This window comes from Thermocrispum sp., from assembly GCF_002919275.1.
GTDB classification, from domain to species: domain Bacteria; phylum Actinomycetota; class Actinomycetes; order Mycobacteriales; family Pseudonocardiaceae; genus Thermocrispum; species Thermocrispum agreste.
The window spans coordinates 113306-170976 of sequence record NZ_PKFA01000051.1; the positions used below are offsets into that span (position 1 = coordinate 113306).

Here is a 57671-nt window from a genome sequence, read left to right on the forward strand (position 1 = left end):
GGTCACCATCCGCTCGGCCAACCCGAAAGAGCCACCCGCGCTGCGGTTCAACTACCTGTCCACGCCGAACGACCGCAAGGAGTGGGTCGAGGCGATTCACGTGGCGCGCAAGATCCTCAGCCAGCCCGCTCTCCGACCGTACGACGCGGGCGAGATCTCGCCGGGGCCGTCGGTGCAGACCGACGAGGAGATCCTGGCTTGGGTGGCCAAGGACGCCGAGACGGCCTACCACCCGTGCGGCACCGCGCGGATGGGTATCGGCGAGAACGACGTGGTCGATCCGCTCAGCATGCGCGTGCACGGGGTGGAAGGGCTGCGCGCGGTCGACGCCTCGGTGATGCCGTACCTGACCAACGGCAACATCTACGCGCCGGTGATCATGCTCGCGGAGAAGGCAGCCGACCTGATCACGGGCAACACTCCCCTGCCGCCCGCGGATGTGCCGTTCTACCGGCACCGCAAGGAGGAACAGAAAGCCGGCGAGAAACAGAAAGCCGGCGCCGAAGAGCAGCCGGAGCAGTAGCCGTCCGCAGCAGACAGCCGGCCCTCGCGACAGCGGAGGGCCGGCTGTCGCACACCTCGGGTGATCAGGCGGTCGGCAGCGCCTCCAGCCGGGCGGTGATCCGCTCGATGTCGGCTTCCGCCGCGGCCTTGCGCGCCTTGACCTTCTCCACCACGTCGGCCGGTGCCTTCTCCAGGAACGACGGGTTGGACAGCTTCTTCTCGGCCTGCTCCAGCTCCTTGCGGGCGGCGGCCAGGTCCTTCTCGGCGCGCTTGCGCTCCGCGGCCACGTCCACGGCGCCGGACAGGTCGAGTTCCACCGCCACCACGCCGCCGGTCAGGTTCACCTCGACCGAGACCGTGGCATCGAATCCGTCGTCCGGCGTGTTCAGCCGGGCCAGCGAGCGCACCGCCGCTTCGTGCGCGGCCAGCTCCGCCAGTCCGGGGCCGGACAGCCGGGCCGCCACCCGCTGCCCCGGCTTGAGGCCCTGGTCGGAGCGGAACCGCCGGATCTCGGTCACCAGCCGCTGCACGTCCGCGATCCGTCGCGCCGCCGCCTGGTCGGGCTGCTGCCCGGCCGACTTCGGCCACTCGGCGATCACCAGCGATTCCCCGCCGGTCAGCGACGTCCACAGCACCTCGGTGACGAACGGGATCACCGGGTGCAGCAGCCGCAGCAGCGTGTCCAGCACCCGGCCGAGCACCACCCGCGTGGTCTCGGCGCGCTGGCCGCCCTCCGCCAGCTGCACCTTGGCCAGCTCCACGTACCAGTCGCAGAACTCGTCCCAGGTGAAGTGGTAGAGCGCGTCGCACAACTTGGCGAACTCGAACTGCTCGAACCGCTCGTCCACCTGCACCACGAGCTGGTCGAGCTGGTCCAGGATCCACCGGTCCGCGTCGGTGAGCTCGGCGCCCTCCGGCAGGTCCGCCACCCGCGCCCCGTTCATCAGGGCGAACCGGCTGGCGTTCCACAGCTTGGTGCAGAAGTTCCTGGACCCGGCGGCCCACTCCCGCGCGATCGCCATGTCGGCACCCGGGTTCGCCCCGCGGGCCAGAGTGAACCGGGTGGCGTCCGCGCCGAACTCGTTCAGCCAGTCCAGCGGGTCGATGACGTTGCCGCGCGACTTGGACATCTTCTTGCCCGTCGCGTCGCGGATCAGGCCGTGCAGGAACACGTGGTCGAACGGCTGCTTGCCGTCCATTGCGTAGGTGCCCAGCATCATCATCCTGGCCACCCAGAAGAACAGGATGTCGTAGCCGGTGACCAGGACGGTGGTCGGGTAGAACGTGCGCAGGTCGGCGGTGTCCTCCGGCCAGCCGAGCGTGGAGAACGGCCACAGCCCGGAGGAGAACCAGGTGTCCAGCACGTCGGGGTCCTGCTCCCACTCCCCCGGCGGCAGCTCGTCGTCCGGGCCGAGGCAGATCTCCTGGCCGTCCGGGCCGTAGTAGACCGGGATGCGGTGGCCCCACCACAACTGGCGCGAGATGCACCAGTCGTGCATGTCGTCGACCCAGTCGAAGTAGCGCTTGGCCAGCTCCGGCGGGTGGATGGTGGTCCGGCCGTCGCGCACCGCGTCGCCGGCGGCCTTCGCCAGCGGCGCCACACGCACCCACCACTGCATGGACAGCCGGGGCTCGACGATCGTGTCGCACCGCGAGCAGTGGCCGACCGCGTGCACGTACGGGCGCTTCTCCGCGACGATCCGGCCCTGCTCCCGCAGCGCCGCCACCACGGCGGGCCGTGCCTCGAACCGGTCCAGGCCCTGGAACGGGCCGGGCGCGGTGATCACGGCCTGCTCGTCCATGATCGTCAGCGCGGGCAGGTCGTGCCGCTTGCCGATCTCGAAGTCGTTCGGGTCGTGCGCCGGGGTGACCTTGACCGCACCGGTGCCGAACTCCGGGTCGACGTGCTCGTCGGCCACGATCGGGATCCGCCTGCCGGTCAGCGGCAGCTCCACCTCCGTGCCGACCAGGTGCTTGTACCGCTCGTCGTCCGGGTGCACGGCCACCGCCGTGTCGCCGAGCATCGTCTCGGCCCGGGTGGTGGCCACCACGATGGAGTTCTCCCCGTCGCCGTAGCGGATCGACACCAGCTCGCCGTCGACGTCGGCGTGCTCGACCTCGATGTCGGACAGCGCGGTGTGGCACCGCGGGCACCAGTTGATGATGCGCTCGGCGCGGTAGATCAGCCCGTCGTCGTAGAGCTTCTTGAAGATCGTCTGCACCGCGCGGGACAGCTGCTGGTCCATCGTGAAGCGCTCACGGGTCCAGTCCACGCCGTCGCCGAGGCGGCGCATCTGGGACAGGATCTTGCCGCCGTAGGTCTCCTTCCACTCCCACACGCGCTCGACGAACTTCTCGCGGCCGAGGTCGTGGCGGGACAGGCCCTCGTTGGCCAGCTCGCGCTCGACGACGTTCTGCGTCGCGATGCCCGCGTGGTCGGTGCCGGGCAGCCACAGCACGTTGTAGCCCTGCATGCGGCGGCGCCTGGTCAGCGCGTCCATCAGGGTGTGGTCCAGGGCGTGCCCCATGTGCATCGCACCGGTGACGTTCGGCGGCGGGAGCACGATGGTGTACGGCGGCTTCTCCGAGTCCGCCTCCGCCGTGAAGTAGCCCGCGTCTACCCAGCGCTGGTACAGCTCGGCCTCGTGCTCGGCCGGGTTCCATGCGGTGGGCAGATCAGTGCTGGGGCGAGAAGCGTTGTCGGTCACGTTCTGCAGTCTACGAATCCGCTGTTGGCCGCCTCACTCGGATTCCCCCTTCGCCGCCCGCCCGGCCGCACCGGGGCCGTCTCGCCGGACGAGTCGCGACCAGCGGCGATGGCGATACCGGAACAGCCACCGTGCGAACTTCGCGACCACCGGCGTGAGCATCCCGGCGTCGATCAGCACGGTGTCGGTGTATCGGCACCGTCCCGGCCCGGCCGGCTCGGCGTGCAGGGTGTGCTGCCAGCGACGCACGACGCCGCCGCGTTCCTCGCTGCGCAGCGTGCGGCTCGCCGGATCCACCTTCGCCACGGTGATGGTGTAGCGGCCGAGCGGGACGAGGCCGAGCAGGAACAGCCAGCCGGTCAGCGAATCGCCTTCTCGGGGCAGGTCGGTGTACGAGCGCAGCACCGGCAATCGGATCCACGGGCGTAGCACGTAGCTGACGGTCTCCGTCCGTTGCAGTCGCTCCCATACCGCGTCGGCGTCGGCGTTCAGCACCGACTCCACGCGCACCGTCCTGTCCATGACGGCGTCGATCCCTTTCGTCGATCCCTTTCGTCAATCGCTTTCGTCGAGCACCTTGGCCAGCACCGCGGCGTGTGAATGCCGGACGTCCCGCGTGGCCGTCAGCAACGTCACCGGTCCCCTTTCGGCCAGCTCGCGCAACCGGTCCAGCCCGCGTTGCGCGGCCTCGGACTCCAGCTCGGCGCGATAGCGGCGCGCGAACTCGGCGAAGCGCTCCGGATCGTGCCCGAACCAGCGGCGCAGTTCGGCCGACGGCGCCACGTCGGTGAGCCATTCCGCGTCCAGACTGTCCTTGCGGACGCCGCGTGGCCACACACGATCCACCAGCACACGGGTGCCGTCGCTGGGGGACGGCTCGTCGTAGACCCTGCGGACGCGCATATCGCCAGCGTAACGATCCCCAACGGCCCCTTTCGGCCCTCGGTTCCGGTTGCCAACGGGTGCATCATGGGGAACGTGGCACGCAAAGCACCCCGGACGGACATCGACGAATCGCAACTGGAAGTCAGCAAGCCGAAGGACTGGGCGGCCGGCCTTCCGGGCGTCGCCGTCTCGGTCAAACGGACGGTCGAGCAGGTCGGTCCGGTGCGCAGTGTGCGCGCACTCCGGCTGATCAACCAGCGGGACGGCTTCGACTGCCCGGGATGCGCCTGGCCGGAGCCACAGGAAGCGGCAGGCGAGAAACGCAAACCGATCGAGTTCTGCGAGAACGGCGCCAAGGCGGTCGCCGAGGAGGCCACCAAGCGGCGGGTGACACCGGAGTTCTTCGCCCAGCACCCGATCGCGGAACTGGCCGAGCGCACCGACTACTGGCTCGGCCAGCAGGGCCGGATCACCGAGCCGATGGTGTTGCGGCCGGGCGCCACGCACTACGAGCCGATCGAGTGGGACGACGCGTTCGCGCTGATCGCCGCGAAGCTGAAGGGGCTGAGCAGCCCGGACGAGGCGATCTTCTACACGTCGGGCCGCACGTCCAACGAAGCCGCGTTCGCCTATCAGCTGCTGGTCCGCAGCTTCGGGACGAACAACCTGCCGGACTGCTCCAACATGTGCCACGAGTCCTCCGGTGCGGCGCTGACCGAGACGATCGGCGTCGGCAAGGGCTCGGTCACCCTGGCCGACTTCGCCATGGCCGACCTGATCGTGGTGGTCGGCCAGAACCCGGGCACCAACCACCCGCGGATGCTGTCCGCGCTGGAACGGGCCAAGGACAACGGCGCCAAGATCATCGCGATCAACCCGTTGCCGGAAGCGGGCCTGATGCGCTTCCGCAACCCGCAGAAGGTGCGCGGGCTGATCGGCAAGGGCACCCCGCTGGCCGACGAGTTCGTCCCGGTGCGCATCGCGGGCGACCTGGCGTTGTTCACCGCCATCGGCAGGCTGCTGGTGGCCAAGGACGCGGTGGACACCGAGTTCGTCCAGCGGTACACCGCGGGCTTCGAGGACTACCGCAAGCACGTGACCGAGGTGTCGTGGGACGACATCCTCGAAGCCACCGGGCTGACCCGGGAGAAGATCGAGCGGGTCGCGGACATGTTCGCCGCCTCCGAGCGCACCATCGTGTGCTGGGCGATGGGCCTGACCCAGCACCGCAAGGCGGTGCCGACGATCCGCGAGATCGTCAACGTCCTGCTGCTGCGCGGCATGATCGGCAAACCGGGCGCGGGCGCGTGCCCGGTACGCGGCCATTCGAACGTGCAGGGCGACCGCACCATGGGCATCTACGAGAAGATGCCGGAGCCGTTCCTGGCCGCGCTCGAGCGCGAGTTCGACATCAAGGTGCCGCGCAAGCACGGCTACGACACCGTGGAAGCGATCAAGGCGATGGCCGACGGCCGTGCGAAGGTGTTCATGGCCATGGGCGGCAACTTCGTGTCCGCCACCCCGGACACCGCGTTCACCGAGCAGGCGCTGCGGTCGTGCGAGCTGACCGTGCACGTGTCGACCAAGCTGAACCGGTCGCACGTGGTGCCCGGCCGCACCGCGCTGATCCTGCCCGCGCTCGGCAGGACGGAGCGCGACCTGCAAGCCGGCGGGGAGCAGTTCGTCACGGTCGAGGACTCCATGTCCGTCGTGCACCGTTCGCGGGGGACGCTGGCGCCTGCCGGCCCGAAACTGCGCAGCGAGGTGTCCATCGTGTGCGGCCTCGCCCGAGCGCTGTTCGGCCCGGATCACCCGGTGCCGTGGTCGTCGTTCGAGAAGGACTACGACACCATCCGGGACTACATCGCCCGCGTGGTGCCCGGCTGCGACGACTACAACGCCAAGGTGCGGCAGCCGGACGGGTTCGTGCTGCCGCATCCGCCGCGGGACCGGCGTGAGTTCCCCACCGCCACCGGGCGGGCGAACTTCACCGTCAACGAGATCGAGGTGCTGCGGGTCCCGCCCGGGCGGCTGATCCTGCAGACGCTGCGCAGCCACGACCAGTACAACACCACCATCTACGGCCTGTCCGACCGTTACCGGGGCATCGAGAACGGCCGCCGGGTGGTGCTGGTCAACGCCGAGGACCTGGCCGAGCGCGGGCTGCGCGACGGTCAGTTGGTGGACGTGATCTCCGAGTTCGAGGGCACCGAACGCCGGGCGGAGCGGTTCCGGACCGTCGCCTACCCGACACCGCGTGGCTGTGCGGCGGCGTACTTCCCGGAGGCCAACGCCCTGGTTCCGGTGCAGGCGGTCGCGGAGATCTCCAACACGCCGGCGTCGAAGTCGATCATCGTGCGCCTGGAGCCCAGGGACGACGGCCAGGACGCGGCGCGGCCGGTCACGAACCGGCCGCGGTGATGACGGGGATGATGGCGGCGGTGGCCACCACCGCGGTCATCTCCTCGATCGCCTTCCGGGTGGCGTCCGAGGCCCAGTTGCCTTCCGCGATGGCTTTGGCGCGCTGCTTGGCCAGCTTGCGGTCGGCAGCGCCGACCACCCGCGGCACCGCGTCGACGGCGTGCAGCAGGGCGATCAGCGCGGCCAGCCGCGGCTCCGGCTGGACACCGTCGACCAGGGCGCGGCGCAGGTGAGCCCGCAGTTCGGCTTCGTGCGTGGAGTCGTGGGCCGGCCATCGGGTGGTCGGGAACAGCCCGAGGATCCTGTCCCGCTCCCTGCGCAGGATGCCGCGCTGGGCCAGGTGGTCCAGCAGCCGCTCGCGCAACCCGGTGGCCAGCTTCCCGACGACGTCCTTGGGCTTGCGGCCCGCCTGGTCGGCCACTTTGCCCTGCCATGCGTCGAGCACCGGATGACCGGTGGGCGACGTGCTGCGGACCACCAGGCGTGCCTTGCGGCCCGTGCCGTCCAGCCGCACGTGGTCGAGGTCGGCCAATTCGATCAGCACGGCACCGGCCAAGGCGTAGTCGATGTTGGAACCCCACGCCTGGCGACCCGTATGGTCGTCGTAAGCGAGCAACAGGAGTTCTTCGGCGAGCAGCATCTCGCCACAGTAGTGCGTTTCGTGGCTCGCGCACAAAGGCCGCGGCGGAAGAGGTGGCACCGATGGGCAGGATCACCACGCGCACCAAGGTCCTCGCCATCAACGACGACGACGCGCGCCGACGCGAGGACGTGCTGGCGGCGGAGGAGCCGCTGGAGCTGCGGGTCGACGGGAAACCGCTGGCGGTGACCATGCGGACGCCGGGGGACGACATCGAGCTGGCCCACGGATTCCTGCTCGGCGAGGGCGTCATCGCCTCCCGTGAGGACGTGGCGGCTGCCCGCTACTGCGACAGCGTCGACGAATCAGGACGCAACACCTACAACGTGCTGGACCTGACGCTCAGCCCCGGAGTGCCCTCCCCCACCGTCGGCGTCGAGCGCAACTTCTACACGACATCGTCGTGCGGGATCTGCGGCAAGGCTGCGCTGGACGCCGTGCGCACCAAAACGCGATTCGACCCGGCGTCCGATCCCGTTCCGGTCGACCCCGCCGTCCTGGCCGGGCTGCCCGATGCCTTGCGGCAACGCCAGCGGGTGTTCGCGGCGACCGGCGGGCTGCACGCCGCCGCGTTGTTCGACCACTATGGGAAGCTGCACGTGGTGCGGGAGGACGTCGGCAGGCACAACGCCGTCGACAAGGCGATCGGATGGGCGGTGCTGCAGGGCCGGGTGCCGCTGGCCGGCGCCGGGCTGCTGGTCTCCGGCCGCGCGTCGTTCGAGCTGGTGCAGAAGGCGGCCATGGCTGGCATCCCGGTCCTCGCCGCCGTCTCGGCGCCGTCCTCGCTCGCCGTGGAGCTGGCGGCGGAGCAAGGCATGACGCTCATCGGATTCCTGCGCGGCAAGAGCATGAACGTCTACACCGGGCACCATAGGCTCACCGGAACGCTCGCACAGCCGGCTCACCGATCGGCATCGCGCGGCCCAGCCCGCTAGCGGCAGCTCCCGGTACGCCTCCTCCGGCTCGTCCTCTGCGCGGTAGACACCATCAGAAGACGCAGGCGCCCCTGACACGGGGTCTGCGCTCGCATTGCGGCTGCGCGATCGGCCCGCAATCAACGCGCGTCCCGGGCGCCGCAGCGTAGGATCACCGAGCTGCCGCTGGTCGGCTCTGTGCACCGCGACACGCTTGTCCCCTCGGACCGCGTGACCCTCCCGGCGAGAGATCGTCCAACCGGCGCGCCGCGACACCGGACACGAAAACGGCCCACCGCCGGATGACGGTGGGCCGCGGGGAGTCCTGGTGCTGTCAGGCGGTCTTCTCGCCGCGCTCCTGCTGGGCGCGCCGCCGCGCCGGGTGCCGGGACACGATCGTCGGGTTGACGTTCTCCCGCACGGTCTGCTCGGTGATCACGACCTTGGCCACGTCCGGCCGGGACGGGATGTCGTACATCACCTGCTGCAGGACCTCCTCCATGATGGCCCGCAGCCCGCGCGCCCCGGTGCCCCGCAGCAGCGACTGGTCGGCGATCGCCTCCAGCGCGCCCTGGGTGAACTCCAGCTCCACGCCGTCCAGCTCGAACAGCTTCTTGTACTGCTTGACCAGCGCGTTGCGTGGCTCGGTGAGGATGCGCACCAGCGATTCCTTGTCCAACGCCGTCACGCTGGCCACCACCGGGAGCCGGCCGATGAACTCCGGGATGAGGCCGAACTTGATCAGATCCTCCGGCATCGTCTCGGCGAAGATGTTCTCCGACTCCAGCTCCGCCTTGGAGCGCACCTCCGCGCCGAAGCCGAGGCCGCGCTTGCCGATCCGCTCGTTGATGATCTTCTCCAGCCCGGCGAACGCGCCGGCCACGATGAACAGCACGTTCGTCGTGTCGATCTGGATGAACTCCTGGTGCGGATGCTTGCGCCCCCCCTGCGGCGGGACGGACGCCGTGGTGCCCTCCAGGATCTTCAGCAGCGCCTGCTGCACGCCCTCACCGGAGACGTCCCGCGTGATCGACGGGTTCTCGCTCTTGCGGGCGATCTTGTCGACCTCGTCGATGTAGATGATGCCGGTCTCGGCCCGCTTGACGTCGTAGTCCGCGGCCTGGATCAGCTTCAGCAGGATGTTCTCCACGTCCTCGCCCACGTAGCCGGCCTCGGTCAGCGCCGTGGCGTCGGCGATCGCGAACGGAACGTTGAGGAACTTCGCCAGCGTCTGCGCCAGGTACGTCTTGCCACAGCCGGTCGGCCCCAGCATGAGGATGTTCGACTTGGCGATCTCGACGTCGTCGTCCTTCGAGTCCTTGCCGCCCCGCGCCTCGTTCTGAATCCGCTTGTAGTGGTTGTACACCGCCACCGACAGCGAGCGCTTGGCTTCCTCTTGCCCGATCACGTACTGCTCGAGGAAGTCGTGGATCTCCTGCGGCTTGGGCAGCTCGTCGAACTTGACGTCGCGCGTCTCGGCGAGCTCTTCCTCGATGATCTCGTTGCAGAGGTCGATGCACTCGTCGCAGATGTACACGCCGGGACCGGCGATGAGCTTCTTGACCTGCTTCTGGCTCTTTCCGCAGAACGAGCACTTCAGCAGGTCGCCACCGTCGCCGATTCGCGCCATGACCTTAGACCTCTGTCCCCTCCGGTGCGACCAACCGATGCACCTGGTCCGTCCTTGTGGCCGTCGCGGGCAACGCAGCCAGTTGTCACTGTCGACGCTACCCCGTCACCAGCTCCCGCGGGAGCCATTTGCCGGCGTGCCGTAGACCGCCGTAGTGGCACCCTAGCTGCTTCACCTCGAGCGTGCCCGCCATCGACACGCCTCGCCAAGAACGGCCAGATCACGATTTCGTCGACACATGAACCCGGTCGGCTCGGCGAACCGTGCGCGGTGCCCGCAGCAAGAGCTGACAATCCAGCTTACGCGGAACCTTTCCGGTATTGCAGGACTTCGTCGACGATTCCGTACTCGAGCGCCTGCTCCGCGGTGAGGATCTTGTCGCGCTCGATGTCGGCGCGGATCTCCTCCGGGGACTTGTGGGTGTGCTTGGCCAGGGTGTGCTCGAGCAGCGACCGCACCCGCTGGATCTCGTTGGCCTGGATCTCCAGGTCCGACACCTGACCGTAGGTGCCCTGCGTCGACGGCTGGTGGATCAGCACTCGCGAGTTGGGCAGCGCGAACCGCTTGCCCTCGGTGCCCGCGGCCAGCAGCACCGCAGCGGCGGACGCGGCCTGGCCGAGGCAGTAGGTCTGGATGTCCGGCCGGACGAACTGCATCGTGTCGTAGATCGCCATCAGCGACGTGAACGAGCCGCCCGGCGAGTTGATGTACAGCACGATGTCGCGGTCCGGGTCCTCGTGCTCCAGGTGCAGCAGCTGGGCCATCACGTCGTTGGCCGAGGCGTCGTCCACCTGCACGCCGAGGAAGATCACCCGCTCCTCGTACAGCTTGTTGTACGGGTTGGACTCCTTGATGCCGTAGCTGGTGCGCTCGACGTAACTCGGCAGGACGTACCGCGACTGGGGTAGGTGCAGCTGGTGGTGGGGGTACGGGTACATCGTGTTTCCTCTCCGGGTCAGCGGGCCGAGCGGTGGTTGGCCAGCATTTCGGGCGTGAGCACCGCGTCGACGAAGCCGTACTCCTTCGCCTCCTCCGCGGTGAACCAGCGGTCCCGGTCACCGTCGGCGATGATCTGCTCGACGGTCTGGCCGGTCTGCTGCGCGGTGATCTCCGCCAGTTCTCGCTTCCACCTGCTGAAGACCTGGGCCTGGATGGCGATGTCGGACGCGGTACCGGTGACCCCGGCCGACGGCTGGTGCATCAGGATCCGCGCGTGCGGCAGGGCGTACCGCTTGCCCGGCGTGCCCGACGAGAGCAGGAACTGTCCCATCGACGCCGCCAGCCCCATCGCGTACGTCGCCACATCCGGCTCGATGAGCTGCATGGTGTCGTAGATCGCGAACCCGGCCGTCACCGAGCCACCCGGGGAGTTGATGTAGAAGCGGATGTCCTTCTCCGGGTCCTCGGCGGCCAACAGCAGCAACTGGGCAGTGATCCGGTTGGCGACCTCGTCGTTGACCTCGGAGCCGAGCACCACGATGCGCTCTTGGAGCAGCCGCTCGTACACCGAATCGGTCAGGGAAAGGCCTTGCGTGGCCGTCCGCATGCTAGGTGGTTGCTGCGTCACGTCTGCCTGCCTCACATCAGGTCCAGCGGACCGTCGTCGGTCTTGAAGGATTGCCGTCGGTGGGATGCCACCGCTGTCGTCATCGACACTAACGAACGCCGGCGGCCGGACATGCCGGATCCGGCCGCCGTTCGCTCACAGCGTCACGCGTCGGTGGCCTGCTCGCCCGCCTTGGCCTCGCCGGCGTCCTTGCCCCCGTCGTCACCGGCCTGCTGCTCCTCGCCGCCGAACAGGTCGGACAAGTCCACCTCGTTGCCGCTGGCGTCGGTCACCTTGACCTTGCGCACCACGCCCGCCAGCGCCTTGCCCCGGCGGATGTCGGCGTAGATCGCGCCCAGCTGACCGGACTGCTGCGCCCGCTGCACGTACTCGTCGGGCGAGATGCCGAAGCGCTGCGCCTGGTACACGATGCGCTCGGTCAGCTCGTTGTCGTCGACCGTCACGTTCTCCGCGTCGGCGATGCTGTCCAGCAGCAGCTGGGTGCGCACCGTCTTCTCCGCCTCGCTGCGCAGCTCCTCGTGCCACTGCTTCGGGTCCTGACCCGAAGCCTCCAGCGCCCGGTTGAGCAGCTCCTCGTCGTCGTGCGTGTCGGCCAGCTGGTGCATCGCCTCGTGCTTGCGGTTGGCCACCTCGGCCTGCACCACGCCCTCGGGCACCGGCACGTCGGCGGCCTCCAGCAGCGCCTCGAGCACCTTGTCCCGCGCCTGCACGCCCTGCTGCATGCGCTTCACCCGGCGCAGCCGCTCGCGCAGGTCGTCCCTGAGTTCGTCGATGGTGTCGAACTCGGAGGCCATCTGGGCGAACTCGTCGTCGGCCTCCGGCAGCTCGCGCTGCTTGATCGACCGCGCAGTGACCGTGACCTGCGCCTCCTGCCCGGCGTACTTGCCCGCCAGCAGCTTGGTGGTGAACGTCGCGCTCTCGTCCTTGGACAGGCCGATCAGTGCCTCGTCGATGCCCTCGACCAGCTGGCCCGAGCCGATCTCGTACGACAGGCCCTCGGTGGCGGCGTCCTCCACCGGCTCGCCGTCCACCTCGGCGGACAGGTCGATCGACACGAAGTCGCCCTGCTGGGCGGGACGGTCGACGCCGACCAGGGTGCCGAACCGCGCGCGCAGCTCGTTCAACTGCTCCTCGACCTCGTCGTCGGTCAGCTCGATGTCGTCGACGGCGATGGTCACGTCCGACAGGTCCGGGATCTCGATCTCCGGGCGCACGTCCACCTCGGCGGTGAACTCCAGGACCTCGCGGTCCTCCAGCTTGGTGACCTCGAAATCAGGCTGCCCGAGCGCCCGTACCTGCTCGGCCTGCACCGCCTCGATGTACTTGGCGGGGATCGCCTCGTTGACCACCTCTTCGAGCACTGGGCCGCGTCCGATGCGGCTCTCCAGCACGGGAGCGGGAACTTTGCCGGGACGGAAGCCGGGGATGCGGACCTGCTGCGCGATCTTGCGGTAGGCGCGGTCGAAGTTCGGCTTCAGCTCGTCGAACGGCACCTCGACATTGATCTTTACGCGCGTCGGGCTCAGCTGCTCGACGGTGCTCTTCAACGTGTGCTCCTTGAGGGCTTGACAGATGTGGACCCCGTGTTGTTCGCGGGCGATTGCCCGAGTCTAGATGCTGCGTTCGCGCGCCGTCGCAAGACCTCTGTTTTCGTGCAGGCCAGGGCACACTTCCGAGCGGCCAGTCACCGGATCGGGGCAAACCCGCGGCCGTGCGTACTCCGCCGTGTGCCGGCACGCGGATCACGCCACCACGGATTCCGATCCGGCGTTCGCCGGCACCCCGGACGGTCACCGTGCTGCATGCGCGGCGATGGCCCGCCGGCGAGCCGTCAGCGGACCTGCCGCACGGGATACCGGTCCCTGACGGTCTGGTTGAAACAGCGGCCGGGGTTGGACGAAGCCAGCAGCGCGACGTACACGCGACGCGGCACGACGAAGTAGCGATACACCTCGCGGTTGGTGAACTCGACCTCCAGCACGGCCTCGTCCTGGGCGTAGCCGACCGATCGCAACACCGTCGACTTCACGGGCACGCGCTCCATACGTCGAACGTGCCACATCGGCGGGATCGACGGGACCGATTCGCCGCCACATCGCCCGCGAACAGCAGCGAGCCCGGAGCCACCACGTGGATCCGGGCCGCGCTCGTGCGACGGCACGAAACGTCGGGGTGACAGGATTTGAACCTGCGACCCTCCGCTCCCAAAGCGGATGCGCTACCAAGCTGCGCCACACCCCGCCGGGCCGCCTGGGCCGTGCTCGGCCAGCATATCGGTACCCGTTAAACTGGCGACGCGCCCGGTCACCGGACCGGGACTGCGGGCGTAGCTCAATGGTAGAGCCCCAGCCTTCCAAGCTGGTGGTGCGGGTTCGATTCCCGTCGCCCGCTCAACGCGATCGGCCGCCGTCGATCAGCCGGAAGCGGACGATATCGATTTTGGTGGCCTCCTCGATCCCCGGGTAGTGCGTCTGCAAGGCGTGGTGCAGGCCGGCGGACGTGGCGAAGCCGTCCCGCCGGGCGTCTTCCTCGGTGGGCTCGCCGACCGCCCCTCGACCACTTTGATGACCTCCACGAGCAACGTCGTGACGATGCCGTCCGCGTCGTGGTCGAAGACCCAGCTGACACCGCCCTGGCGCCTCGGAATCGTCGAGGCGGATCGTGCCGTCTAGCGGTCGGCGCGGATGTCCTCCAGACGGTCTTCCCACACGTACTGCCGCTGCGACACATCCGGCTCGACGGCCCGCCAGTCGGACACGTACGACAGGAAGTCGCGCACCGGGACGGCTTCCGGGGGGCCGATCTTGGTGCGCACCACCGCGCGGATGTCCGGATCCAGGTCGAACAGCATCTGACGGCACGGGCCGCACGGGGAGACGATCGTGAACTGCTCCGGGCCAGTCGCGATGGCGCCCACGGCACCGGCCACACGGGGAGACGACCACGCGGTCGTGCACCGCTGCGATGCACACCAACGGAAGCCGGGCGTGCGGCGAGGCCACGACCTGGCCGATGGCCACCGGCTCGGCGCACGGGCCGCCGATGAAGTGGTGGACGTCGATCCCGGTGAAGATGTCGCCTGCGCGAGTCGAGCACGGCCGCGGCCACCGAGTGGTCCTCAGATCGATGTGCCTCGCGCAACGTTGTCGTCGCCACCTCGACCAGGCGTTGTTCCTGCTTGGTCAGCACGGCCGAAGCCCAACCGGCGAAGATCGGGTACCTCGGCCGAACTGCCCGACAGCGATACCGACGGCCGGCGGCGCGCCAGCGCCCGGTCGATCCAGGCGCAGACGCCGAACAGCAGCGCAGCCTGCACCGCGCCCGCCAGGACGCACAACAGGGCACCCATAGGGCCGGGCGTGGGTTCGATCAGCGGCACGACACCGGCCAGCGGCCGGGCCACCAGGCACAGCGGCTCGGCCCAGTACCAGCCGTCCGGCCGTGTCACGATATACCACACGAACACGTAGCTGGCGGCGCCGAGCACGAAGACGGCGTAGCTCAATGCGAGCCAGCGCACCCGCCACGGTGTCGGCGTCGGAGTACTACTTGCCCGCATGCCCGGCTATCGGGCTGCACGCCGCGATTGTTACCGCCGGGTCGCACCACCCGGTGGCCACCGCACGGGCACGGGCAGGGAACGATACGCGCAGCGGTTTCGTTGACCGGGCAACGTGGCAACGGCTGGAAGTGGGAGCGATGGGCGAGGCAGGTCTGCTGATCATCGTGCTGATCGTGGTCGTCATGGGCGGGATCTACCTGTCCCAGCAGCGAGCCACTCAGCGCCGCGACGAACTCGAGGACGCCAAGGCGGAAGCCCGCCGCTGGGTGGAGCGGCTCGGCGGCCAGGTGCTCAACCTGACCGGCACGAACGCGGCCTCGAAACAAGCGCTCGCCGACGCGGCCGAGCGGTACACCGCCGCCGGCTCGCAACTCGAGCAAGCGCAGACCGCCCACCAAGCCCGGCTGGTCATCGACACCGCGCTGGAGGGCTTGTACTACGTGCGCGCGGCCAGGACCGCCATGGGCCTGGACCCCGGCCCCGAGCTGCCGCAGGACCGGGAGCGCGAGCGCGCCGGCGCGGTCTCCGAGTTCCGCAGCGTGGACGTCGAGGGCAAGCACTACGAGGCGTCGCCGGAGCCCGGCGACCGCACCCCGTACTACTACCCGGGCGGCCGGGTGGCCGGGCGCCCGGTGCCGCGCGGATGGTACTCCGAGCCGTGGTGGAAGCCCGCCCTGGTCGCGGGGGCGTGGGGCTTCGGCTCGATGATGCTGTTCAGCGCGCTGTTCTCCGGCATGGCCGGGATCGCCAGCGCATCGGCATGGGAAGCGGGCGCCATGAACGACGCCGAGATGGCTGGCGGTGACGCGGGCGATGCCGGCGACATGGGCGACTCCGGCGGCGACTTCGGCGGTGACTTCGGCGGCGGCGACTTCGGGGGCGGCGACTTCGGTGGTGGTTTCGACTTCGGCGGCTTCTAGGCCCGCCGGGGCACGGCATCGCACCCACCTAGAACGAAACCGGCGGGGCCGGCCGTAGTGGCCGTCACCCCGCCGGTCGTGCGCAGCAGCACATGCCGCGCGTCGACGTCGCTCAGTGTGCCTTGGACAGCTTCGCCAGCCGTTCCGGTCGCGGCCACCGCACGTCGTAGACCCAGCCGAACTTCTCGAACAGCCAGATCAGGCGCGCGGTGATGTCGATCTGCCAGCGGCCGACGCCGTGCCGGGCCGACGTGGGGTCGGCGTGGTGCAGGTTGTGCCACGACTCCCCCATCGACAGGATCGCCAGCGGCCAGAAGTTCGCCGACTTGTCCCTGGCCTTGTACGGCCGGTCGCCGATGATGTGGCAGATCGAGTTGATCGACCAGGTCACGTGGTGCACCACCGCCACACGCACCAGGCTGCCCCAGAAGAACGCGGTCAACGCGCCCCACCAGGACCAGGTGACCAGTCCGCCGATCACCGCGGGAGCAAGCAACGTGGCGACGGTGAGCGGCACGAACAGCTTGTCCACCCGCCGCATGTCCTTGTCGGCCAGCAGGTCGGGCGCGAACCGCTCCTGGTTGGTCAGCGTCCGGTTGAACAGCCAGCCCATGTGCGCGTGCCAGAAGCCGCGCAGGATCGCGCCCGGGGAGGTACCGAACGCCCACGGCGAGTGGGGGTCTCCCTCACGGTCGGAGAACGCATGGTGCCTGCGGTGGTCGGCGACCCAGTGCAGGATCGGCCCCTGCACCGCCATGCTGCCCAGGACCGCGAGCGCGATGCGCATCGGACGTTTGGCCTTGAACGATCCGTGGGTGAAGTACCGGTGGAACCCGGCGGTGATGCCCAGCACCGACAGGGTGTAGAAGAACGCCAGCAGCCCGAGGTCGAGCATGGTGACGCCCCAGCCCCACAGCAGCGGGATGGACGCGATCAGCGCGATCGCGGGAATGATGGCGAACAAGTAGACCGTGATGTGCGCAGCCAGCGGGCGCGCACCGCTCTCGATGGGTTTCGGCCCGGATCTGGGGCCGCGTCGGGCCGGGCGCTCCGGCTCCGATCGGGTCTCCGGCCCGGCCTCGTGCCGGGGACCCTGGTCATGCTTTGTCGAAGGGGAAGCGTCGACGCTCACCGTGGTTGTACCTCTCCTGTCAGGTGCGCACCGGCCGGTGCACGCGAACTTGCGGAGCAGTCGTGCCACCCCTTGCGCCCAGACGGTACACGTCCGACCGCGTTGACAGGAGGGGTCTTACCGAACTGGTCGTCGCAGGGGCTCAGCTCTGGCACGTCGGGCACCAGTAGAGCTTTCGACCCTGCAGCGTTCGCATCGCCACCGTTGTGCCACATATCAGGCAGGGACTACCCGCGCGCCGGTACACGTAAACCTCGCCCCCGTGCCGATCCTGCCGCGGCTGCCTGCCCATGGCCTGCGGGGTGTGCTCGGGACGGACCGTGTCGATGCGGCCGCGCGCGACGCCGTCGGCCATCAACGCGACCAGGTCGTCCCACAGCTGCCCGGCCCGCTCCCGGCCGATCGACCGGCCGGGCAGCATCGGGTCGATCCCGTGCCGGAACAGCACCTCCGCGCGATACACATTGCCGACACCGGCCATGATCCGCTGATCCAGCAACAACGCGGCGATCGGCGACGCCGACGACGCGATGCGGTCCAGCGCGGGCCCGGGGTCGGCGTCCGGCCGCAGCGGATCCGGCCCCAGCCTGGCCGTGATCGCCGTGACCTCGGCCTCGGTGAGCAGCTCACAGCGATTCGGGCCGCGCAGGTCGGTGGCGTGCGTCGGACCGACCAGGCGCATCCGCACCTGACCGGCCGGGGCTGGTTCGGGCCGCTCGAACTCGGTGAACGTGCCGTAGAGGCCGAGGTGGATGTGCACGACACCCTGGCCGCCGTAGTGGTGGAACAGGTGCTTGCCGTATGCCTCCGCCGCGGTGAACACCTTGCCGTCGAGCAGCGCGGCCTCCGCCGCGAAACGCCCTTGCGGGCTGGTCACCGCGACCGGGTGGCCGGCGTAACGTGCCTGGTGCAGCCGGGCCAACCGGTGCAGCGTGTGTCCTTCGGGCATTCAGCTGGTCTGCCCGTGCCCGCCCGTCTGCGGCAACGCCGGCGGGGTGCCGGTGCGCTCGTAGTCCGTCAGCTGCCCGACCCGGCGAACGTGGCGTTCGTCGGTGTCCGGCTCGGCCGCGAGGAAGGCCTCCACGATCTCCGTGGCCTCCTCGACGCTGTGCATCCGTGCCCCGATGCCGACGACCTGGGCGTGGTTGTGCTCCCGCGTCAGGCGGGCGGTCTCCACGCTCCACGCCAGCCCGGCGCGGATACCCTTGACCTTGTTGGCGGCGATCTGCTCGCCGTTGCCGGAGCCGCCGATGACGATGCCCAGGCTGCCCTCGTCGGCGGCGACCCGCCGGGCGGCCTCGACGCAGAACGGCGGATAGTCGTCGGCCGGGTCGTACTCGTAGGGCCCGACGTCCACCACGTCGTGCCCGAGCCCGCTCAGATGCTGCACCAGATGGTTCTTCAGCTCGAAACCCGCATGGTCGGCGGCAAGGTAAACACGCACGACGTGGAGTCTGCCAGCCGGATCGGTGCACACCGTTTCCGGGCCTGACGCGGTGCGTCGTGCCCCACCCTCGGTGCGGCCGCGGCGCACGCGCGGTATAGGTGAAGCGATGTCGAACGAATCCGCGCCGGGACGGTGGCTGGTGCTCGCCGACGGTGTCTACGCCCGCCGGTATGCCGAGTTGGACCAGACCCTCGGGCTGGTGGTCGGCCGGGACCGGGCGCTCGTCGTGGACACCGGCCGCGACGAGGAGCACGGCGCGGAGTTCGCGTCAGCCGTCGCCGGTCTCACCGCGTTGCCGCTGACCGTGGTCGTCACGCACGCGCATTTCGACCACTGCTTGGGCACAGCCGCCTTCCCGGGGGCGGAGGTCTGGGCCCATGAGCGGTGCCGGGTCGACGAGCGGGTCTTCGTCGAACGGGCCGAGTACTACCCCGGCGCTCCCCCGGTCCGGCTGGTCCAGCCGACGCACCGGGTACGGGAAGCGGCGGAGCTCGACCTCGGCGGCCAGACGGTACGCCTTGTCCATCCCGGCCGCGCGCACACCGATCACGACCTCGCGGTGCACGTTCCGGACGCGCGCGTGCTCTTCACCGGGGACCTGGTCGAGCAGGGAGCCGACCCGTCGATCGGGCCGGACTCCTTCCCGCAGCTGTGGCCGCACGCGCTCGACGAGCTGCTGCGCCTGGACGCGGCGACGTTCGTGCCGGGCCACGGCGACCCGGTGGACCGCGCCTTCGTCGAACGGCAGCGCGACCTGCTCAGCGCTGGATCGACTTGACTTCGAGGTACTCCTCCAGCCCGAACTTGCCGAACTCCCGGCCGATGCCCGACTGCTTGTAGCCGCCGAACGGCGCCATCGGGTTGAACGAGCCGCCGTTGACGTCCACCTGACCGGTGCGGATCCGCTTGGCGACCTCGATCGCGCGCTCGTCGCTGCCCGCGAAGACCGCGCCGCCCAGCCCGTACATCGAGTTGTTGGCGATCCGCACGGCGTCGTCGACGTCGGTGTACGGCAGCACGGACAGCACCGGGCCGAAGATCTCCTCCTGTGCGATCACCATGTCCTCCCGCACGTTGGCGAAGACCGTCGGGCGGACGAAGAAGCCGCGCTCCATGCCGTCCGGCTTCTCCGGGCCACCGCACGCCAGCGTGGCGCCTGCTTCCGCTCCCGCCCGGATGTAGCCGACCACCCGGTCGCGCTGCACCTCACTGACCATCGGCCCCAGCCGGGTCGCCGGGTCCGACGGGTCGCCCGGCTGGTACTTGGCCGCCGCGGCGACGGCGATCTCCACCGCCTGGTCGTGCAGCGACTCCGGCACCAGCATCCGGGTCCAGGCGTTGCAGCTCTGCCCGCCGTTGAGGAAGGTGTTGGCCACGCCGAGCTTGACCGCCTTGGTCAGGTCGGCGTCGTCCAGGATGACGTTGGCGGACTTCCCACCCAGCTCCAGCGCGACCCGCTTGACCGTCTGCGCGGCCGCTGCGGCGACCGCCTTGCCCGCGCGGGTCGATCCGGTGAACGAGATCATGTCCACGTCCGGGTGCTCGGCCAACCGGGCACCCACCACCGGGCCGGTGCCGTGCACGATGTTGACCACCCCGTCCGGCACACCGGCCTGCCGCAGCACCTCCACCAGGATTCCGGTGTTCAGCGGCGCCACTTCACTGGGTTTGAGCACCACCGTGCAGCCGGCGACCAGCGCCGGCGCGAGCTTGGCCATGATCTGGTGCAGCGGGTAGTTCCACGGGGTGATCGCCGCGACCACCCCGGCGGGCTCGCGCACCACCAGCGAATTGCCGATCTCCTCGGTGAACGCGAAACCGCCGCTGTCGACCAGGTCGGCGACCCCTTTGGCGGTCGTCGCGGGCAGGGTCGCCTGCACCTTGGTGGCGAACGTGATGGGGGCGCCGACCTCGGCGGAGATCAGCGCGGCAATCTCGTCCCTGCGCTCGGCGAGCCCGGCGGAGATCGCGCGCACCACCGCCGCACGGTCCTGTGGGGTGCGTGCGGCCCAGGAGGGGAAGGCCGCCACCGCGGCGGCGACGGCGGCATCGGCGTCCTCCACGGTTCCCGCGGGCACCGAACCGATGATCTCCTCGGTCGCCGGGTTGAGCACGTCGATCGACTCCGCTGACTCCGGGTGCTCGGCTCCGTCGATGAAGTGTCCGACACGGGTCAGTGCGGGCGCGGCCATGTCAACTCCTCCGCAAGTGGATGGCACGGACCCCTCCTACCTTGGCACAACTCGACCGGCCGGTAACCGTCGGTGCGCGCGGCTACCGTCAGCGAGCCACAGTCGTCCGACCCTTCAGGAGGCACCATGTCCGTGACTTCGCAGGCCGACACCGCCGGTCACGCCGTCACCGGCGAGCGAGCGGACCTGCTGTCGTCGCTGCGCAGGCACCGCGGCTTCCTGCGGCAGACCGTCCGCGGGCTCACCGACGAGCAAGCGGCCATGCGCCCCACCGTCAGCGACCTGTGTCTCGGCGGGCTGATCAAGCACGTCGCCCACTGCGAGCGGCAGTGGGTCCGGTTCACCGAGGAAGGCCCCGGCGCGATGAGCTACGACGAAGGCTCGTGGCAAGCGTGGCAGGACCAGTTCCGCATGCTTCCCGGGGAGACCCTGGCCGGTTTGCTGGCCGAGTACGACGCCGTGGCCGCAAAGACCGACGCGCTGGTCGTCACCGCCGATCTGGACGCCGAGCAGCCGCTGCCGGAAGCGCCGTGGTTCGAGCCCGGCGCGCGCTGGAGCGTGCGCCGCGTCCTGCTGCACATCATCGCCGAGACGGCCCAGCACGCCGGGCACGCCGACATCATCCGGGAAAGCATCGACGGCGCGAAGACGATGGGCTGACCGGCCTGCCCGGCATGGGCCGCGTGAGCCAGCTCCCCGGCCGGCCGACAGCACGGGGTCGCCGCACCCGACGCCCTGAGGGGTTCCAGCTCGGTCAGCGGCAAGGCCGGATCCGCGGCCACGTTCGGTGCCGGTGAAGGAGCTTGATCACGGTGGGCCGGCCGTTCCGTTACTGGCTCACCGGGGCCTGGGGGTGGCCGCGCCAGCTCCCGGACCGGCCTCCGCCGACACGGATCCACCCGCGCCACCGACCCCCGGCTTCCATTCCAGCCAGTCACCACGGTGATCCGCGGCCCCAGCCGAGCGCCAACTCCCGGACGGGGCCCGGGCTGCCCTGCCCACGCGGATCCGGCCACACCCGGCGCGTGGTTCACCAGGCGCTGCGCGCTTGCTTGCGGGCCGGCCGGGCCGGCCGCCTCACTCGGTCCTGCCGGCCCGGCTTCCGGCCCGCCGGGCTCACCCCGTCGGCGGCCGGCCCGCCGTCAGTCGAACTTCAGCTCGCCGGTGCGGCTGCGCTTGAGCTCGAAGAAGTCGGGATAACCGGCCAGCATGACCGCCCCGTCGAAGACCTTGAGCGCGTCCTCGCCACGCGGGATCGACTGCAGCACCGGGCCGAAGAACGCCACGCCGTCGACATGGATCGTCGGCGTGCCGACCTCGTCTCCCACCGGGTCCATGCCGCGGTGGTGGCTGGCCCGCAGCGCCTCGTCGTACTCGGTGGACGTGGCCGCTTCGGCCAGCTCGGCCGGAGCGCCGATCTCCGCCAGTGCTTCGGGAATGATCGACGGGTCCTCGCCACGGCCCTGGTTGTGCGCCCGGATGCCGTAGGCGGTGTAGAAGTCACGCAGCGCCTTCTGCCCCAGCTTCTGCTCGACGGCGATGGCCACCCGCACCGGCCCCCAGCCGAACTCCAACAGCTCCTTGTACTTCTCCGGCAGCTCGTCCCTGCCCTCGTTGAGCACCGACAGGCTCATCACGCCGAACCGCAGGTCGATGTCGCGGTGCTTCTCCACCTCGAGGATCCACCGCGAGGTGATCCAGGCGAACGGGCAGATCGGGTCGAAGTAGAAGTCGACCTTGGTCCGCTTCGGCGACGCCGGGCTGCCAGGTGGTGTGGTCATCGACAACTCCTTGCCGGTCGGTCAGGAAAATCCGTTTCACGCATGCCCAACCACGACAGTGGCGACGTTGTTCCCACCACCTGCGGCGACACCCGTCACTGTGTCGGACATCCGTGATTGGATGCTGCTGGATCCCAACCTTCCTTCGCGCAAACTACCGAGGTGCTTTGTGGTCGCCCCCAACTTGACTCGTGAGGAAGCCCGAAGCCGCGCCGCCCTTGTCGGCGACGCCGAGTACGACATCGAACTGGACCTGACCGACGGAGCAGGCAGGCCGGGCGAACGCACGTTCCGCTCGATCACCACGCTGACCTTCTCGGCTCGCGGGAACGGACCCTTGTGGGTCGACATCGTGGCTGAACAGGTGCGATCGGCGACTTTCAACGGCACGCAGCTGGACGTCTCCGGCTACGACGAGGAACGCGGCATCGCACTGCCCGAGCTCGCCGAGCAGAACACGGTCACCGTGGACGCCGACTGCCGGTACATGAACACCGGCGAGGGCCTGCACCGGTTCGTCGACCCGGTCGACGGCAACGTGTACCTGTACTCGCAGTTCGAAACGGCCGACGCCAAGCGGATGTTCGCCTGTTTCGACCAGCCCGACATCAAAGGCGTCTACCGGCTGACGGTGATCGCGCCGCGGGGCTGGAAGGTGGTGTCCAACGCCCCGGTCAGGACCACCTCCGAGACCCCGGAAGGCGCGATCCGGCACGAGTTCGAGCCCACCGAGAAGATCTCCACCTACCTGGTCGCGCTCGTCGCCGGCCCGTACGCGGAATGGCGTGACGAGTACCGCGACGAGCACAAGACGATCCCGCTGGGCATCTACTGCCGTGCGTCACTCGCCGAGTACATGGACGCCGACCGGCTGTTCACCGAGACCAAGCAGGGTTTCGACTTCTACCACCGCAATTTCGGCGTGCCGTACCCGTTCAAGAAGTACGACCAGCTGTTCGTGCCGGAGTTCAACGCCGGCGCGATGGAGAACGCGGGCGCGGTGACGTTCCTGGAGGACTACGTCTTCCGCAGCCGGGTCACCCGCTACTCCTACGAGCGGCGGTGCGAGACGCTGCTGCACGAAATGGCCCACATGTGGTTCGGTGACCTGGTCACCATGCGCTGGTGGGACGATTTGTGGCTGAACGAGTCGTTCGCCACGTTCGCGTCCGTGCTGGCGCAGGCCGAGGCCACCGAGTACAAGCACGCCTGGACGTCGTTCGCCAACATCGAGAAGTCGTGGGCCTACCGGCAGGACCAGCTGCCGTCCACCCACCCGGTTGCCGCCGACATCCCGGACGTGCAAGCGGTCGAGGTGAACTTCGACGGCATCACCTACGCCAAGGGCGCGTCGGTGCTCAAGCAGCTGGTCGCCTACGTGGGGCTGGAGAACTTCCTGGCCGGGCTCAAGGTCTACTTCGCCAGGCACGCCTGGCAGAACGCCACGCTGGCGGACCTGCTGGCCGCGCTGGAGGAAGCGTCCGGCCGCGACCTGTCGTGGTGGAGCGCGCAGTGGCTGGAGACCACCGGCCTGAACGAGCTGCGTCCGTCGTTCGAAGTCGACGAGGAGGGCAAGTTCACCTGGTTCGCGGTCAAGCAGGGCGGCGCCAAGCCGGGCAAGGGCGAGCTGCGCACGCACCGGATCGCCGTCGGCATCTACGACGACGTGGACGGCAAGCTGGTGCGCACCCACCGGGTCGAGCTGGACATCGACGGCGAGTCCACCACCGTGGAGGAGCTCGCCGGTGTGCCGCGCGGCAAACTGGTGCTGGTCAACGACGACGACCTGACCTACTGCGCGCTGCGGCTGGACCCGGATTCGCTGCAGACGCTCGTCGAGCGCATCGGCGACATCGCCGAGCCGCTGCCACGCACCCTGTGCTGGTCGGCCGCCTGGGAGATGACCAGGGATGCCGAGTTCAAGGCGCGTGACTTCGTCGCGCTGGCCTGCCGCGGCTTGCCCGCGGAGACCGAGGTGGGTGTGGTGCAGCGAGTGTTGCTGCAGGCCCAGACGGCGCTGTCCTCCTACGCCGACCAGGAGTGGGCCGCCAAGGAAGGCTGGCCGGCGTTCACCGCCGCGGTGCTCGACATGGCGCGCAACGCCGAGCCCGGCTCGGACCACCAGCTGGCCTTCGTCAACGCGCTGACCGGCTCGGTGCTGGACGCCGAGACGCTGGACGTGCTGGCAGCCTGGCGTGACGGGTCGCAGACGCTGCAGGGCTTGACCGTCGACACCGACCTGCGCTGGCGGCTGCTGCACGCGCTGGTGGCGCACGGCAGGGCGGACAAGGCGGAGATCGACGCCGAACTGGAGCGGGACAACACCGCGACCGGCAAACGTCACGCCGAGCGGGCGCTGGCACTACGGCCCACGGCGGCGGCGAAAGCCGAGGCGTGGGAGCGCGCGGTGTACGACGACGAGCTGCCGAACGCCATCAACGACGCGATCATCGCCGGGTTCAGCCATCCGGGGCAGAAGCACCTGCTGGCCGAGTACGTCAAGCAGTACTTCGCCGTGGTGGACGACGTCTGGCGCCGGCGCAGCCCGGAGCGGGCGCAGGCGGTGGTCAACGGGCTGTTCCCGACGTGGGCGGTGGAGGACTCGACCGTGGCCGCCGCGGACGCCTGGCTGTCCGAGGAGCGGCCGCCCGCGTTGCGGAGGCTGGTGACCGAGGGACGCGCGACCGTCGTGCGGGCGCTGGCCGCACGCGACTGCGACCGCGGCTGAGCCAACGACAAAGCGCCGGGCCCGGCAGCACGACCGGGCCCGGCGCTGACGTTTCCCATGGTCTGCGGGCGTGCGAAACGATCCTCCGGCAGGTCACCGCCGACACGGCCGGGCAGCCGCCAGTGGCCGCCCGGTACCTGCGGTCAGCGAATGTGACCCGCCTGCTCGTCCAGCATGCGCAGGCCGTTGATCAGCCCGCCGACCAAGTCGCCCTCCTTGAACGAGGCGACCATGTTCATCACCGCGAGCTTGCACGCACGGGCGGGCAACCTGGCCGAGGCCACCTCGCCGGTGACCAGCTCGAGCACCCGCTCCCCCGGCGAGACGGCGATCAGCACCGCACGCGGGGCGTCCTTGCCGAGCCGGCGCAGCAGCTGCTCGGCCTCCGCCCGGCTGTCCTCGCCGAGCTTGCCCAGGTAGATGGTGAAGAGCAGCCCGGTGTCCCGGCTGGCCAGGGTCAGCGCCTCGTCCAGGCGGTCGAGCTGGGCCGGGGTGAACGGGTGATCGGGCTCGGCGGGCTCGTACGGCTTGGCGGCGGAGACCCGGCCGCTGAGCGTGATCGCGGCGCCGGGCTCCAGCGTGCTCGGGTCGACCTTCGGGAACGTGACCTCACCAGCTGCCACGGGCACCTCCCACGGTCATACGGTCGGGATCGAATTCGTCGAGGCCCTCCGGGGCCGGCGGCAGCACGCCGGGGTGGGCGCTCCACCACTGCGGCGGGAAGTCCCAGTCCTGGCCAGGGCGGTAACGCTTGCGACCGGTCAGCTTCGACCGCATGGTCAGCAGGCCGATGACGGCGCAGATGGCGGCAGGGATCGCCGCGAAGATCAGGATCGTCTCCATCACGCTCACGCGTGCAGGGTAGCCGATCCGGTTTCGGCCCACCGACCGCGCCGAGCGTCGACGTGTCCTGGGTCCCTCCGCTAGGCGACCGAGCCGAGGTACAGCCGCCACTCCGGGGCGGCGTGTTCCACTTCGGCGAGCAACCGCCAGTGCGGTCCGCGCGGTGCGACCGGCTCGACCCGCAACGACCAGCCGAGCTCGGACAGCAACCGGTCGGCCTTGCGGTGGTTGCACCTGGCGCAGCTGGCCACGCAGTTCAACCAGCTGTGCTTGCCGCCGCGGCTCTTGGGCACGATGTGGTCGATGGTCTCCGCCCGGCCGCCGCAGTAGGCGCAGCGGTAGCCGTCCCGGTGCATCAGGGCCGCGCGCGTGAGCGGGACCTTGGCCCGGTAAGGTACCCGCACGTAGTTGTTCAACCTGATGACCGACGGCAGCGGCACTGTGGCCGAAGCCGAGTGCAGCACCATCCCGGACGGGTGCCCGTGAACCACCTCGGCCTTGCCGCAGACGAGCATCACGATGGCTCGGCGCAGCGGCAACGCGGTCAGTGGCTCGAACGTGGCATTCAGCAGAAGCACGCGGGTACGCGTCCAGTGCTGGCGTAATCGGCTCGATGGCGAGGCGTCTCCGTTGGTATGGTGGCCCTCCTTGTGCCGCCTCGCCTGGCGCCGGGATGGACCGCCACCCGAGGAACGGGTGGCCCCTGGTATGGGGATCGTCTCTGACTTCGGCACTCGACTACCTCCGTACCGTGCAGGCATAGTCCGTGCTGTCCACGCCTAGTCGACCATGTCTTGAGCAGAAACGCACGTCTCTTTTGCGACGTGTTACGTGACAGCGGCCGCGGCACGAGTGTGGACGATGGAATGAACGAGACAATGAACGTGGCATGAAGGGAGCGGTCACGGCCGTGGTTCAGCTCGATCTCAACGAGCCGCCGGAGTGCGTTGCGGACGCCGGTTCGTGGTGTCAGCAGGTGTGGCACCTGACCGGCAACAGCTGGCTGGCCGGGTCGGCGGAGTGGCTGGTGGCCAAACCACTGGCGATCGTGCTGACGATCGTCGTCGCGCTCCTGGTGCGATGGCTGATCCACCGGCTGATCGACCGGCTCACCCGGCTGCCCTCCGCAGCAGGCGACGACCAGAAGCGGCCTGCACTGCTGCGGCCGTTGAAGGAGAAGGCGCCGAACCTGCTGAACTCCACCCTGATGGAACGGCGCAGGCAGCGCGCCAAGACGATCGGCTCGGTGCTGAAGTCGGTGGCGTCGTTCCTCATCTTCAGCATCGCGGTGATGCAGATCCTGTCGGTGCTGGGCGTCAACCTCGCGCCGATCCTGGCCTCGGCGGGGATCGCGGGCGTGGCACTCGGCTTCGGTGCGCAGAACCTGGTCAAGGACTTCCTGTCCGGCCTGTTCATGATGGCCGAGGACCAGTACGGGGTGGGCGACATCGTCGACCTCGGCGACGCCAGTGGCGTGGTCGAGTCGGTCGGCCTGCGCATCACCACGCTGCGGGACATCAACGGCACCGTGTGGTACGTCCGCAACGGCGAGATCCTGCGGGTCGGCAACTCCAGCCAGGGGCACGCCAACGCCGTGGTGGACATGCTGCTCGCACCGGGGTCGGACATCGACCGGGCCAGCCGGATCATGCAGGACGTGGCCACCGAGGTCACCGCCGAGGAACCCATCTCGGCCGACGTACTGGAACCACCGAACCTGCTCGGTGTGAACTCCATCACGGCGGAAGGCATCACGCTGCGTCTGACGGTGAAGGTGAAAGCGGGCAGGCAGTACGCGGTCGAGCGCGCGTTGCGGGCACGCATCACCACCGCACTCACCGACGCCGGGTTCGAGACCCCGTCGTACCGGCTGTTGGTGCCGCGCAGCGACGGCAAGCAGAAGTGACAGGATGGACGGCGTGACCGAGCAGCAGGAGCAGCAGACGTTCTACGAAGCGGTCGGTGGCGAGGAGACCTTCCGCAAGCTCGTCGCCCGCTTCTACCAGGAAGTCGCCGAGGACGAGGTGCTGCGGCCGCTGTACCCGGAGGAGGACCTGGGCCCGGCGGAGGAGCGGCTGCGGCTGTTCCTCATGCAGTACTGGGGCGGCCCGCACACCTATTCCGACCGGCGCGGCCACCCACGGCTGCGGATGCGGCACGCGCCCTACAAGATCGGCCCGATCGAACGGGACGCGTGGCTGCGCTGCATGCGGGTGGCGGTGGACGAGAGCGGCATCGAAGAGCCGTACCGGACCCAGTTGTGGCAGTACCTGGAAATGGCCGCCAACAGCATGATGAACTCGTGGATGTGACCGAGGCGCTCGACTGGTGGCGCACCGCCACCGTCTACCAGATCTACGTCCGCTCGTTCGCCGACAGCAACGGTGACGGCGTGGGAGATCTCGAGGGCATTCGCAGCAGGCTGGACTACCTGAAGGATCTCGGCGTCGACGCGGTGTGGCTGACACCGTTCTACCCGTCCCCCATGGTGGACAACGGCTACGACGTGGCAGATCCACGCGACGTCGATCCGCTGTTCGGGGACCTGGCCACGTTCGACCGATTGCTGGCCGACGCGCACGCGCGGGGCATCAAGGTCACCGTGGACGTGGTGCCGAACCACACCAGCTCGCAGCACCCGTGGTTCCAAGCCGCTCTGGCCTCCCCGCCGGGCAGTCCGGAGCGGGCCAGGTACTGGTTCCGCGACGGCAAGGGTCCCGACGGTGACGAGCCGCCGAACAACTGGCAGAGCTGCTTCAAGGGCCCGGCGTGGACCCGGGTCGCCGACGGGCAGTGGTACCTGCACCTGTTCACGCCGGAGCAGCCGGATCTGAACTGGAGCAATCCGGAAGTGGTCGCCGACTTCCACCGGACGTTGCGGTTCTGGCTGGACCGCGGGGTGGACGGCTTCCGGATCGACGTGGCGCACGGCATGGCCAAGCCCGCCGACCTGCCGGACATGGACCCGCGGGCGATGTTCAACGTGGTGGAGCATGCCAACTACTACGACCCGCGGCTGAACAACGAGGGCGTTCTGGAACTGCACGAGGGCATCCGCCGGGTGCTCGACGAGTACCCGGGAACGGCTGCCATCGGCGAGGTCTGGACGTTCGACGACGAGCAGATGAGCCAGTACATCGCGCCCGGCCGGCTGCACCTGGGTTTCAACTTCCGACTGGCGCTCACCGAGTTCGACGCCGACAAGCTGCGTGCCGCGATCGACCGCTCGCTGGCGGCGCCGCTGAGCGTCGGTGCCCCGCCCACGTGGACGTTGAGCAATCACGACGTGTGGCGGCAGGTCAGCAGGTACGGCGACGGTGAGATTGGGCTGGCCAGGGCACGCGCCATGGCGCTGGTGGAGCTGGCCCTGCCCGGCGTGGTCTACCTGTACAACGGCGAAGAGCTCGGCCTGCCCAACGGCCCGCTGACCGAAGAGCAGAGCACCGACCCGGGCGGCACGTCGGACATGCAGGGCTCCCGCGACGTCGCGCGCATCCCGCTGCCGTGGTCCGGTGACATGCCGCCGTTCGGCTTCACCACCGGACAGCGGACGTGGCTGCCCATGCCCGTCGAGTGGGCCGACCGCACGGTGGAGAAGCAGGAGGCCGACCGGTCGTCGACGCTGTGGCTCTACCGGGACGCGTTGCGGTTGCGCAAGACCCACCCCGCGATGTCCGGGGACACGGTGAGCTGGGAAGACGCTCCCCCGGGGTGCTTCGTCATGCGCAGAGAGGGCGGGTTGCGGTGCGTGCTGAACTCCTCGGACGCGCCGGTGGACCTGCCGCCCGGCGAAGTACTGCTGGCCAGCTCGCAGGTACAGGACGGCAAACTGCAGCCCAACGCGGCGGCCTGGCTGGTCTAGGCGCTTCGACCGGGGCCCGGCCGGACCGACGTGAGGCGTGCTCGGTTGTCAAGGCGCTGACTCACGCGCCTTCCGTGCCGGGCATGGCTCAGAAGACCAGTGGCAGCAGGGCGTGCCGACGGCGTACCACCGCGCCGTAGCGGGCGTCGATGCGCATCCAGGATTCGTTGGCGCGGACGCGCACCACATCGTCGGCGTGCTCGTCCTGCTGGCCGGTGAATCCCATGCCCGCCAGCGCGAACAGGCACCGCATCGGAACCTTCAGGTCGACCTCGCCGTTGGACACGGTCAGCACCGGCTGGTCCAGCAGGGATGCGGGCGGGTTGCCCATCGGGCCGGCGTTCTCCTTGGCCACGGTCAGGCCGCGTTCGGTGAGGTCACTGATCACCGAGACCGGCACGTCGTCGATGATCGGCCAGGTGCCTTGGGGCGGCAGTTCGGAGCGCCACAGCAGATCGCGCGCCGGACCTGGGTCGACCTCGGCGGACCGTGCCACGGTGAGGGCCGCGAGCAGTTCGTTGCCGCTGACGGTCACGTCCGCCGGCGTCAGCTCGGCCAGCACCGCTCTGGTCGCCAAGACCTCGAACGGTGTGGTCGCCCACGCCTCCACCATGCCGACGGTGTCCGTGCCGCTGTTGTGCCGCACACGCATCCGGATCGGCACCTGGGCGTCCAGCCGGACCGCGCGGGCCACGAACGCCGCCAGGTTCTCCCGCTGTGCCGGGTCCTCGAAGCGCAGTGCGGTCACATGCTCAAACTACCAACGCGGGTCGTCATGACGACGCCCCACCAGCCCGGGAGTCACTGGTGGGGCGTCTACGGGCGGGGCCTGTCAGAAATCGAACAGGGGGCCTTTCTCGGTGCGCATCACGCACCGGTTGGGGAACGTCTCGGCGTACCGCACTGCCCTGCCCTGCCAGTGGCCGATGAGCCGCGCGTGCACCGGCCGGTAGATCAGCACGCAGGGATCCTCGGAGTACGAGACGGCGGCCGCATCACCGTTCGTTTCGGTCAGGACGGCGCACGCCTCGTCGGCGCGCGGATGAGTGCCGCCTGCCGGGTCGCATTCCAGCGCGACCCCGGTCGAGGCACCACTTTCGTCCTCGACGACGAGATGCAGTTGACTCGCGCGCGGCTGGCCCGCGCTCACGCCCGGCTGCAGCACTCCGAGCAGCAGCGCAGGCATGACCAGAACTGTGGCTAGACGTGATACTCGCATGACGCCGCTCACGCTATGCCGACCCACTCCGGACGCCGCGACAACGCTCCGACGCGACGGTGAGAATCGCCCCATCGGGTTTGCTCGCCATCTGTCGGGCACGCAGACGGCCGGACCGGCAATTGCCGACGGTGCGTCGGACAACCCGGCCCGGCCGCCTGGTGAATGGCTGCGGCCGGTGGCACCGAGCTGGTGCGACCGCGGTCGTTGCCGGTGCGACGGCGGTCGTTCCGGCCCGGTGAGCGGCCCGGCTACGACCGGGCCCGGGTGACCACCGTCCTCACCGCGCCATGCTGCGCAATTGCCGCGTCGCCACGGACAGCGTGGCCAGGTCCAGCTTGCCGACGCGGGCGATGTCGTCCAGCGCCACCCTGGCGCGGGCCAGGCGCGAACTGTTGGCCCGCTCCCACTGCTCGATCTTGGCGTCGACCGGGTCACCGGGATCGCTGATCCGCAGCGCGTCCAGCGTGATCGCCCGCAACGACAGGTAGATGTCGTCGCGCAGGGCCAGCCGAGCCAGCGCGTGCCAGCGGTTGCCGCGCTCCAGGGCGGTCACCGACGTCAGCATCCGGTTGATGCCCAGATGCTCGGACAGCGCGTAGTAGAGCTCGGCGGTCTCCAGCGGGCTGCGCTCCCGGTCGACACCGATTTCCTGTTCGGCCAGCTCGGCCACCTCGGTGACGTCCAGCAAGCCGTAGGTGAACAGCAGCGCGGCGACCCTGCCCGCGAGGTCCTCCGGCACGCCGTCGGCAATCAGCTCGTCGCGTCGGGCGTTCAGCACGTCCAGCTCTTCGCCACGCAGCAGCTCCGGCACCTTCGGCTGCAGCGCCCTGACCACCCCGGAGAACCGGTTGATCTCCGCGCCGACCGCCAGCGGCTGCGGCCGCGAGGACAACCACCAGCGCGCGGCGCGGTCCAGCAGCCTGCGGGTCTCCAGCACCATGCGGTCGGCGACGTCGGTGGACACCACGTTGTCCAGCGCCTCGATGTCCCGCCACACCGCAGGCAGGTCGAACACCCTGGTCACCACCATGTAGGCGCGGACCGCGTCGGTCGCCGTCGCGTTCATCTCCTCGGCCAGGCGGAAGGCGTACGACAGGCCTGCGCCGTCGACCACCTCGTTGACCACCTGGGTGGTGATGATCTGCCGCTTCAGCGGATGCTGCTGGATCGCCTCGGCGAACCGCTCCCGCAACGGCGTCGGGAAGTACAGCGGCAGGCGCTGCGCGAAGACGTCCTGGTCGGGCAGATCGGAGTCGATCAGTTCGTCCTTCAGATCGAGCTTGACGTGGGCCAGGATGGTGGCCAGCTCCGGGGAGGTGAGCCCTTCGCCGTCGGCGATGAGCTTCTTGAACTCCTGGTTGCTGGGCAGCGCCTCGAGCTGGCGATCCAGGCCCGCCTTCTCCTCCAGGTAGGACACCAGCCGCTGGTGCACCGACGCCATCGGGGCGGCGTGCGCGCGGGAGACGCCCAACACCGCGTTCTGCCGGTAGTTGTGCCGCAGCACCAGCTCGGCGACCTCGTCGGTCATCGACTCCAGCAACGGCACGCGCTCGTCCTGGCTCAGCTCGCCGCGTGCGATGGCCTGCTCGAGCAGGATCTTGATGTTGACCTCGTGGTCGGAGCTGTCCACGCCCGCGGAGTTGTCCAGCGCGTCGGTGTTGATCTTGCCACCGTTGCGGGCGAACTCGATCCGGCCCCGCTGGGTGAAGCCCAGGTTGCCGCCTTCGCCGACCACCTTGACCCGCAGCTGGTTGCCGTCCACCCGCACCGCGTCGTTGGTCTTGTCGCCGGCGTCGGCGTGGCTTTCCGTGCTCGCTTTGACGTAGGTGCCGATGCCGCCGTTCCACAGCAGGTCGACCGGCGCCAGCAGGATCGCCCGGACCAGCTCGTTCGGCGTCAGCTTCGTCACCTCGTCCGGCAGGCCGAGTGCCCGGCGCATCTCCGGGGTGACGACGACCGTCTTGGCAGAGCGTTCGAACACGCCTCCGCCTTTGCTGATCAGGCTTCGGTCGTAATCGGCCCACGTCGACCGCGGCAGCTCGAACAGCCGCTTGCGCTCGCGGAACGAGATCGCCGGGTCCGGGTCCGGGTCGACGAAGATGTGCATGTGGTTGAACGCCGCAACCAGGCGGATGTGCTCGGACAGCAGCATGCCGTTGCCGAACACGTCGCCGGACATGTCGCCGATGCCGACCACGGTGAAGTCCTGCGTCTGGGTGTCGATGCCCAGCTCCCGGAAGTGCCGCTTCACCGATTCCCACGCGCCGCGGGCGGTGATGCCCATTTCCTTGTGGTCGTAGCCGGCTGAACCGCCCGAGGCGAACGCGTCGCCGAGCCAGTGCCCGTAGGCCAGGCTCACCTCGTTGGCGATGTCGGAGAAGGTCGCCGTGCCCTTGTCGGCCGCCACCACCAGGTAGCTGTCGTCGTCGTCGTACCGGACGACCTGGGGGGCAGGCACCGTCTTGCCGTCCCGACGGTTGTCGGTCAGGTCCAGCAGGCCGGAGATGAACATCCGGTAGCAGGCGATCCCCTCGGCCTGCAGGGCTTCCCGGTCGGCGGCGGGATCACCGGTGGGCGCGGGCGGGTTCTTCACCACGAAACCGCCCTTGGCGCCGACCGGCACGATCACCGAGTTCTTGACCGCCTGCGCCTTGACCAGGCCGAGGATCTCGGTGCGGTAGTCCTCGCGCCGGTCCGACCAGCGCAGCCCGCCGCGGGCCACCGAACCGAAGCGCAGGTGGACGCCCTCCACCCGGGGCGAGCAGACGAAGATCTCGAACCGCGGCCGTGGCTCGGGCAGGTCGGGCACCGCCGTCGGCTCCAGCTTGAACGACAGGTACGAGCGGTGCTCGCCGTTGTCGTCGGTGCGGTAGTAGTTGGTCCGCAGCGTGGCTTTGATGAGTGTGAGCAGGCCGCGCAGGATGCGGTCCTCGTCGAGGCTTTCCACCGAGTCGATCATCGACTCGATCTCGGCCGCGCGCTGCTCGACGCGGTTCCGCCGCTCCGGCGTCACCTCCTCGCCGTCGGCGACGTCGAACTTCAGCTCGAACAGGTCGATCAGCGCGGCCGCCACCTGCGGGTTGGCCAGCACGGTCCGCTCGATGTAGGCCTGCGAGTACGGGGTGCCCGCCTGCTGCAGGTAGCGGGAGTAGGCGCGCAGCACCGACGTCTGCCGCCAGGTCAAGCCGCTGCGCAGCACCAGGCCGTTGAGCCCGTCGATCTCCGCGGCGCCGTCCCACATGGCACGGAACGCGTCCTGGAAGCGCTTGCCCAGGTCGCTGAGTGACTCCGGATCGGCGACCTTCTCCAGCGTCTGCTGGTCCACCCGCAGGCCGAAGTCGTAGATCCACGCCCGGCTGCCGTCGGGCATGGTGATGTCGTACGGCCGCTGGTCGATGACCTCGACGTCCATCTTCTGCAGCATCGGCAGCAGCTTGGACAGCGAGACCCCTTCACCCGCCAGGTAGAGCTTGAACCGGTGGGTGGCCTCGTCGTGCTCGTCCTGGCAGGCGTACAGCTGCATCCCAAGGTCGCCCGGCCCGGACAGTGATTCCAACTGCCGCAGGTCGCGCAGGCCAGTGACGGCGTCGAAGTCCTCCTTGTAGGCCTCCGGCAGCGCCGCCGCGAGACGTTCCCCGAGCTGAGTGGCCGGCTCGTCGCGGTGGCTCTGCAGCACGCCTGCGGCCACTCGCTCCTCGTGAATGGCCTCGATGAGCTGGTCCTCCCAGCCGCGCACCGCCGTGGTGAGCCGCTGCTGGATGCGGCGCATGTCCGGCTCGATCTGCTTGTCCGGGTCGGTGTAGGCGGTGAAATGCACCTGGGCGAACAGCGTCTCGCCCAGCCGGACGGCGAACTCGACCTCCCGCGCCTGGAGTTCTTCGCGCAGTACCTCCTGCATGGCCTGCCGGGACCGGGTGCTGTACCGGTCGCGCGGCACGAACACCACGCACGAGAAGAAGCGGCGGTACGGGTCACGGCGCAGGAAGGCCCGGATGCGGCGCCGGTCGGCCAGGGCGATCGCGCCGGTGGCGGTGGCGTAGAGGGAGTCGGGGTCGGTGGAGAACAGCTCGGCGCGCGGCCAGCTCTGAATGACCTCGAGCATGGCCTGGCCGGAGTGCGAATCCATCGGGAAGCCCGCGCGATGGATGACGTCCCGCACCCTGCGTCCCACCACCGGGATGTCCAGCACGTCCTCGTGCAGCGCCGACGTGGTGAACATGCCGAGGAAGCGGTGCTCGCCGGTGACTTCGCCGTTGTCGTCGAAGGTCTTGACGCCGATGTAGTACGGGCGCACCGGCCGGTGGACCGTCGACCGGGCGCTGCCCGGCGTCAGCACGAGCAGGTTCTTGGACAGTGCCGTTTTCGCGATGTCCGTGCCCGCGGTGAGTTTGCGGGCGGCCAGGCTGTCCTGGCGGAGCACGCCCAGGCCGGTCGCCAGGACCGCGCGGAGCACCGGCGCGTCCTCGGCCACCGGGTCCGGTTGATCCCGCACCACTTCGTACTTGCGGTAGCCGAGGAACCGAAAGTGCCCGTCCACCAGCCAGCGCAGCAGCGCGGCGCCTTCGGTCACTTCGGTGGGCGGCAGCGGCGGCGGGGACGATTCCAGTTCGTCGGCCAGCTGCAGCGCCGTCTCGGTCATCTTGACGGAGTCTTCGACGACCTCACGGACATCGGTGATGACGGAGATCAGGCCGGTCTCGACGGCCGCGGCACGCTCCGGATCGGTGATCTGGTCGACCTCCACGGAGATCCACGACTCCGCCGAGGCGCCCTCCGGCGGGTCGTCCAGGTCCGCGGCCGGGTGCAGCTGCTGCAGCGCACCCGTGACGTCCCGGGTCGCCAGCAGGATCGGGTGCACGATGCGCTGCACCGGCATCCCGGACCTGGCGAACTTGGCCACCACGCTGTCGACCAGGAACGGCATGTCGTCGGTGACGATCTGCACGACCGTGACACCCGAGGAGCCGCCGGTGGACCGGGCCGGGTTGCTGATCTTCACCACCGGCCTGCCCGGGGGGCGCCGCTCGGCCAGCTCCAGGTGGCTGCGGACCGCGGCGAGCAGGTCCTCCGGCGAGTCGTCGACGATGTCCTCCGGCGGGGCGTGCCGGTAGTACACGCGGATCAGGTCGGAGATGTCCGGCGCCAGTTGTGCTGCGGCCTCGACCAGTCGATCCCGTTGAGCCTCCAAGTCGTCGGCATCCGCCGACCCCCCAGGTGACACGCTGGAGACCTTGGTGGAAGTCATGGCGCGAACAACCTCCGTTGCGGCAACGCTGCACAGTCAACGCCTCTCACCCTAGCCTGGCGACGTTCGGCACTCGCAGCCCACGCAGTTCGATCACCGGCGGGCGATACGATCACGCTGGGCCGATAGCGCCGTCGTGGCCGGCACCACAGCCGAGGCCCGGACTGGCGCGCTCGGATGGGCTGCAGGAAGCCGGCTCGCCCGCGCTGGGAAGCTTTCATCGACGAGGTCCACACCTCGGCGCAGACTCCGAAGCCAGCTGGCTGTGGAACCGAAGCCGGCCGGGCGAGAAACCGAAACCAGCTGGCCGAGAAACCAAAACGGCCGACCAAGAAGTCGGCCGGACGAGAAACCTGGGTGTGCTGTCTGCGCAACTGACGTCAGCCGGTACCAGCGGGGTCGTCGGATCAGAGATCGCCGTGGTGGCCCCATGGCCGGTCGTCACCGGTGAAGCGTCGGCCGTTGGTCCGCCGGGACTCACCTGATCCCGCACTTTCCTCCCGCAAGCGGCGTGCCCGCGAGGACAACGACCCGGCAAGTTCGTCGTCATCCGGCCAATCGCGGAAGATGGACAGCAGGCTGTCCAACCGCGGCGGCTCGGTGCGGCCCGTCGTCGTCCTGGACCGGCCACCGGAGTCGACGGGCTTGTCTGCGCCTGATGTGGGCGAGGTTGGCGACGTCTGCGCCGAGCCGTCCGAGGTCGTGTTCGTGTCGGCCGCACGCAGTTGACGCTCCCCGTGGCCGGTGGTGGTGTCCCGACTGGTGTCCGAGGACGACTTCTGCTGAGCGTGCTTTGCCTGCCAGGAGGAACCGCTCTGGTCGTCCCTGGCCCGCGCAGCGGCAAGCAGCTCGTCGATGATCGACCGCGCCGACGCGGCATCGGAGGCCTCCTTGCGTCCGGAGACCTCTTCTCGTCCGGCGCCGCTCGAAGCCTTCTCTTCCCCGGTGCCGCCCGAAGCCGTCTCGCGGCCCGTGCCGTCCGAGGTGTGCTCGCGTCCGGGAGTGTCCTCACCGGACGCCGCATGCCTCCCACCCGTGCCCGACGCCGCCTCGGCCGGAGGCTCGGACGCCGGAATTCGCGGAAGCATCGACGTCACTTCCTGCGCGCCGGGTGGAGCTGCCTCGCGCGACGAGCCCAGCCTTGGCTGCTCGGCTGCCGCGCCCGCCAGGGACGACGTGGGGTCGGCGCCGGACCCCACCCCGGAGGCCGTCTCCGTCGCCGAGGAATCCGCCGTCGAAGCTCCCGGCGTCGACGACTCCGGTGCGCGCCTTCTTCCCCCCGTACCGACCTTGACTCCCAGCCGCTCCAACACCGACCGGGCGGCCGTCCCCCCTTCAGAGCGGCGGTGCCGCGGCGTGTGCTCCGGCTCCCGGTGCTCTTGCGTGCCGCCAGCAGCTGTCTCCGCGGCCTTGCCAGCGGGGGTTTCGGAGACGTTCCCACGTCGCGGGCCGGTGCCCTGCTCCCCATGCGCACGATGCGCCGACGACGCGTTCACGGGCTGCTGCGACGGCCCGAGCGCGGCAAGCCAGGGCCGGAGTGGCGTCGCCTCGCCTGCCGAGCCGCCTGCGGTGCCGGTGCCGCCACCGCCCGCTTGCGCCGGCTCTGCCGCGCTGCTGCCCTCTCCCCCGGCTCCGCTGCCGGCAAGCCGCAGCGGAGGTCGGCCGTGCTGCTCGCTGCGGTGGAGTGTGGGATCGAGGTCCTTCGGCAGCGAGATGGTCGGCAGGTTCAGCAACGGCAACGTGACCTTCGGCTCCGCCTTCGCGCCCTGCGCCGACGCTCCAGGGTCTTTCGCCGAGCCACTGCCTGACGTCTCGGCGGCCGGCTCGGCACTGCCGTACTTGCGCGGCAGCTCGGAAGCTGCTTTCGACGCCGCCGACGGCAACGAAGCCACCTTCGGCTCCGTGGCCGCCGTCTGCCCCGTAGCTGCCGCCTGCCGAGCCTTGGGCGCGGACAGGCCGGAAGGCGCCGATGCCCGATCCGCCCCAGTCGCGTGGGCAGACGGCTTCTCCTGCCCCCTGGCACCGCTGTCACGCGCCGAGGGAGGCTCCCCCATGCCCAGCAGCTGAGCCAGATCAACCACGCTCTCCTCGCCCCGGCCGAACTCACCGGTCAGCGCGTTGATGGCCTGTCGGCGGGCCCGGCCGTACACGTGCTCGCACCGGCGGGCCTCCCGGGCAGCGTGAAGGGCGGACCGCTCGCGGCCTGCGGCCTCCTCGACGTGGGACAGCTCGAGCCACAGCCGGGCCTCGATCCAGGTGAGGTCGTAGCGTTGCACGCTGTGCAGCGCGTCTCGCACCAGCCGCCCGGCCGCCTCGGCCTCCCCGGCGGACAGATGCAGGCGGGTCGCCAGGGCGAGCCTCAACCAGGCCAACGGCCCCACCGCGGCGGCGCGTGCCGGTCGAGACAGCACACGCTGCGCGATGTCCATGGCCCGCCGGTTCTCGCCACGGTCCAGCAATGCGCACGCCATGTCCAGTACGACCCGGGCCCGCAGCTGCATGCCGTCGTGTGCCTCGGAATCCAGCCCGTCGAGCAGGTCCAAGGCGCGCTGTCCGGTGTCCAGCGACGCGGCCAGGTCACCGTGCCGCCGCTGATGTGCCGCCGTCCTGCTGGCCACCATGGCCCGTAGCAGGATCCGGTCGACGTCCGGCAACTGCGCGTCGGAGCGGATCAGCCTGTCGGCCTCGGCGAGCGCTCTGTCCATGAACGACTGCCTGCCCACCGGCGCCATGCACCCCACGAGCTGCATCAGCGCCAGCGCCCGGCACACCGCAGGCAGATCGCGTTGGCTGAGGACGGGCCGGAGCGCGGCCAGCCCGGTCAGCGGGACACCGGCGCTGCGCGCACACACCGCCAGCTCCACTCGCATCTGCGCCGCCAGCTCGGCGTGCCCGTCGGCTTCGGCGGTGCGCAGCACCGTGACCGCCCGGTGCACCACGTCCGGCCGCTGCCCCATCCGCATGCGGGCGAACACCGACAAGCCCTCGGCGTTGACCCACAGGTGCTCCGAGCCTGCGGCCTCGGCGAGTGCCGCCGCCCGCTCGCCGAAGACCAATGCCAGCTCCGGGGCACGGAACCGCAACCGCGTTCCGTGGTCGAGCAGCCGCTCGGCGGGGGTGACATCAGGCCTGATGGCCGACAGTGCGGAGGTGCCTGCGCCGATTCGGCCTACCGCTTCGTCACGCGGGTATCCGGCAACCCCCCGCTCATCGTGCATACCTGCAGCCACAAGGCCTCCGGTGGTTGTCGGCGACGGTCGCTGGTCAGTCGCGCGTCAGCTTCCGGTACGTCACCCTATGCGGACGGGCTGCCTCAGGACCAAGCCTTTCGATCTTGTTCTTCTCGTACCCCTCGAAGTTGCCCTCGAACCAGAACCACTTCGCCGGGTTCTCCTCGGTACCTTCCCAGGCCAGGATGTGAGTCGCCACTCGGTCCAGGAACCACCGGTCGTGCGAGATCACCACAGCGCAACCGGGGAACTGCTCCAGCGCGTTCTCCAGCGAGCCCAGCGTCTCCACGTCGAGGTCGTTGGTCGGCTCGTCGAGCAGGATGAGGTTGCCGCCCTTCTTCAGCGTCAGCGCGAGGTTGAGCCGGTTGCGCTCACCACCGGACAGCACGCCCGCGGGCTTCTGCTGGTCCGGCCCCTTGAAGCCGAAGGCGCCGACGTAGGCCCGCGACGGCATCTCGGTCTCGCCGACGTGGATGTAATCGAGGCCGTCCGACACGACTTCCCAGACCGTCTTGTTCGGGTCGATGCCCTCACGCGTCTGGTCGACGTAGGACAGCTTGACCGTCTCACCGATGCGGACCGTCCCCGAATCCGGCTTCTCCAGCCCGACGATCGTCTTGAACAGCGTTGTCTTCCCGACGCCGTTCGGCCCGATGACACCGACGATGCCGTTCCGCGGCAAGCTGAACGACAGCCCGTCGATGAGCACCCGGTCGTCGAATCCCTTGCGCAGGTTCTCCACCTCGACGACCACGTCGCCCAGGCGCGGGCCGGGCGGGATCTGGATCTCCTCGAAGTCCAGCTTGCGCTGGCGCTCCGCCTCGGCGGCCATCTCCTCGTAACGCTGCAGGCGGGCACGGGACTTGGCCTGACGCGCCTTGGCGTTCGACCGGACCCACTCGAGTTCCTTCTGCAGCCGCTTGGCCAGCTTGGCGTCCTTCTTGCCCTGGATCTCCAGCCGCTCGCGCTTCTTCTCCAGGTACGTCGAGTAGTTGCCCTCGTAGCCGATGACCCGGCCGCGGTCCAGCTCCATGATCCACTGGGCCACGTTGTCCAGGAAGTACCTGTCGTGCGTGACGGCCAGGACCGCTCCCGGATAGCTGGCCAGGTGCTGCTCCAGCCACTGCACGCTCTCCGCATCCAGATGGTTGGTGGGCTCGTCCAGCAGCAGCAGGTCCGGCTTGGACAGCAGCAGCTTGCACAACGCGACCCGGCGGCGCTCGCCACCCGACAGGTGCTTGACGGGTTCGTCCGGCGGCGGGCAGCGCAGCGCGTCCATCGCCTGCTCCAGCTGTGAATCCAGCTCCCAGGCGTCGGCGTGGTCAAGCTCCTCCTGGAGCTTGCCCATCTCCTCCATCAGCTCGTCGCTGTACTCGGTCGCCAGCTTCTCGGCGATCTCGTTGAACCTGTCGAGTTTGACCTTGATCTCACCGAGGCCTTCCTCGACATTGCCGCGTACCGTCTTCTCCTCGTTCAGCGGCGGTTCCTGGAGCAGAATGCCCACGCTGGCGCCCGGCTGCAGGCGTGCTTCGCCGTTGCTCGGCTGTTCCAGGCCGGCCATGATCTTCAGCACGGTCGACTTGCCCGCGCCGTTCGGCCCCACGACGCCGATCTTGGCCCCTGGATAGAACGCGGTGCTGACGTCGTCCAAGATCACCTTGTCGCCGACCGTCTTGCGCACGTTGCGCATGGTGTAGATGAACTCGGCCATCTGTCAGACTGCCCCCGCCCCGCTCGTCCGAGCACGTCGTACCGCTGTAGTCATGAAGTCTGATGGTAGAGGCGGCGTCCTCGCGGTCGTTCGGCGGCCGTCGGCTGCCGAAGCTCCGACCGGGCCCGCCAGACGGGTGACCTCGATGTCCGCCTGATGCACGACGCTGTCCTTCCGATCGTCTCCCCTACGCTGCCTGCGCTTGTGCACTCGGATGCCCTTCGCCGAGACGAAGCCTGCGCACCTCGGCAACCGCCCTGGTCAGATTCGGTCCGACCGCGTAGGCGTCCAGCTCCGTCGCGTACCGCGTCTTGCCGCCGTCCTCGTACTCGCGCGTTCGCAGCCGGCCACACACGATCACGTCGTCCCCTTTCGACAGCGACATGGCGACGTTGCGAGCCAGTCGGCGCCAGCAGGTGACCCACACCGAGAACTTGCGTCCGTCGACCCAATCGCCCAGCGACTTGTCGAACTTGCGCTCGGTGCTGATCACCAGGAATCCGGCCATCTCGTTGCCTTCACCGACGGCGCGCCGCTCGACGTCGGTAGCCACTCGACCGTTGACGGTCACCACCGTCTCACCCGTTGCCATCTCCCCCACTCCTTGATCCGGCCTGGTCCGTACTCAGACTGCGGCAATGGGACGACTCGACCCAGCTCGCGACCGAACAGCTGTGGACAACCGGTGCCTGTGGACAACTCCAGCGGCTACTGCGCGTCGTTGGTCTTGCCCGCCATGCGCGCCAGCATTGCGTTGTACGCGGCCAGCTCCTCGTCGGTGTCACCCGCCCGGCGCGCCCTCCGCTCCGCTCGCTGCGCTTCGCGCTCGTCGGCCTGCGCCCACTGGACCATCAAGGCGACAAGCACGATCAACGCGGGAATCTCGCCGAAACCCCACGCGATGCCGCCGCCGAGGCGTTGATCGGTGAGCAGATCGGTGACCCAGGGGAGCCTCAGCTGGGCGTAGAACTGCTCGCCGATGACCGTTTGCGAGCTCATCAGGATGACGCCGAAGAAGGCGTGGAACGGCATCGACAGGAACATGATCCCGAGCCTGCCGAGCGGCATCAGCCTGCGCGGTGCCGGATCGACCCCGATCAGCGGCCAGAAGAACAAGTACCCGGCCAGCAGGAAGTGCGCATTCATGGCCAGGTGCGCCCAGTGGTACTCGAGCGCGACGTCGAACAAGCCGGAGAAGTAGAGGAGGTAGAACACCCCGACGAACTGCAGCATGGCCACGATCGGCTGGGTGAGGAACCGCGCGACCGGTGAGTTCACCGCGGCGAGCAGCCATTCCCGGGGACCGGGCGGAGCGCTCTTCCCGGCCGGAGGCAAGGCGCGCAGGGCCAGCGTCGTGGCACCGCCGAGGACAAGCAGCACCGGCGCCACCATGGACAGCAGCATGTGACCACCCATGTGCACGCTGAACATCGCCGGCGAATAGCGCCCGATGCCGGACGAGGTCGCGATCAGCAACGTGGCGCACCCGGCGAGCCATGCCACGGTGCGCCCCACCGGCCAGTGGTCACCTCGCTGGTGCAACCGCCGCACCCCGGCCAGGTAGAGGACGGCGAGAACGATCGCTGCCGTTCCGAAGACGAGGTCGAAGCGCCAGTCGAACAGCAACCGCCACACCGTCGGCGGGCCGCTCAGGTCGTAACCGACAAGCAGTTCGACTCGGCCCGGGACGGCCGCTTCGTCCGGGCTCGGCGTACGGCCGAGCGCGGCGGCGATGCCGAACGTCAGGCACATCACGAGGATCTCGACGCCGGCCAGCTGCAGCAGCGGCCGCCTGGTGCCGGTTTCCTGGAGTGCCCGGACCCCGCGAACCCGTTGCTGCTGACCGAACACCCCGAGCACCCCCAAGGCGACGATCTTGGCCAGCAGCAACAGGCCGTAGGTGGTGCCGAACAGCTCTGCGGGGGTGACCCGGACCAGGCCGTTCACCACACCCGAGGCCGCCATGACGATCCAGCAGACCAGCGCGAGCCGGGAGAACCGCCTGGCCGCCAGCGGGAGGTTGGTGCTGCCTCGCCTGCCGAGCGCGACCAGGGCGATCAAGCCGCCCACCCACAGCGCGGCGGCCACGAAGTGGTAGAGCAGGCTGTTGGTCGCCACGTCGTGGTCACCGCCGGTCGCAGAGTGCCCGGTGAGGGCGAGCGGCACCAAGCCGAGCAACGAGAACCCGAAGAGAGTGGCCGTCCACCCCCAGGTCAACGTCAGGTGGCAGCCGACCGCCACGATCAGTGCCACGCAGGCGGTGATCAGCCACGCGCGCGGCACGGAGAGGGCCTCGACCAGGACGACGAACACCTCCGGGTCGAGTACCTGCTGCACCGGACGGCCTGCGCTCTCCGCGGCACTGAAGAACGAGCTGGCCAGGGCGAAGACGACCCAGAGCCACGCGGCAACGCCGGCGGTCCGCACGGCACCGTACCCGTCAGCCGCGAGGACGCCCGATCGCTGCGGCGGGACCAGGAACGCAGCCAGCAGCAACGACCCGATGACCACGACCGCGGACACTTCCGCCAGCAGCCGCACGACCGTCACCCCATAGGTCGTCAAGGGACCGGGATCGCGCAGACCAGTGATCCCGGAGAGGTTGGTGCCGCCCGTCTGCAGGAGCAAGACCACCGCAACGAGCACAGCCAGCAGGCTTCCCAGCATCACCAAAGAGGTGACCCCGGAAACCTTGCGCTTGGTCGTCGACTGCTCCGTGGGCACGGATCGAAGCCTAGGCCCACGCCACCACGGGTGGACGCGCGGGCGTACCACACAATGCCGCGGAACACACGCGCGAGCGCGCAAATTGTGGACAGCTCGACCGATCTTGCGAGTTGTCCACAGATTCGTCCGCGTCCCGCCGCACCGGCAGTGATCATGCGAGGGTTGATCGCGGAAAAACCTCTGGGGGAGGAAACCATGATCCGCAGCATGATCATTCACGCACGGCGTTCATTGGTCGTCGCAGTCGGCATCTGTGCCGTGCTGGGTGCCGGCCTCACATCGGCGGGGTCCGCCGACGCAGCTCAACGGCCCGCGCTGGCAGCGAGAGCGGTGGCCGAGGAGCAATGCGACCCCGGTGAATTCTGCAGCTGGGAGAAGCAGAACTATCAGGGCGGCGTCCATCGCATCGATCTGCTCAGCGCCAACCCCGACGAGTGCGTTCCGCTGCCGGACGACCACGACGCACGCTCGTTCGTCAACCGCATGCGCCAAGCCGTGACCGTGTACCAGGGCAGGGATTGCTCGACCGAAGGCGAGTTCTCCACCTACCCCGGAGGCGGAACGTACGTTCCGCAGACTCGCTTTGTCGTGCGCGCTGTCCAGGTGTGGGAATGAGGCCGGGCAGCGACGGCCGTCAGGTCGATTCGGCGAGAGCTGCCAGTTTGTTCAACGAGGCGAGCAGGTTCTCCTCGGTCGTTCTGCGCGCCCGGCTCAGCCGCTTGGGGTCGTTCAGCTGCGTCCAGTCGTAGGTGTGCGTGACGCGGGTGCGCGACTCACCCAGGGGCTCGAGCTCCCAGCGCCAGAGGTGACCCGGCGGTTGCTTGCCGGGCTCGGCGGGACGCCACGCAATCCGGCGGTTCTCGACGAACTCGACGACGTGGTTCTCCCGCACGCCGCCGCTGGTCAGGTGCATCAAGAAGACATCGCCGACCCTGGCGACGCGTTGCTCGCTGCCTGCTCGGGACAGGTTGCTGTTGCCGTCCCATCTCGGTTGCTGTGTGGGGTCGGCAATCAGGTCGAACAGCTTCTCGGCACTCGCGGCGACCTCGCGGCTGGCAGTCACGATGTGCGACTCTGCGGCGTCGGAACCAACGGCGTCAGAAACCATGCGCACATCGAAGCACTGTCGTGTGCACCGCCGCTACCACATTCAACGCATCGGCAGTCCACGAAGGCACTTGGGCGTCCGCCGTGCAAGGACGCCCCCAGTCTCCGCAGCGCGAGGACGCCCCCCCCCGGTCACCGTCGGCGATCGGGCCGCATCAGCGCAACTGCGGGGCGACCTCGCTGGCGATCAGCTCGATCTGATCCAGGTCGTCCAGCTCGAGCATCTGGAGGTAGACGCGTGAAATTCCGGTCTTGTCGCGCCACTGACCCAGCTGGTCGACGATCTCCGCCGGTGTGCCGGCCAGTGGGTTGCCCACCAGGTCCTCCGGCGAACGGCCCAGCGCCTCGGCCCGCCTGGCCACGTCGGCGCTGGTCCGTCCGATCACCAGGGTGTGGGCGAGCGATCGCACCATCTCCGAGGGGTCGCGGCCGATGTCGTCGCATGCCTGCGCCACTCGCTCGAACTGACGGGAGGCGGTGTCGGCGTCGACGAACGGCACGTTGAACTCGGTGGCGTACCTGGCGGCCAGAGCCGGCGTGCGGCGCGGCCCCGTGCCACCCATGATCACCGGGATCCGGCGGCCCGGTTTCGGCAGCGCCGGGGAATCAGTCACGGTGTAGTGCTTGCCCTGGAAGGAGAACGTCTCGCCTTCCGGGGTGGCCCACAAGCCGGTGATGATCTCCAGCTGCTCTTCCAGGCGGTCGAAGCGCTCCTTGACCGACGGGAACGGGATGCCGTACGCGGTGTGCTCGGCTTCGAACCACCCGGCACCGATCCCGAACGCGATCCGTCCGCCGGACATGACGTCGGCCTGGGCGACCGCGATGGCCAGCGGCCCCGGCAGCCGGAACGTCGCCGACGTGACCAACGTGCCGAGGGCGATCGTCTTGGTCTGCACCGCCAACGCCGACAGCGTGGTCCACGCGTCGGTCGGTCCGGGCAGACCCGAACCACCCATCGTCAGGTAATGGTCGGAACGGAAGAACCCGTCCAGGCCGGCTGCTTCGGTAGCCTGAGCCACCCGCAGCAAATCGCTGTACGTGGCGCCTTGCTGCGGCTCAGTGAAGATCATGAGGTCCACGGTCGCGATGGTAGCCGTCGTGGCGTGCGAGCCGGTGAAGGGAGCGCACCCGACGACATGACGGAAGCTTCCATCGGCTGGCGTTACGTGGCGTACCAGGCCTCGGTCGATCTGGTGCCGTTCTATCCGCTCTACGCGGTGCTCTTCGCCGACAGCGGGTTGTCCGAAGCCGACATCGCCGTGTTGTTGACCGTGTGGATGGTGGCGGGCTTGCTGCTGGAGGTGCCTTCCGGGGCGCTGGCCGACACGCTGTCCCGGAGACGGCTGCTGATGGCGGGAACGACCATCCGCGCGATCGGCTTCACCTTGTGGGTCGTGTGGCCGACCATGCTCGGCTTCGCCATCGGATTCGTCCTGTGGGCGTTGGAGGAGGCGCTGAATTCCGGCACGTCGGAGGCCCTGCTCTACGACGAGCTTGCCGCCGTCGGCGCGGAGGACAACTACCAACGCTGGGCGGCGCGCACCCACACCGCGGCGCTGGCGGCGCAGCTCGTCGCCACGGTTTCGGCCGCGCCCCTGTTCGCGTGGGGCGGTTATGCGCTGATCGCCGCGGTCTCCGCCGGTGCCGGGCTGGTGGGCGTCGCCTTGATCGCTTCGATGCCCGAGCGGCCGCGGGTGGAAAAGGTCGACGGCGGTTGGCGCCGGTGGGTGTCCATGTTGCGGTCGGGCACGGGCGAGGCAAGCCGCTCCCCGTGGGTGCGGCGTCGCGTGCTGATCTACGCCGTGCTGGTCGGGTGCACAGCACTGGACGAGGCGTTTCCGTTGCTGGCCGTCGAGGTCGGCGTCGCGACCGCGCTTGTTCCCCTGGTGATCGGCGCGACCGTGCTCGGGCAGCTCACCGGGTCTGCTTTGGGTGGCCGCCGGATGAGCGACCAGCCGCTCGCCCTGGTGCTGTTGATCGCGACGGCGATGATCGTGGGTGGGGCGCTGGCCCGGTCGGTGTGGGGTTTCGTGCCGATCACACTCGGATACGGTGCCCTCCAGTACGGCATCGTGCTTGCCGACGCCAGGCTGCAGGAGTCGGTGGAGGGTCCGGCGCGAGCCACGGTCACCTCGGTCGCGGGCCTCGGGGCAGGGTTTGCCGCCCTCGCCGCTTACGGACTGTGGGGTGTCGTCGCCGAGAACTATGACAACGGGTTCGGCGTGGGCACCATCGCGCTCTTCCTGTTGCCCGCCGTGCTGCTGCTCGCGCTCGGTCGACCCGCTCCCAGCACGCGCTGATCCCAGCACCGCTGACAACGGTTCGAATCTCAACCGAACAGAACTGTTCCCCGGTTCTTGGTGCGAGCCGTCCTGATCACAACGGCGAGAACCACTCCTGCGATGGCGGCAAGGCTGACGGCAGCGACCCCGGTGTCCGTGGTGGCAACGGCTATCCAGGCGAAGGCCCAGCAGACGGCGACGGCGAATCCGACGATCGCGGGCAGCCACAACACGCCCGCAATGACGAGCACGGCCGTCACCACGAGCGCGGCGACCGCCAAGGTAGGCGAAGGCGCAGTGGCAACCGCCGCCAGCGTCGTTCCCGCCCCGGCAACCGTCGCGATGGCGACCCAACCCAGGTAGAGGGTGATCGGCAAGCGCAGCAACAGCCGGTCCGCCCAGCCACCGCCGGGAGCCCGCACCTTGTCGGCGGCGAAGGCGAGGGACAACAGCAAGGCGACGATCGCCAGCTGAGCGAGGACGAACTGGCGCTGCGTGAACAAGACGATCCAGGCCGCATTGAGCACCCCTGCCGCGACCAGCCACCATCCCGATCGACGATGCACCGTCCGGGCACGCTGCCGCGGCAGCACCTGCCGGACGGCCAAGACAAGGAACGCGGCGTAGATCAACGACCAGATGGAGAATGCAGCGCCCCCTGGTTGTAGAACCGTCGGATAGGAATTCGCCACGGAACTGACCGACTCACCCAGCAAGCCCATTCCACCGACGATCCCGCCGGCGATCTGCAGCACGCCAGCCACAACGACGGCACACGCGCGGACGGTGTCCGCTCTCGTCGGGCTCGATGTCGGCACGTTCACTGGCACCTCCTGGCAGGCCGAATGTCGCCTGGGAATACCACCAACGCCGAACTGCTATCCATCGGGACCAGCGAGGGCTCAGAGCTTCCGGTGGATCACACCCGCGCACGCACACGCGCTCGACGACACTTCCGGCGAAGTGCGCCATCCAATGTCTTCGCCGGTTTTCGGCGAAGTACCTCCTCCCATGCCTTCGCGCCATTGCCTGCCGCGACGAAGGCGACGGCACACCGAGCCGTGCAGCTGCACGGTTTGCGCCCGGCTGCGAAAAATGAGCCGAGCTGCGGGCCCGTGCGTAGGCTGATCGTCATGGCCAAGAAGTCGTTCGAGCGTGACATGAATTACATTCCTGACCGCATCACCAAGAACGCGCGCGTTCCGGAATACGGACCGGTCAAGGGCGAGCTCTGGCCGGTGGAGCCCGGCCGGTACCGGCTGATCGCGGCGGCTGCCTGTCCGTGGGCCAACCGCACCTTGATCGTGCGCAAGCTGCTCGGTCTCGAGGACGTCATTTCGGTCGGCATGCCCGGCCCGACTCACGACGAACGCAGCTGGACGTTCGATCTCGACCCGGACGGCCGTGACCCGGTCCTGGGCATCGAACGGCTGCAGGAGGCGTACTTCCGCCGCTACCCGGGCTACCCGCGCGGCATCACCGTGCCGGCCATTGTGGACATCCCGACGGGCCAGGTGGTGACGAACGACTTCCCGTGGATCACGCACGACTTCTTCTTCGAGTGGAGCGACTACCACCGGCCGGACGCGCCGAATCTGTGGCCGGAGGATCAGCGGGAAGAGATGGAAGAGGTGATGCAGCGGATCTTCGTCGGAGTGAACAACGGGGTGTACCGATGCGGGTTCGCCGGATCGCAGGAAGCCTACGACGAGGCGTACGACCTGCTCTGGGAAACCATGGACTGGCTGGAAGAGCGGTTGGCCGATCGGCGATACCTCATGGGTGACTCCATCACCGAGGCCGACGTGCGGCTGTTCACCACGCTCGTGCGGTTCGACGCGGTGTATCACGGTCACTTCAAGTGCAATCGGAACAAACTGACCGAGATGCCGGTGTTGTGGGCGTATGCGCGTGACTTGTATCAGACGCCGGGGTTCGGGGAGACGGTCGACTTCGACCAGATCAAGAAGCACTACTACGTCGTGCACAAGCACATCAACCCGACGCAGATCGTCCCGAAGGGACCGGACCCCAAGGTGTGGCTGACCCCGCACGGGCGAAGTTAGGCCGCCCGGGAGCCGAGCACCGACCGCGAGAAGACATCAGGCCACCGCGAGCCAGGGTGCCGCGCCGGCTGGGCACCGGACCATCGGACCGACCGCGAGCCGAGCGTCGGCACCGGAACCGGCAATGCCGGACCGCCGGACCCCGGCCGGTTCCGGACCGAGGCACCGGGCCGATCACGGGCCGAGGCAGCCGACCGGCAACGGGCCTGACCGAGCGGCCAACCACGAAACACGACGCCGAACCTGTCGCGAGCCGGCACCGACCGGACCTACGCCACCAGGTCGACCGGGTTGAAGCACCGGACCAACCTGACCGAAGCACCGGGTCGGTCGCGGGCCAGGATTCGGTTGCGGGCCGTGGCAGCCGGCCGACGACGAACGGAAGAGCAAACGGCCGAAACCCACGGGAACCGCGCCTGTCGCGCACCAGGCTCCGACCACGACCCACAACACCGGACCGACCCGCCCGGATCACCGCGCCGATCCCGACCAGAACGCCAGGCCGGGTGCTGACCGGGAGCAGCCGACCCGCCACAGGCCGAACCAAGCGACCGACCACAAACCACAACACCGCGCCGGTCACAGGCCAAGACAGCTGGCCAACCACGAACCGGAACAGCAGACAGCCGAAACCCACGACACCGGCCCCATCGCGCACCAGGCTCCGACCACGACCCACAACACCGGACCGACCCGCCCGGATCACCGCGCCGATCCCGACCAGGACACCAGGCCGGGTGCTGACCGGGAGCAGCCGACCCGCCACAGGCCGAACCAAACAGCCGACCACAAACCACAACACCGCGCCGGTCACGAGCCAGCACCGACCAGACCCACGCCACCGAGTTGCCCCGCCCGACCGCACCGATCGCGGGCAGGCGCAACTAGCCAAGAGTGAGCCGGAACAGCAAACGGCCAAACCCGCAGATACCGGACCCATCGCGAACCAGGACCCGACCACGACCCACAACAGCGGACCGACTGACCAAGGCAGCAGACCGATCGCGGGCAGGCGCCGCAGGCCATCCGGGCACTGGAACCACTGACCACGAGCATCGGCCGGGACCTGCAACACCGGACCGACTGGCCAGGACACCGGGCCGGGCCCGGGGCGCGGCGTAGCGAACGAACCGGGTTACCGGGCTGTCGGTTGTTCGGCCCTGTCACTTCTTGCAACTAACATCTAACATGTCAGTTCATGGAACGACTGCGGCCCGTGCGGCGAACGCTGCTCCGCGATACGGCCTACCAGGCCATTCGCGACGCGATCGTGCGCGGTGAACTCCCGCCGGGCGCGACTCTCAGCAACGCCGAGCTGGCCGAGCGTTTGGGGCTGTCGCGCGCACCGATCCGCGATGCCCTCGCTCGTCTGGCCGACGAGGGGCTGGTCGAGACCAAGCCGCAGAGCTTCACTCGGGTCACTCCCCTGGCTCCGCGCGATGCTCAGGATGCAGCCGCTGTCGTGCGCGCGATGCACGAGCTGGCAGCGCGAACCGCTACACCAGACCTGACAGACGCCGACATCGCCGCAATGCGAGCCGCGAACGAACGATTCGTGGCGGCGACGCGGTCCGGTGACATCGACGCCGCTATGCGAGCTGACGACGATTTCCACGGCGTCCTGGTCCGGGTGTGCGGCAACCGCGCCGTCGCGGCCACCATCGACCGCTACACCCCGCTCATCCGCCGGCTGGAGCGGCTGCAGTTCCGCAAGGCCAGCGCCGAGCGGTCGGCGGCCCTGCACGAGGAACTGATCCGCGCGTGCGAGGCCAGGGATCCGGCCAAGGCTGTCGAGGTCACCACGCGCACCTGGCACCAACTGGAAGACCTGGCCGAGGGCACCTCATCGGCCGCGGCCTGCATCGAGGCACGGACCACGCCTCCCACCGAGGCACAGAGCAAGGGTTCCGCCGCTGCGCAGACCAAGACGATCGCCGAGACACACCGAGACACCGGCCAAGGCGTTCGTCGCAGCACGGGCCGAAACCACCACCACCAAGACACCGACCGAGATCACCGCCGCGAAACCGACCGGGAGCGCATCCAAGACACAGGCCACGACGACCACCAAGGCACCGACCGCGACACCGGCCGGCACGGGCCGCCCGTGATGCCGCCTGGCCCGTGAACCAGCGATCTGTGAACCCGCCCGGAACCGCGCGGTCACCGACCGCGTGAAGCCACCACGCCAAGCAGGCAAACCGCCAACCCGCCATCGGAGGCAGCCATGTCCATCACGTCCTTCGACCGTTGTCCGCTGCTGTTCGGCCCCTCCCCCGTCCACCGGCTCGACCGGTTGACCGAGCACCTGGGCGGCGCGACCATCTGGGCCAAACGCGAGGACTGCAACTCCGGCATCGCCTTCGGCGGGAACAAGACCCGCAAGCTCGAGTACCTGGTCGCCGACGCACTGGCGCAGGGCTGCGACACGCTCGTCTCCATCGGCGGTGTGCAGTCCAACCACACCCGCCAGGTCGCGGCGGTCGCCGCTCGCGTCGGCATGAAATGCGTGCTGATCCAGGAAAGCTGGGTCGACTGGCCGGACGCCGTCTACGACAAGGTGGGCAACATCCTCATCAGCCGGCTCACCGGCGCCGACGTGCGCCTGGTGCAAGCCGAGTTCGGCATCGAGTTCAAAGACAGCTGGCAGCAGGCCATCCGCGAGGTCGAGGAATCCGGTGGCAAGCCCTATCCGATCCCGGCGGGTGCTTCCGACCACCCGCTCGGCGGGCTCGGCTTCGCCAACTGGGCGCATGAGGTCGCCGAGCAGGAGCGCGAGCTGGGCGTGGTGTTCGACACCATCATCGTCTGCTCGGTCACCGGCAGCACGCAGGCCGGGATGATCGCCGGCTTCGCGCAGCTCGCCGACCAAGGTGGCCCGCAGCGACGGATCATCGGGATCGACGCGTCGGCCAAACCGACCCAGACCCGCGAACAGATCGGCCGCATCGCCCGCAACACCGCCAAGCTCATCGGGCTGCAGCGCGAGCTTCGTGAGGACGAGATCGTGCTCGACGACCGCTACCACGCGGGCACCTACGGCATCCCGGACGACGCGACGCTGGAGGCCATGCGACTGGCCGCCCGCACCGAGGGCATGATCACCGACCCGGTTTACGAGGGGAAGTCGATGGCCGGGTTGATCGACCTGATCACCCGCGGAGAGATCGATCGCGACTCGAACGTGCTGTACGCGCACCTGGGCGGCCAGCCTGCCCTCAACGGCTACAGCGCCCTGTTCTCATGACACACGGCACGCCTTCGCACAGACGAGACACGGCAACGCGCACACATCGAGTGGCGTCCGGGAGCCGTCATCTGCGCGAAACCCAGCGGCGGCGAGCCCCGAGCGTGAACCGTCGGCGCCCGGGCTGAGTGGCGTGTGCGACCACGCTTTCGGAGAAGGATGCCTGGCGGCGCGGATCAGCCGACGGGTGCCGGGCAGTACCGGTCAGCCAACGACATGCCGGGCAGTACCGGTCAGCCGACCGGTGTCGCAGCGGTATCCGACACCGGCGGCAAGCCAGGCGGCGACCGGCCGTCCTCAGGTTCGGGTGACCGCGAGGCAGGAGGTATCGACCACGCCCCCAGCCCGCACCCACCACCGACCGCACGGCATTGCGATGCCCAACCACCCACGAGACCTGGCAGACCGCAAGCCAGGAGGTACCGACCACCGACGGCGAACCGGGTAGGCACTCGGAGGCTCCCAACGCGAGACGACAACGCCCACGTCGCTCACCGTGACGGCTCATGCTGGTCGCATGCCGCCTTCGAGCACGACACTCATCGAACCTTCAGCACGCCACGCAGGCTCGGATCTCCCGCACAACGGTTCGGTGACACTGGGGTCACCTCCTGCGTTCGTGAGGAGCGACCTGTGCGTCGGTGGAACCACAACGATCTCTATCACCGAGTGCTGCTGCGTCACGTACCCCCGCACTGCGACAGGGCCCTGGACGTGGGATGCGGGACGGGCACCTTCGCCAGAGCCCTCGCGGAGAAGGCTCGCGTGGTGGAGGGCATCGACCGAGCACCCGAAATGATCGCCGCTGCGCGCGCGTACACCCCGCAGCCGTCCAACGTCCACTACCGCGTCGCGGACGTGCTGGCCGAAGACTTGGGCACTCGACGCTACGACTTCATCAGCTGTCTGGCCGTGGTGCACCACTTGCCGTTCGCGACCATCATGCCGCGGCTACGGGAAGCTCTGCGCCCCGGCGGCGTGCTCGCGGTTCTCGGGCTGTACCGCGAACGCACTGCGACGGACTACGCCGTCAGCCTGGCGGCGGTGCCGCTGAACTGGCTGGGCATCGCCACCTTCGCGGTGGTCCGGCTGGCGTCCATACCGTTTCACCACCGAGACCGCCGAACCGGCAAGGGTGTCCGTCCGCCCGTGGCACCAGCCGCGATGACCTTGGCCGAGATCCGGCATCATGCCGGAACCCTGCTGCCCGGATCCGTGATCCGACGACACCTGTTCTGGCGCTACTCGCTGCTGTACCGGCGCCCAGGAGACTCCCCGGCTGCTGACTGATCGGCCGCGCGGAACAGACGCTGCTGCGTCGCACGGCAGCGGAAGACCAATCCGGTGTCCTGCCGCACGATCCGCGCACCGCGCAGCCCGACCTGACGCGAGCCCGGCACCACGTACGGAACGCCACACCACCAGGGGTAGACAGACTTGTCTGTTCTGTGGCAGGGTGATGATTCGCGGTTGAGCTGACAGCCGGACCGCCAGACAAGTGCGCGGCGCACCGGCCCGTGCAGCCCACCGTTGGGAGCTGTTTTGACCTCATCGCACACCGCCGTCCTGTCCCCGGGGCGCACCACCGAGACGCCGCGTCCCGCCGGCTCGCATGGCGAGTTCGACGCCATGGAGCCGCTTCTCGTCAAGCTCACCACCATGCATGCCGCCGATCCGGGCCGCGCACGGCTGCGCGAACGAATCATCGACGCACACCTGCCATTGGCCACCCGGCTCGCTCGCGGGTACCAGCACCGCGGCGAACCTACCGCAGACCTGATCCAGGTCGCGATCATCGGCTTGATCAAAGCCGTCGACCGCTACGAACCGGCCGTGGGACGCGGCTTCCTGCCGTACGCCATCCCTACCATCCGCGGCGAGCTGCGCCGGCATTTCCGGGACAGCACATGGGCGCTGCGCGTCCCCCGCCGCCTGAAGGAACTGCACCTCGCGCTGCAGCGCGCCGGCGACGAACTCCTCGACGAGCTCGGCCGGGCACCGCGCCCCAGCGAGCTGGCCCGTCACCTCGGCATCCCCGTGACGCAAGTGCACGAGGGACTGACCGCCGCCGCGGCGTATCACCCCAGCTCGCTGAACCGCCCCGCTGGTTCACCCGACGACCCGGGCAGTGAGGTCGGAGATTTCGTCGGCGACGTCGACGGCGGTTTCGACAACGTGCTGAACATCGCCGACCTCGAGCCGGCGCTCGCTCAGCTCCCCGAGCGGGAACGCCGCATCCTCGTGCTCCGCTTCTATCGCGAAATGACGCAGTCGGAAATCGCCCGCGTGGTCGGCCTGTCGCAGATGCACGTCTCGCGCCTGCTGGCCCAGTCGCTCCGCCAGCTCCGCGAGATCCTGTCCCAGCCCGCTCCCCTTCCCCAGTCACGCCACGACGCGGCATGATCGGCAAGGCAAGGGGGAACCAGTGACACAGGGCATTCCACCGGAACGACTGACCGACGACGACCTTCGCCGGGAACTGCGCCACCTGCACGACACCCGCCACGGCACCGTGCTCGGCGGCACCGCGTCGGCACTGCGGACCCACACGGTGCGCATGCTGGAGCTGGAGCAGGAGTTCCTCCGCCGTTTCCCCGACGAGGGCACCCCCGACCCGCGCCGCACGCGGCGCGGAAGCCGGCTCGAAGCACGGCGCGACGACACCACCCCAGGCGATCATTAGCAATACAAAGAAAGGCGTACGGTAGACGCTCATGACGGCTGATCCCGATGACCACCGCAACCCCTACGTCGCGCGCGAACGAATACTGCGCACCGCCTACGACCTGTTCTCCCGACGAGGAATTCGGGCAGTCGGCGTCGACGAAGTGATCGAGCGCTCGTCCGTGGCCAAAGCGACCCTCTACCGGCATTTCCGCACCAAGAACGAGCTTGTCATCGCTTTCCTGGAGCGCAGACAGCAGGTGTGGACACGCGAACTGGTGCTCGACGAGTCCGGGCGCCGGGGGCAGACCCCCGAGGAGCGCCTGCTGGCCATGTTCGACGTGCTCGACGAGTGGATTCACAGCGACGACTTCGACCGCTGCACGTTCATCAACGTGCTGCTGGAGATGGGACCGGATCACCCGGTCGGCAAGGCCGCCATCGGCTACCTCGAGGAACTGCGGGACATGGTCAAGCAACGGGCCGACGAAGCCGGCCTGTACCGCACGGAGGAGTTCGCACGGTCCTGGCACATCCTGATGAAGGGATCGATCATCGCCGCCTACGAAGGCGACGGGGACGCCGCCCGGCGGGCCAAGCGCATGGCGGCGGACTTGATCGAACAGCACCGGTCACCGGACGAACCGACCCGCGTCCCAGCTGGGACCTCGGCGCCCGGGCGCTGAGCAGAAAGCTCACGTGACCACGGTGAGACCGGCCCCGGCAGACGAGGCCGGGTCGATCGATGCTCGCGGCTGAACCCGCACACGACGCGGCTGCGCGCCGCGGGGAGTACGGGCCTTCAGGCGCCCAAGACGACGCCGGTGCAACGAGGGTCGGACACTTCGGCCCATGCTTGCGACGGAGCATGCCGATCCTGCGCAACCCAGGCCTCCAGCCCACCAGTTCGCGGAGCAGAGCGGCGCTGACTTCGGGCTGATGCCCTGGGGCAAGGTCAACCTGCGGCGGCGCCCCGCGGTCGCGGTGGCCGAGGTGCCCGCGCGACGCCGGAGTCGGCGAGTACGCGCAGCAGATCGGACCGGACCAGCAGCAGTGCTGCGCGTTCTGGATCGGGCAGCCGGCCTTCCACCTCTGATTTCCCTTGGCCAGCCGTTTTCGATCTGCCACGCAGAGGTATTCAGCGGCATGGAGCTCATCGCCCCACCGGGGGTCTATCGACCACAGAACGACACGTGGATGCTGGCCGAAGCGGTCGCCACCGCAGCGTTGCGGTCCGGCGCCCGCTCGGCCACCGGGCTGGACATCTCGGCCCGGGCCATCGCCGCGGCCTGGCTGAACGCACGCAGGCACCGGGTCCAGCTCCGCCTTCGGCGTGGCGACATCCGGACCTTGCACGGCCAGCAGTACGACGTCATCCTGTCCAACCCGCCGTACGTCCCCAGCATGCGGGCGCGAGTCACGGGCGCGGCTCGCGCCTGGGACGCCGGCATCGACGGACGCCAGGTGCTGGATCCGCTGTGCCGATCGGCGGCGCGACTGCTCCGGCCACGGGGATTCCTCCTGCTGGTGCAATCAGCCCTGAGCGGGCCCGACCTGAGCGTGCGCATGCTGCGCGAGGCCGGCCTGCAGGCCGACATCGTGGAACGACGCACCCTGCCGTTCGGCCCGGTGCTGCGCAGCCGGGTCACGTGGCTGGAGCGCCGCGGCCTGATCGAGCCGGGCGAACGCGTCGAAGAGCTGGTGATGATCCGTGCCGAGCGATGAGCCCGCACGCCGGGTCCGGGTCAGCCGCGGCGGGCCGTTGCTGATCGAGGGCCCGGTGGAGGTCACCGGCCCGGACGGCGAGACCCGGGTGTCCGAACGGTTCGTGGTGGCGATCTGCGGATGTGGACGCAGCAAGACCTACCCGTTCTGCGACACCAGCCATCGTCGCAAGCGCCGCCGCAGGCACGACGACTGACTCCACGACCCGCCTGGGTCGCCAGCTGACCGGTCAGGCCCGACTCATGCACTACGGAGTGCCGAACGGCCGGACCGCCACGCGGCCAGCACGTGGTCGGCGAAACGTGCTTCGACGAGCTCCGTCGCCTGGATCCCCAGCACGACGTCGGCGGCCAATTCCGGCTCGTCCTTGAGCAGGGTGTCGACCACGTCGTGGCGCATGACCTGCTCATGCACCGCGTCGGCTTCGATGTGCTCGGTGTAGAAGCGCACACACCGTTCGCCGGCACCGAAGCGCCGCAACGCGGTGACGATGTTCTTCGCCGACGGCGGCGTGCTGATCTCCGCCGCCGCGAAATGCCCCACCAGCGCACCCCGCAGCGAACGGTGCAGGCCGAACATCGACATCAGGTTGACCACGGCGAGCATCGCAGCCGGCGCCGCGTCCTGGTAGTGCAGGTAGGCCGAACTCAAGCCCGCCCCGTCGAGCAGATCCGCGTAGAGCTTGGCGTGCATGTCGTCTGCGCGT

Annotated in this window: 51 protein-coding genes and 2 tRNA genes (2 of these 53 running past the window's edge); 22 read left to right on the forward strand and 31 right to left on the reverse strand. The window is 69.1% G+C overall.

Annotated elements, in window-relative coordinates; translation table 11 throughout:
• Positions 1-523, forward strand: partial view of a choline dehydrogenase gene (betA, locus tag CXP56_RS12260; protein ID WP_286901188.1) — the 3' end only. The gene continues 1196 nt to the left of window position 1, outside the view; only the last 523 of its 1719 coding nucleotides appear in the window; its start codon lies beyond the left edge, outside the window; the stop codon is at positions 521-523.
• Positions 524-587: 64 nt separating this feature from the next.
• On the opposite strand, the gene CXP56_RS12265 is transcribed toward betA, so the two are convergent.
• Genes CXP56_RS12265 through CXP56_RS12275 form a run of 3 tightly spaced genes read right to left on the reverse strand, consistent with a single transcriptional unit; the run spans position 588 to position 4115 of the window.
• Positions 588-3212, reverse strand: a complete 2625-nt coding sequence (locus CXP56_RS12265) for a valine--tRNA ligase (RefSeq protein ID WP_286901190.1) — start codon at positions 3210-3212, stop codon at positions 588-590.
• A 33-nt stretch (positions 3213-3245) separates the two neighbouring features.
• Positions 3246-3734, reverse strand: a complete 489-nt coding sequence (locus CXP56_RS12270; protein WP_286901192.1) for an Rv1443c family protein — start codon at positions 3732-3734, stop codon at positions 3246-3248.
• A gap of 33 nt (positions 3735-3767) precedes the next feature.
• Positions 3768-4115 carry a DUF488 domain-containing protein gene (locus CXP56_RS12275; RefSeq protein WP_028846343.1) on the reverse strand — a complete coding sequence of 116 codons (348 nt, stop codon included), beginning with the start codon at positions 4113-4115 and terminating at the stop codon, positions 3768-3770.
• A gap of 75 nt (positions 4116-4190) precedes the next feature.
• On the opposite strand from CXP56_RS12275, the gene CXP56_RS12280 reads away from it, so the two are divergent.
• Complete coding sequence (locus CXP56_RS12280) at positions 4191-6518, forward strand: FdhF/YdeP family oxidoreductase (protein ID WP_051309680.1); 2328 nt, start codon at positions 4191-4193, stop codon at positions 6516-6518.
• Here the strand turns inward: CXP56_RS12280 and CXP56_RS12285 are convergent.
• Positions 6499-7158: a GOLPH3/VPS74 family protein gene (locus CXP56_RS12285; RefSeq protein ID WP_286901196.1), complete on the reverse strand. Its 660-nt coding sequence runs from the start codon at positions 7156-7158 to the stop codon at positions 6499-6501. The two genes, CXP56_RS12280 and CXP56_RS12285, sit on opposite strands and share 20 nt — an antisense overlap.
• A gap of 62 nt (positions 7159-7220) precedes the next feature.
• Between CXP56_RS12285 and fdhD the strand changes: the two genes are divergently transcribed.
• Positions 7221-8093 (forward strand): formate dehydrogenase accessory sulfurtransferase FdhD, encoded by an 873-nt coding sequence (gene fdhD, locus CXP56_RS12290; RefSeq protein WP_028846341.1) that lies wholly within the window; start codon positions 7221-7223, stop codon positions 8091-8093.
• Positions 8094-8406: 313 nt separating this feature from the next.
• Here the strand turns inward: fdhD and clpX are convergent, their stop codons facing one another.
• The 6 genes from clpX to CXP56_RS12320 all read right to left on the reverse strand — a co-directional run bounded on the left by clpX (position 8407) and on the right by CXP56_RS12320 (position 13510).
• Positions 8407-9702 carry an ATP-dependent Clp protease ATP-binding subunit ClpX gene (gene clpX, locus CXP56_RS12295; RefSeq protein ID WP_028846340.1) on the reverse strand — a complete coding sequence of 432 codons (1296 nt, stop codon included), beginning with the start codon at positions 9700-9702 and terminating at the stop codon, positions 8407-8409.
• Between the two features lie 299 nt (positions 9703-10001).
• Positions 10002-10640 carry an ATP-dependent Clp protease proteolytic subunit gene (locus CXP56_RS12300; protein ID WP_028846339.1) on the reverse strand — a complete coding sequence of 213 codons (639 nt, stop codon included), beginning with the start codon at positions 10638-10640 and terminating at the stop codon, positions 10002-10004.
• A 17-nt stretch (positions 10641-10657) separates the two neighbouring features.
• Positions 10658-11269, reverse strand: a complete 612-nt coding sequence (locus CXP56_RS12305) for a ClpP family protease (protein WP_286901200.1) — start codon at positions 11267-11269, stop codon at positions 10658-10660.
• 143 nt (positions 11270-11412) lie between these two features.
• Positions 11413-12816 carry a trigger factor gene (gene tig, locus CXP56_RS12310; RefSeq protein WP_038044337.1) on the reverse strand — a complete coding sequence of 468 codons (1404 nt, stop codon included), beginning with the start codon at positions 12814-12816 and terminating at the stop codon, positions 11413-11415.
• 284 nt (positions 12817-13100) lie between these two features.
• Positions 13101-13313, reverse strand: a complete 213-nt coding sequence (locus CXP56_RS12315) for a KTSC domain-containing protein (RefSeq protein ID WP_028846337.1) — start codon at positions 13311-13313, stop codon at positions 13101-13103.
• Between the two features lie 123 nt (positions 13314-13436).
• A tRNA-Pro gene (locus tag CXP56_RS12320) sits at positions 13437-13510 on the reverse strand.
• A gap of 79 nt (positions 13511-13589) precedes the next feature.
• Here CXP56_RS12320 and CXP56_RS12325 point away from each other — a divergent pair.
• Positions 13590-13660: transfer RNA gene (locus CXP56_RS12325), tRNA-Gly, on the forward strand.
• 277 nt (positions 13661-13937) lie between these two features.
• Here CXP56_RS12325 and CXP56_RS12330 read toward each other — a convergent pair.
• Positions 13938-14198 (reverse strand): cytidine/deoxycytidylate deaminase family protein, encoded by a 261-nt coding sequence (locus CXP56_RS12330; protein ID WP_286901202.1) that lies wholly within the window; start codon positions 14196-14198, stop codon positions 13938-13940.
• 189 nt (positions 14199-14387) lie between these two features.
• Positions 14388-14789, reverse strand: coding sequence for a hypothetical protein (locus CXP56_RS12335; protein WP_286901204.1), 402 nt, complete (start codon positions 14787-14789; stop codon positions 14388-14390).
• A 179-nt stretch (positions 14790-14968) separates the two neighbouring features.
• Here CXP56_RS12335 and CXP56_RS12340 point away from each other — a divergent pair, with 179 nt between their 5' ends.
• Positions 14969-15751: a hypothetical protein gene (locus CXP56_RS12340; RefSeq protein ID WP_028846334.1), complete on the forward strand. Its 783-nt coding sequence runs from the start codon at positions 14969-14971 to the stop codon at positions 15749-15751.
• A gap of 112 nt (positions 15752-15863) precedes the next feature.
• Here CXP56_RS12340 and CXP56_RS12345 read toward each other — a convergent pair whose 3' ends face one another.
• The 3 genes from CXP56_RS12345 to CXP56_RS12355 form a co-directional block, all read right to left on the reverse strand.
• Positions 15864-16760: an acyl-CoA desaturase gene (locus CXP56_RS12345; RefSeq protein WP_051309677.1), complete on the reverse strand. Its 897-nt coding sequence runs from the start codon at positions 16758-16760 to the stop codon at positions 15864-15866.
• A gap of 265 nt (positions 16761-17025) precedes the next feature.
• Entirely contained in the window at positions 17026-17832 is an 807-nt protein-coding gene (locus CXP56_RS12350; protein ID WP_028846332.1) for an Fpg/Nei family DNA glycosylase, read from the reverse strand.
• The gene (locus CXP56_RS12355) at positions 17833-18327 is read right to left on the reverse strand and encodes a ribose-5-phosphate isomerase (RefSeq protein WP_028846331.1); all 495 of its coding nucleotides are present in this window, start codon (positions 18325-18327) and stop codon (positions 17833-17835) included.
• 109 nt (positions 18328-18436) lie between these two features.
• Here CXP56_RS12355 and CXP56_RS12360 point away from each other — a divergent pair, with 109 nt between their 5' ends.
• Positions 18437-19108: an MBL fold metallo-hydrolase gene (locus CXP56_RS12360; RefSeq protein ID WP_028846330.1), complete on the forward strand. Its 672-nt coding sequence runs from the start codon at positions 18437-18439 to the stop codon at positions 19106-19108.
• Here the strand turns inward: CXP56_RS12360 and CXP56_RS12365 are convergent.
• Positions 19089-20522, reverse strand: a complete 1434-nt coding sequence (locus CXP56_RS12365; protein ID WP_028846329.1) for an aldehyde dehydrogenase family protein — start codon at positions 20520-20522, stop codon at positions 19089-19091. The two genes, CXP56_RS12360 and CXP56_RS12365, sit on opposite strands and share 20 nt — an antisense overlap.
• Positions 20523-20648: 126 nt before the next feature.
• Here CXP56_RS12365 and CXP56_RS12370 point away from each other — a divergent pair, with 126 nt between their 5' ends.
• On the forward strand, positions 20649-21182 hold the full coding sequence (locus tag CXP56_RS12370) for a DinB family protein (protein WP_038044336.1): 534 nt from the start codon (positions 20649-20651) through the stop codon (positions 21180-21182).
• A 482-nt stretch (positions 21183-21664) separates the two neighbouring features.
• Here CXP56_RS12370 and CXP56_RS12375 read toward each other — a convergent pair whose 3' ends face one another.
• Entirely contained in the window at positions 21665-22303 is a 639-nt protein-coding gene (locus tag CXP56_RS12375; protein ID WP_028846327.1) for a mycothiol-dependent nitroreductase Rv2466c family protein, read from the reverse strand.
• Between the two features lie 169 nt (positions 22304-22472).
• Here CXP56_RS12375 and pepN point away from each other — a divergent pair, with 169 nt between their 5' ends.
• Positions 22473-25031, forward strand: a complete 2559-nt coding sequence (gene pepN / locus CXP56_RS12380; RefSeq protein WP_028846326.1) for an aminopeptidase N — start codon at positions 22473-22475, stop codon at positions 25029-25031.
• A 143-nt stretch (positions 25032-25174) separates the two neighbouring features.
• On the opposite strand, the gene CXP56_RS12385 is transcribed toward pepN, so the two are convergent.
• From CXP56_RS12385 to CXP56_RS12395, 3 genes are all read right to left on the reverse strand, one after another.
• Positions 25175-25654 carry a DUF5130 family protein gene (locus tag CXP56_RS12385; protein WP_028846325.1) on the reverse strand — a complete coding sequence of 160 codons (480 nt, stop codon included), beginning with the start codon at positions 25652-25654 and terminating at the stop codon, positions 25175-25177.
• The gene (gene ctaJ / locus CXP56_RS12390) at positions 25641-25874 is read right to left on the reverse strand and encodes an aa3-type cytochrome oxidase subunit CtaJ (RefSeq protein ID WP_245566540.1); all 234 of its coding nucleotides are present in this window, start codon (positions 25872-25874) and stop codon (positions 25641-25643) included. Before ctaJ ends, CXP56_RS12385 begins: the two co-directional genes overlap by 14 nt.
• An 80-nt stretch (positions 25875-25954) precedes the next feature.
• Positions 25955-26452, reverse strand: a complete 498-nt coding sequence (locus CXP56_RS12395) for an HNH endonuclease (RefSeq protein ID WP_028846323.1) — start codon at positions 26450-26452, stop codon at positions 25955-25957.
• A gap of 332 nt (positions 26453-26784) precedes the next feature.
• Between CXP56_RS12395 and CXP56_RS12400 the strand changes: the two genes are divergently transcribed.
• From CXP56_RS12400 to CXP56_RS12410, 3 genes are read left to right on the forward strand one after another with little or no spacing between them, the layout of a single operon-like run.
• Complete coding sequence (locus CXP56_RS12400; RefSeq protein WP_038044386.1) at positions 26785-27780, forward strand: mechanosensitive ion channel family protein; 996 nt, start codon at positions 26785-26787, stop codon at positions 27778-27780.
• 13 nt (positions 27781-27793) lie between these two features.
• Positions 27794-28186 carry a globin gene (locus tag CXP56_RS12405; protein WP_245566529.1) on the forward strand — a complete coding sequence of 131 codons (393 nt, stop codon included), beginning with the start codon at positions 27794-27796 and terminating at the stop codon, positions 28184-28186.
• The gene (locus tag CXP56_RS12410) at positions 28183-29736 is read left to right on the forward strand and encodes a glycoside hydrolase family 13 protein (RefSeq protein WP_286901236.1); all 1554 of its coding nucleotides are present in this window, start codon (positions 28183-28185) and stop codon (positions 29734-29736) included. Before CXP56_RS12405 ends, CXP56_RS12410 begins: the two co-directional genes overlap by 4 nt.
• A gap of 88 nt (positions 29737-29824) precedes the next feature.
• On the opposite strand, the gene CXP56_RS12415 is transcribed toward CXP56_RS12410, so the two are convergent.
• The 7 genes from CXP56_RS12415 to CXP56_RS12445 form a co-directional block, all read right to left on the reverse strand.
• Complete coding sequence (locus tag CXP56_RS12415; protein WP_028846319.1) at positions 29825-30484, reverse strand: DUF8185 domain-containing protein; 660 nt, start codon at positions 30482-30484, stop codon at positions 29825-29827.
• Positions 30485-30568: 84 nt separating this feature from the next.
• Positions 30569-30922 (reverse strand): SSI family serine proteinase inhibitor, encoded by a 354-nt coding sequence (locus tag CXP56_RS12420; protein ID WP_051309575.1) that lies wholly within the window; start codon positions 30920-30922, stop codon positions 30569-30571.
• Between the two features lie 313 nt (positions 30923-31235).
• Positions 31236-36203 (reverse strand): NAD-glutamate dehydrogenase, encoded by a 4968-nt coding sequence (locus CXP56_RS12425; protein ID WP_286901211.1) that lies wholly within the window; start codon positions 36201-36203, stop codon positions 31236-31238.
• A 407-nt stretch (positions 36204-36610) separates the two neighbouring features.
• Positions 36611-39286, reverse strand: coding sequence for a hypothetical protein (locus CXP56_RS12430; RefSeq protein ID WP_156899078.1), 2676 nt, complete (start codon positions 39284-39286; stop codon positions 36611-36613).
• Positions 39287-39467: 181 nt separating this feature from the next.
• Positions 39468-41144, reverse strand: a complete 1677-nt coding sequence (ettA, locus tag CXP56_RS12435; protein WP_028846316.1) for an energy-dependent translational throttle protein EttA — start codon at positions 41142-41144, stop codon at positions 39468-39470.
• A 187-nt stretch (positions 41145-41331) separates the two neighbouring features.
• Complete coding sequence (gene ssb, locus CXP56_RS12440) at positions 41332-41736, reverse strand: single-stranded DNA-binding protein (protein ID WP_051309573.1); 405 nt, start codon at positions 41734-41736, stop codon at positions 41332-41334.
• 116 nt (positions 41737-41852) lie between these two features.
• Entirely contained in the window at positions 41853-43811 is a 1959-nt protein-coding gene (locus tag CXP56_RS12445) for a bifunctional copper resistance protein CopD/cytochrome c oxidase assembly protein (RefSeq protein ID WP_286901238.1), read from the reverse strand.
• Positions 43812-44024: 213 nt separating this feature from the next.
• On the opposite strand from CXP56_RS12445, the gene CXP56_RS12450 reads away from it, so the two are divergent.
• Positions 44025-44486: a peptidase inhibitor family I36 protein gene (locus CXP56_RS12450; RefSeq protein WP_245566528.1), complete on the forward strand. Its 462-nt coding sequence runs from the start codon at positions 44025-44027 to the stop codon at positions 44484-44486.
• 19 nt (positions 44487-44505) lie between these two features.
• Here the strand turns inward: CXP56_RS12450 and CXP56_RS12455 are convergent, their stop codons facing one another.
• A complete protein-coding gene (locus CXP56_RS12455; protein ID WP_245566527.1) occupies positions 44506-44934 on the reverse strand; it encodes an SRPBCC family protein in 429 nt (142 codons plus the stop codon).
• 199 nt (positions 44935-45133) lie between these two features.
• Complete coding sequence (locus CXP56_RS12460; protein WP_028846312.1) at positions 45134-46060, reverse strand: LLM class F420-dependent oxidoreductase; 927 nt, start codon at positions 46058-46060, stop codon at positions 45134-45136.
• A gap of 57 nt (positions 46061-46117) precedes the next feature.
• Between CXP56_RS12460 and CXP56_RS12465 the strand changes: the two genes are divergently transcribed.
• The gene (locus CXP56_RS12465; RefSeq protein ID WP_286901213.1) at positions 46118-47281 is read left to right on the forward strand and encodes an MFS transporter; all 1164 of its coding nucleotides are present in this window, start codon (positions 46118-46120) and stop codon (positions 47279-47281) included.
• A 29-nt stretch (positions 47282-47310) separates the two neighbouring features.
• Here CXP56_RS12465 and CXP56_RS12470 read toward each other — a convergent pair whose 3' ends face one another.
• On the reverse strand, positions 47311-48018 hold the full coding sequence (locus CXP56_RS12470) for a TspO-related membrane protein (protein ID WP_245566526.1): 708 nt from the start codon (positions 48016-48018) through the stop codon (positions 47311-47313).
• A gap of 378 nt (positions 48019-48396) precedes the next feature.
• On the opposite strand from CXP56_RS12470, the gene CXP56_RS12475 reads away from it, so the two are divergent.
• The 9 genes from CXP56_RS12475 (at position 48397) to CXP56_RS12515 (ending at position 57161) form a co-directional block, all read left to right on the forward strand.
• Positions 48397-49329, forward strand: coding sequence for a glutathione S-transferase family protein (locus CXP56_RS12475; RefSeq protein WP_051309567.1), 933 nt, complete (start codon positions 48397-48399; stop codon positions 49327-49329).
• A 1198-nt stretch (positions 49330-50527) separates the two neighbouring features.
• Positions 50528-51457: a GntR family transcriptional regulator gene (locus CXP56_RS12480; RefSeq protein ID WP_286901215.1), complete on the forward strand. Its 930-nt coding sequence runs from the start codon at positions 50528-50530 to the stop codon at positions 51455-51457.
• 99 nt (positions 51458-51556) lie between these two features.
• On the forward strand, positions 51557-52576 hold the full coding sequence (locus CXP56_RS12485; RefSeq protein ID WP_028846310.1) for a 1-aminocyclopropane-1-carboxylate deaminase: 1020 nt from the start codon (positions 51557-51559) through the stop codon (positions 52574-52576).
• Positions 52577-53209: 633 nt separating this feature from the next.
• Positions 53210-53866 carry a class I SAM-dependent methyltransferase gene (locus tag CXP56_RS12490; protein ID WP_286901216.1) on the forward strand — a complete coding sequence of 219 codons (657 nt, stop codon included), beginning with the start codon at positions 53210-53212 and terminating at the stop codon, positions 53864-53866.
• Between the two features lie 252 nt (positions 53867-54118).
• Positions 54119-54979, forward strand: coding sequence for a SigB/SigF/SigG family RNA polymerase sigma factor (locus tag CXP56_RS12495; protein ID WP_286901218.1), 861 nt, complete (start codon positions 54119-54121; stop codon positions 54977-54979).
• Between the two features lie 22 nt (positions 54980-55001).
• Positions 55002-55259, forward strand: a complete 258-nt coding sequence (locus tag CXP56_RS12500) for a DUF6158 family protein (protein ID WP_028846307.1) — start codon at positions 55002-55004, stop codon at positions 55257-55259.
• A 31-nt stretch (positions 55260-55290) separates the two neighbouring features.
• Positions 55291-55926: a TetR/AcrR family transcriptional regulator gene (locus CXP56_RS12505; protein WP_286901221.1), complete on the forward strand. Its 636-nt coding sequence runs from the start codon at positions 55291-55293 to the stop codon at positions 55924-55926.
• Positions 55927-56386: 460 nt separating this feature from the next.
• Positions 56387-56965, forward strand: coding sequence for a methyltransferase (locus CXP56_RS12510; protein WP_286901222.1), 579 nt, complete (start codon positions 56387-56389; stop codon positions 56963-56965).
• Complete coding sequence (locus CXP56_RS12515; protein WP_028846306.1) at positions 56952-57161, forward strand: CDGSH iron-sulfur domain-containing protein; 210 nt, start codon at positions 56952-56954, stop codon at positions 57159-57161. Before CXP56_RS12510 ends, CXP56_RS12515 begins: the two co-directional genes overlap by 14 nt.
• Positions 57162-57205: 44 nt before the next feature.
• On the opposite strand, the gene CXP56_RS12520 is transcribed toward CXP56_RS12515, so the two are convergent.
• On the reverse strand, positions 57206-57671 hold the 3' portion of the coding sequence (locus CXP56_RS12520; RefSeq protein WP_479267483.1) for an iron-containing redox enzyme family protein. It continues 521 nt past the right edge of the window; the window shows 466 of its 987 coding nt (coding positions 522-987); its start codon lies beyond the right edge, outside the window; the stop codon is at positions 57206-57208.

Excerpts from the sequence above, each read along its gene's own strand:
- ctaJ (WP_245566540.1), bottom strand. The coding sequence starts at position 25,874 with ATGGAGACGATCCTGATCTTCGCGGCGATCCCTGCCGCCATCTGCGCC.
- CXP56_RS12370 (WP_038044336.1), top strand. The coding sequence starts at position 20,649 with ATGTCCGTGACTTCGCAGGCCGACACCGCCGGTCACGCCGTCACCGGC.
- CXP56_RS12350 (WP_028846332.1), bottom strand. The coding sequence starts at position 17,832 with ATGCCCGAAGGACACACGCTGCACCGGTTGGCCCGGCTGCACCAGGCA.
- CXP56_RS12485 (WP_028846310.1), top strand. The coding sequence starts at position 51,557 with ATGTCCATCACGTCCTTCGACCGTTGTCCGCTGCTGTTCGGCCCCTCC.
- ssb (WP_051309573.1), bottom strand. The coding sequence starts at position 41,736 with ATGGCAACGGGTGAGACGGTGGTGACCGTCAACGGTCGAGTGGCTACC.
- CXP56_RS12510 (WP_286901222.1), top strand. The coding sequence starts at position 56,387 with ATGGAGCTCATCGCCCCACCGGGGGTCTATCGACCACAGAACGACACG.
- CXP56_RS12340 (WP_028846334.1), top strand. The coding sequence starts at position 14,969 with ATGGGCGAGGCAGGTCTGCTGATCATCGTGCTGATCGTGGTCGTCATG.
- CXP56_RS12365 (WP_028846329.1), bottom strand. The coding sequence starts at position 20,522 with ATGGCCGCGCCCGCACTGACCCGTGTCGGACACTTCATCGACGGAGCC.
- CXP56_RS12450 (WP_245566528.1), top strand. The coding sequence starts at position 44,025 with ATGCGAGGGTTGATCGCGGAAAAACCTCTGGGGGAGGAAACCATGATC.
- clpX (WP_028846340.1), bottom strand. The coding sequence starts at position 9,702 with ATGGCGCGAATCGGCGACGGTGGCGACCTGCTGAAGTGCTCGTTCTGC.
- CXP56_RS12420 (WP_051309575.1), bottom strand. The coding sequence starts at position 30,922 with ATGCCTGCGCTGCTGCTCGGAGTGCTGCAGCCGGGCGTGAGCGCGGGC.
- ettA (WP_028846316.1), bottom strand. The coding sequence starts at position 41,144 with ATGGCCGAGTTCATCTACACCATGCGCAACGTGCGCAAGACGGTCGGC.
- CXP56_RS12275 (WP_028846343.1), bottom strand. The coding sequence starts at position 4,115 with ATGCGCGTCCGCAGGGTCTACGACGAGCCGTCCCCCAGCGACGGCACC.
- CXP56_RS12480 (WP_286901215.1), top strand. The coding sequence starts at position 50,528 with ATGGAACGACTGCGGCCCGTGCGGCGAACGCTGCTCCGCGATACGGCC.
- CXP56_RS12445 (WP_286901238.1), bottom strand. The coding sequence starts at position 43,811 with ATGCTGGGAAGCCTGCTGGCTGTGCTCGTTGCGGTGGTCTTGCTCCTG.
- CXP56_RS12425 (WP_286901211.1), bottom strand. The coding sequence starts at position 36,203 with ATGACTTCCACCAAGGTCTCCAGCGTGTCACCTGGGGGGTCGGCGGAT.
- CXP56_RS12315 (WP_028846337.1), bottom strand. The coding sequence starts at position 13,313 with ATGGAGCGCGTGCCCGTGAAGTCGACGGTGTTGCGATCGGTCGGCTAC.
- CXP56_RS12285 (WP_286901196.1), bottom strand. The coding sequence starts at position 7,158 with ATGCTGCTCGCCGAAGAACTCCTGTTGCTCGCTTACGACGACCATACG.
- CXP56_RS12300 (WP_028846339.1), bottom strand. The coding sequence starts at position 10,640 with ATGTACCCGTACCCCCACCACCAGCTGCACCTACCCCAGTCGCGGTAC.
- CXP56_RS12270 (WP_286901192.1), bottom strand. The coding sequence starts at position 3,734 with ATGGACAGGACGGTGCGCGTGGAGTCGGTGCTGAACGCCGACGCCGAC.
- CXP56_RS12360 (WP_028846330.1), top strand. The coding sequence starts at position 18,437 with ATGTCGAACGAATCCGCGCCGGGACGGTGGCTGGTGCTCGCCGACGGT.
- CXP56_RS12475 (WP_051309567.1), top strand. The coding sequence starts at position 48,397 with ATGGCCAAGAAGTCGTTCGAGCGTGACATGAATTACATTCCTGACCGC.
- CXP56_RS12505 (WP_286901221.1), top strand. The coding sequence starts at position 55,291 with ATGACGGCTGATCCCGATGACCACCGCAACCCCTACGTCGCGCGCGAA.
- fdhD (WP_028846341.1), top strand. The coding sequence starts at position 7,221 with ATGGGCAGGATCACCACGCGCACCAAGGTCCTCGCCATCAACGACGAC.
- CXP56_RS12465 (WP_286901213.1), top strand. The coding sequence starts at position 46,118 with ATGACGGAAGCTTCCATCGGCTGGCGTTACGTGGCGTACCAGGCCTCG.
- CXP56_RS12375 (WP_028846327.1), bottom strand. The coding sequence starts at position 22,303 with ATGACCACACCACCTGGCAGCCCGGCGTCGCCGAAGCGGACCAAGGTC.